At 52.2% G+C, this 57671-nt stretch carries 55 protein-coding genes, 6 pseudogenes, 1 riboswitch and 1 other annotated feature (1 of these 63 running past the window's edge); of the genes and pseudogenes, 32 read left to right on the top strand and 29 right to left on the bottom strand.

The features are described from left to right. The 8 genes and pseudogenes from J4685_RS19045 to pduF form a co-directional block, all read right to left on the bottom strand. A protein-coding gene (locus tag J4685_RS19045; RefSeq protein ID WP_000650985.1) for a decarboxylating cobalt-precorrin-6B (C(15))-methyltransferase crosses the window boundary here: on the bottom strand, positions 1 to 20 show its 5' portion. It extends 559 nt beyond the left edge of the window; 20 of the gene's 579 nt are visible here — the first part of the coding sequence; its start codon is at positions 18 to 20; its stop codon lies beyond the left edge, outside the window. Next, positions 10 to 615: a cobalt-precorrin-7 (C(5))-methyltransferase gene (locus J4685_RS19040; RefSeq protein ID WP_000958833.1), complete on the bottom strand. Its 606-nt coding sequence runs from the start codon at positions 613 to 615 to the stop codon at positions 10 to 12. The genes J4685_RS19045 and J4685_RS19040 overlap by 11 nt, the downstream gene beginning before the upstream one ends. Further along, entirely contained in the window at positions 609 to 1748 is a 1140-nt protein-coding gene (cbiD, locus tag J4685_RS19035; RefSeq protein WP_001292919.1) for a cobalt-precorrin-5B (C(1))-methyltransferase CbiD, read from the bottom strand. Before cbiD ends, J4685_RS19040 begins: the two co-directional genes overlap by 7 nt. Next, entirely contained in the window at positions 1748 to 2380 is a 633-nt protein-coding gene (locus J4685_RS19030; RefSeq protein WP_000558992.1) for a cobalt-precorrin-8 methylmutase, read from the bottom strand. The genes cbiD and J4685_RS19030 overlap by 1 nt, the downstream gene beginning before the upstream one ends. Before the next feature lie 10 nt (positions 2381 to 2390). Next, positions 2391 to 3350 carry an adenosylcobinamide-phosphate synthase CbiB gene (gene cbiB, locus J4685_RS19025; protein ID WP_000153664.1) on the bottom strand — a complete coding sequence of 320 codons (960 nt, stop codon included), beginning with the start codon at positions 3348 to 3350 and terminating at the stop codon, positions 2391 to 2393. Beyond that, entirely contained in the window at positions 3347 to 4726 is a 1380-nt protein-coding gene (locus J4685_RS19020) for a cobyrinate a,c-diamide synthase (RefSeq protein ID WP_000741245.1), read from the bottom strand. The genes cbiB and J4685_RS19020 overlap by 4 nt, the downstream gene beginning before the upstream one ends. 96 nt (positions 4727 to 4822) lie before the next feature. Continuing rightward, positions 4823 to 4998, bottom strand: a riboswitch (cobalamin riboswitch). Between the two features lie 325 nt (positions 4999 to 5323). Beyond that, positions 5324 to 6271 (bottom strand): transcriptional regulator PocR, encoded by a 948-nt coding sequence (pocR, locus tag J4685_RS19015; RefSeq protein WP_000333659.1) that lies wholly within the window; start codon positions 6269 to 6271, stop codon positions 5324 to 5326. 173 nt (positions 6272 to 6444) lie between these two features. Next, positions 6445 to 7246: pseudogene (pduF, locus tag J4685_RS19010) on the bottom strand (propanediol diffusion facilitator PduF). Positions 7247 to 7770: 524 nt separating this feature from the next. Between pduF and pduA the strand changes: the two are divergent. From pduA to pduX, 21 genes are all read left to right on the top strand, one after another. Next, on the top strand, positions 7771 to 8055 hold the full coding sequence (gene pduA / locus J4685_RS19005) for a propanediol utilization microcompartment protein PduA (protein WP_011233013.1): 285 nt from the start codon (positions 7771 to 7773) through the stop codon (positions 8053 to 8055). Further along, positions 8052 to 8864 (top strand): propanediol utilization microcompartment protein PduB, encoded by an 813-nt coding sequence (gene pduB, locus J4685_RS19000; protein WP_000097500.1) that lies wholly within the window; start codon positions 8052 to 8054, stop codon positions 8862 to 8864. Before pduA ends, pduB begins: the two co-directional genes overlap by 4 nt. Before the next feature lie 18 nt (positions 8865 to 8882). Continuing rightward, positions 8883 to 10547 (top strand): propanediol dehydratase large subunit PduC, encoded by a 1665-nt coding sequence (gene pduC / locus J4685_RS18995; protein WP_001256896.1) that lies wholly within the window; start codon positions 8883 to 8885, stop codon positions 10545 to 10547. Positions 10548 to 10557: 10 nt separating this feature from the next. Beyond that, the gene (gene pduD / locus J4685_RS18990; RefSeq protein ID WP_000405055.1) at positions 10558 to 11232 is read left to right on the top strand and encodes a propanediol dehydratase medium subunit PduD; all 675 of its coding nucleotides are present in this window, start codon (positions 10558 to 10560) and stop codon (positions 11230 to 11232) included. A gap of 14 nt (positions 11233 to 11246) precedes the next feature. Beyond that, positions 11247 to 11768, top strand: coding sequence for a propanediol dehydratase small subunit PduE (gene pduE / locus J4685_RS18985; RefSeq protein WP_001017768.1), 522 nt, complete (start codon positions 11247 to 11249; stop codon positions 11766 to 11768). 206 nt (positions 11769 to 11974) lie between these two features. Next, a complete protein-coding gene (locus tag J4685_RS18980) occupies positions 11975 to 13636 on the top strand; it encodes a diol dehydratase reactivase subunit alpha (protein WP_001268881.1) in 1662 nt (553 codons plus the stop codon). Beyond that, complete coding sequence (gene pduH, locus J4685_RS18975) at positions 13626 to 13976, top strand: propanediol dehydratase reactivase beta subunit PduH (protein WP_000377961.1); 351 nt, start codon at positions 13626 to 13628, stop codon at positions 13974 to 13976. Before J4685_RS18980 ends, pduH begins: the two co-directional genes overlap by 11 nt. 18 nt (positions 13977 to 13994) lie before the next feature. After that, positions 13995 to 14270, top strand: coding sequence for a propanediol utilization microcompartment protein PduJ (gene pduJ, locus J4685_RS18970; RefSeq protein ID WP_001057755.1), 276 nt, complete (start codon positions 13995 to 13997; stop codon positions 14268 to 14270). Between the two features lie 3 nt (positions 14271 to 14273). After that, the gene (gene pduK, locus J4685_RS18965) at positions 14274 to 14756 is read left to right on the top strand and encodes a propanediol utilization microcompartment protein PduK (RefSeq protein WP_001284392.1); all 483 of its coding nucleotides are present in this window, start codon (positions 14274 to 14276) and stop codon (positions 14754 to 14756) included. Then, positions 14756 to 15388: a phosphate propanoyltransferase gene (locus J4685_RS18960; protein WP_000356707.1), complete on the top strand. Its 633-nt coding sequence runs from the start codon at positions 14756 to 14758 to the stop codon at positions 15386 to 15388. The genes pduK and J4685_RS18960 overlap by 1 nt, the downstream gene beginning before the upstream one ends. Then, the gene (gene pduM / locus J4685_RS18955) at positions 15385 to 15876 is read left to right on the top strand and encodes a propanediol utilization microcompartment protein PduM (RefSeq protein WP_001012967.1); all 492 of its coding nucleotides are present in this window, start codon (positions 15385 to 15387) and stop codon (positions 15874 to 15876) included. The genes J4685_RS18960 and pduM overlap by 4 nt, the downstream gene beginning before the upstream one ends. 3 nt (positions 15877 to 15879) lie before the next feature. Then, on the top strand, positions 15880 to 16155 hold the full coding sequence (pduN, locus tag J4685_RS18950; RefSeq protein WP_000549825.1) for a propanediol utilization microcompartment protein PduN: 276 nt from the start codon (positions 15880 to 15882) through the stop codon (positions 16153 to 16155). A gap of 9 nt (positions 16156 to 16164) precedes the next feature. Further along, positions 16165 to 17175: a two-domain cob(I)yrinic acid a,c-diamide adenosyltransferase PduO gene (pduO, locus tag J4685_RS18945; protein ID WP_001029485.1), complete on the top strand. Its 1011-nt coding sequence runs from the start codon at positions 16165 to 16167 to the stop codon at positions 17173 to 17175. Then, positions 17172 to 18566, top strand: a complete 1395-nt coding sequence (gene pduP / locus J4685_RS18940) for a CoA-acylating propionaldehyde dehydrogenase PduP (protein ID WP_001097673.1) — start codon at positions 17172 to 17174, stop codon at positions 18564 to 18566. The genes pduO and pduP overlap by 4 nt, the downstream gene beginning before the upstream one ends. Before the next feature lie 11 nt (positions 18567 to 18577). Beyond that, positions 18578 to 19690 carry a 1-propanol dehydrogenase PduQ gene (gene pduQ / locus J4685_RS18935; protein ID WP_001091451.1) on the top strand — a complete coding sequence of 371 codons (1113 nt, stop codon included), beginning with the start codon at positions 18578 to 18580 and terminating at the stop codon, positions 19688 to 19690. Next, positions 19687 to 21042, top strand: a complete 1356-nt coding sequence (gene pduS / locus J4685_RS18930; RefSeq protein ID WP_001271292.1) for a cobalamin reductase PduS — start codon at positions 19687 to 19689, stop codon at positions 21040 to 21042. The genes pduQ and pduS overlap by 4 nt, the downstream gene beginning before the upstream one ends. A 2-nt stretch (positions 21043 to 21044) precedes the next feature. Then, on the top strand, positions 21045 to 21599 hold the full coding sequence (gene pduT / locus J4685_RS18925) for a propanediol utilization microcompartment protein PduT (protein WP_000075772.1): 555 nt from the start codon (positions 21045 to 21047) through the stop codon (positions 21597 to 21599). Beyond that, positions 21599 to 21949, top strand: a complete 351-nt coding sequence (pduU, locus tag J4685_RS18920) for a propanediol utilization microcompartment protein PduU (protein WP_000441103.1) — start codon at positions 21599 to 21601, stop codon at positions 21947 to 21949. The genes pduT and pduU overlap by 1 nt, the downstream gene beginning before the upstream one ends. A 4-nt stretch (positions 21950 to 21953) precedes the next feature. Beyond that, on the top strand, positions 21954 to 22406 hold the full coding sequence (gene pduV / locus J4685_RS18915; RefSeq protein WP_000826280.1) for a propanediol utilization protein PduV: 453 nt from the start codon (positions 21954 to 21956) through the stop codon (positions 22404 to 22406). Continuing rightward, positions 22391 to 23605 carry a propanediol utilization propionate kinase PduW gene (gene pduW, locus J4685_RS18910; protein ID WP_000120640.1) on the top strand — a complete coding sequence of 405 codons (1215 nt, stop codon included), beginning with the start codon at positions 22391 to 22393 and terminating at the stop codon, positions 23603 to 23605. Before pduV ends, pduW begins: the two co-directional genes overlap by 16 nt. Before the next feature lie 93 nt (positions 23606 to 23698). Beyond that, positions 23699 to 24565 carry an L-threonine kinase PduX gene (gene pduX, locus J4685_RS18905; protein WP_031608751.1) on the top strand — a complete coding sequence of 289 codons (867 nt, stop codon included), beginning with the start codon at positions 23699 to 23701 and terminating at the stop codon, positions 24563 to 24565. Between the two features lie 33 nt (positions 24566 to 24598). Here pduX and J4685_RS18900 read toward each other — a convergent pair whose 3' ends face one another. From J4685_RS18900 to J4685_RS18865, 8 genes and pseudogenes are all read right to left on the bottom strand, one after another. After that, the gene (locus J4685_RS18900) at positions 24599 to 24934 is read right to left on the bottom strand and encodes a DUF496 family protein (protein WP_000450405.1); all 336 of its coding nucleotides are present in this window, start codon (positions 24932 to 24934) and stop codon (positions 24599 to 24601) included. 244 nt (positions 24935 to 25178) lie between these two features. Further along, positions 25179 to 26237, bottom strand: coding sequence for an FUSC family protein (locus J4685_RS18895; RefSeq protein WP_001200848.1), 1059 nt, complete (start codon positions 26235 to 26237; stop codon positions 25179 to 25181). Between the two features lie 118 nt (positions 26238 to 26355). Further along, positions 26356 to 26823, bottom strand: a complete 468-nt coding sequence (gene sbmC / locus J4685_RS18890; protein ID WP_000384333.1) for a DNA gyrase inhibitor SbmC — start codon at positions 26821 to 26823, stop codon at positions 26356 to 26358. Between the two features lie 150 nt (positions 26824 to 26973). Further along, a pseudogene (gene dacD, locus J4685_RS18885) lies at positions 26974 to 28145 on the bottom strand (serine-type D-Ala-D-Ala carboxypeptidase DacD). A 123-nt stretch (positions 28146 to 28268) separates the two neighbouring features. Beyond that, entirely contained in the window at positions 28269 to 29033 is a 765-nt protein-coding gene (gene phsC / locus J4685_RS18880) for a thiosulfate reductase cytochrome B subunit (RefSeq protein ID WP_001092555.1), read from the bottom strand. Next, positions 29030 to 29608, bottom strand: coding sequence for a thiosulfate reductase electron transport protein PhsB (gene phsB / locus J4685_RS18875; protein WP_001016236.1), 579 nt, complete (start codon positions 29606 to 29608; stop codon positions 29030 to 29032). Before phsB ends, phsC begins: the two co-directional genes overlap by 4 nt. Before the next feature lie 14 nt (positions 29609 to 29622). Continuing rightward, a pseudogene (gene phsA / locus J4685_RS18870) lies at positions 29623 to 31898 on the bottom strand (thiosulfate reductase PhsA). A gap of 259 nt (positions 31899 to 32157) precedes the next feature. After that, positions 32158 to 32250: pseudogene (locus J4685_RS18865) on the bottom strand (heavy metal-binding domain-containing protein); the annotation flags it as partial. Positions 32251 to 32516: 266 nt separating this feature from the next. Between J4685_RS18865 and sopA the strand changes: the two are divergent. Further along, a pseudogene (gene sopA, locus J4685_RS18860) lies at positions 32517 to 34860 on the top strand (SPI-1 type III secretion system effector HECT-type E3 ubiquitin transferase SopA). 129 nt (positions 34861 to 34989) lie between these two features. Here sopA and J4685_RS22620 read toward each other — a convergent pair. Beyond that, positions 34990 to 35067, bottom strand: a pseudogene (locus tag J4685_RS22620) (hypothetical protein); the annotation flags it as partial. Between the two features lie 159 nt (positions 35068 to 35226). Between J4685_RS22620 and sbcB the strand changes: the two are divergent. After that, positions 35227 to 36657, top strand: coding sequence for an exodeoxyribonuclease I (sbcB, locus tag J4685_RS18855; protein ID WP_000216700.1), 1431 nt, complete (start codon positions 35227 to 35229; stop codon positions 36655 to 36657). A 135-nt stretch (positions 36658 to 36792) separates the two neighbouring features. On the opposite strand, the gene plaP is transcribed toward sbcB, so the two are convergent. The 4 genes from plaP to J4685_RS18835 form a co-directional block, all read right to left on the bottom strand. Further along, the gene (plaP, locus tag J4685_RS18850) at positions 36793 to 38151 is read right to left on the bottom strand and encodes a putrescine/proton symporter PlaP (RefSeq protein ID WP_001519005.1); all 1359 of its coding nucleotides are present in this window, start codon (positions 38149 to 38151) and stop codon (positions 36793 to 36795) included. Further along, a complete protein-coding gene (gene yoeI, locus J4685_RS18845; RefSeq protein WP_096335044.1) occupies positions 38141 to 38203 on the bottom strand; it encodes a membrane protein YoeI in 63 nt (20 codons plus the stop codon). Before yoeI ends, plaP begins: the two co-directional genes overlap by 11 nt. Positions 38204 to 38436: 233 nt before the next feature. Beyond that, positions 38437 to 39351 carry a LysR family transcriptional regulator gene (locus J4685_RS18840; RefSeq protein WP_000803312.1) on the bottom strand — a complete coding sequence of 305 codons (915 nt, stop codon included), beginning with the start codon at positions 39349 to 39351 and terminating at the stop codon, positions 38437 to 38439. 45 nt (positions 39352 to 39396) lie between these two features. After that, positions 39397 to 40221, bottom strand: coding sequence for an SDR family oxidoreductase (locus tag J4685_RS18835; protein WP_000754712.1), 825 nt, complete (start codon positions 40219 to 40221; stop codon positions 39397 to 39399). Between the two features lie 162 nt (positions 40222 to 40383). On the opposite strand from J4685_RS18835, the gene hisL reads away from it, so the two are divergent. The 9 genes from hisL to hisIE all read left to right on the top strand — a co-directional run bounded on the left by hisL (position 40384) and on the right by hisIE (position 47716). Beyond that, on the top strand, positions 40384 to 40434 hold the full coding sequence (hisL, locus tag J4685_RS18830) for a his operon leader peptide (protein ID WP_001364200.1): 51 nt from the start codon (positions 40384 to 40386) through the stop codon (positions 40432 to 40434). Beyond that, positions 40410 to 40533, top strand: a sequence feature (His leader region). (Overlaps the previous gene by 25 nt.) 46 nt (positions 40534 to 40579) lie before the next feature. Next, positions 40580 to 41479 (top strand): ATP phosphoribosyltransferase, encoded by a 900-nt coding sequence (hisG, locus tag J4685_RS18825; RefSeq protein ID WP_000886604.1) that lies wholly within the window; start codon positions 40580 to 40582, stop codon positions 41477 to 41479. A 102-nt stretch (positions 41480 to 41581) separates the two neighbouring features. Beyond that, the gene (gene hisD, locus J4685_RS18820; protein WP_000009630.1) at positions 41582 to 42886 is read left to right on the top strand and encodes a histidinol dehydrogenase; all 1305 of its coding nucleotides are present in this window, start codon (positions 41582 to 41584) and stop codon (positions 42884 to 42886) included. Further along, entirely contained in the window at positions 42883 to 43962 is a 1080-nt protein-coding gene (hisC, locus tag J4685_RS18815) for a histidinol-phosphate transaminase (protein ID WP_000102699.1), read from the top strand. The genes hisD and hisC overlap by 4 nt, the downstream gene beginning before the upstream one ends. Then, entirely contained in the window at positions 43959 to 45026 is a 1068-nt protein-coding gene (hisB, locus tag J4685_RS18810) for a bifunctional histidinol-phosphatase/imidazoleglycerol-phosphate dehydratase HisB (RefSeq protein ID WP_000080044.1), read from the top strand. Before hisC ends, hisB begins: the two co-directional genes overlap by 4 nt. Next, complete coding sequence (hisH, locus tag J4685_RS18805; protein ID WP_001103591.1) at positions 45026 to 45616, top strand: imidazole glycerol phosphate synthase subunit HisH; 591 nt, start codon at positions 45026 to 45028, stop codon at positions 45614 to 45616. Before hisB ends, hisH begins: the two co-directional genes overlap by 1 nt. Continuing rightward, the gene (hisA, locus tag J4685_RS18800) at positions 45616 to 46353 is read left to right on the top strand and encodes a 1-(5-phosphoribosyl)-5-[(5-phosphoribosylamino)methylideneamino]imidazole-4-carboxamide isomerase (protein WP_000586406.1); all 738 of its coding nucleotides are present in this window, start codon (positions 45616 to 45618) and stop codon (positions 46351 to 46353) included. The genes hisH and hisA overlap by 1 nt, the downstream gene beginning before the upstream one ends. Further along, positions 46335 to 47111, top strand: coding sequence for an imidazole glycerol phosphate synthase subunit HisF (gene hisF / locus J4685_RS18795; RefSeq protein WP_000880125.1), 777 nt, complete (start codon positions 46335 to 46337; stop codon positions 47109 to 47111). Before hisA ends, hisF begins: the two co-directional genes overlap by 19 nt. After that, positions 47105 to 47716: a bifunctional phosphoribosyl-AMP cyclohydrolase/phosphoribosyl-ATP diphosphatase HisIE gene (gene hisIE / locus J4685_RS18790; protein ID WP_000954846.1), complete on the top strand. Its 612-nt coding sequence runs from the start codon at positions 47105 to 47107 to the stop codon at positions 47714 to 47716. Before hisF ends, hisIE begins: the two co-directional genes overlap by 7 nt. An 80-nt stretch (positions 47717 to 47796) precedes the next feature. Here hisIE and wzzB read toward each other — a convergent pair whose 3' ends face one another. The 8 genes from wzzB to J4685_RS18750 form a co-directional block, all read right to left on the bottom strand. Next, entirely contained in the window at positions 47797 to 48780 is a 984-nt protein-coding gene (gene wzzB, locus J4685_RS18785) for an LPS O-antigen chain length determinant protein WzzB (RefSeq protein ID WP_000215242.1), read from the bottom strand. A 142-nt stretch (positions 48781 to 48922) separates the two neighbouring features. Further along, positions 48923 to 50089, bottom strand: coding sequence for a UDP-glucose 6-dehydrogenase (gene ugd, locus J4685_RS18780; protein ID WP_000704816.1), 1167 nt, complete (start codon positions 50087 to 50089; stop codon positions 48923 to 48925). A gap of 236 nt (positions 50090 to 50325) precedes the next feature. Next, a complete protein-coding gene (gene gndA / locus J4685_RS18775) occupies positions 50326 to 51732 on the bottom strand; it encodes an NADP-dependent phosphogluconate dehydrogenase (protein WP_000043534.1) in 1407 nt (468 codons plus the stop codon). Positions 51733 to 51895: 163 nt separating this feature from the next. After that, positions 51896 to 53326 carry an undecaprenyl-phosphate galactose phosphotransferase gene (locus J4685_RS18770; RefSeq protein WP_000368708.1) on the bottom strand — a complete coding sequence of 477 codons (1431 nt, stop codon included), beginning with the start codon at positions 53324 to 53326 and terminating at the stop codon, positions 51896 to 51898. Positions 53327 to 53397: 71 nt separating this feature from the next. Further along, positions 53398 to 54831: an O-antigen biosynthesis phosphomannomutase RfbK gene (rfbK, locus tag J4685_RS18765; RefSeq protein WP_001103639.1), complete on the bottom strand. Its 1434-nt coding sequence runs from the start codon at positions 54829 to 54831 to the stop codon at positions 53398 to 53400. Beyond that, the gene (locus J4685_RS18760) at positions 54818 to 56257 is read right to left on the bottom strand and encodes a mannose-1-phosphate guanylyltransferase/mannose-6-phosphate isomerase (RefSeq protein ID WP_011233010.1); all 1440 of its coding nucleotides are present in this window, start codon (positions 56255 to 56257) and stop codon (positions 54818 to 54820) included. Before J4685_RS18760 ends, rfbK begins: the two co-directional genes overlap by 14 nt. After that, positions 56258 to 57202, bottom strand: coding sequence for an O antigen biosynthesis rhamnosyltransferase RfbN (gene rfbN, locus J4685_RS18755; RefSeq protein ID WP_000705147.1), 945 nt, complete (start codon positions 57200 to 57202; stop codon positions 56258 to 56260). Further along, on the bottom strand, positions 57203 to 57671 hold a 469-nt coding region (locus J4685_RS18750), incomplete at its 5' end, for a glycosyltransferase (RefSeq protein ID WP_208202754.1).

The raw sequence follows: 57671 nt of genomic DNA, 5'->3' as shown, positions 1-57671 counted from the left end.
AGAAAAAGCTCATCTTTCATCCAGGATCACCACTGCATTCATTTCATAGTCGGCGTTGACCGCACTGACGGGTAGCCAGTGGATCCGCTCATTTTCCATCGCCAGATTTTCACCAATCACCATCAAGCGATGCCCTTTACCACGCGCGACCAGTTCCCGCGCGATTTCCCGCGGCCCGCAGCGGGCATCCGTGACCATCGCCACTTTGCGATGGTTCGCCAACTGCTCGAAGCTGACGCAACGACCGTGGCTACTGGTCAACCACATGTCATTCATATCAATTCCAGCCTGTGCGCACAGATACTGTACGGCGCTGATGCCAGGGATAATGCGAACCTGTTCGATACCAAAATGCGCCACCAGGCGTGTACCGATGCCATAAAACAGCGGATCGCCGGAGGCCAGCACCACGATCCCTTTATCCCGACGGGCGGCAATCCATGACAACAACGCGCCAATATCCGCGCCCAGCGTAAATCGTTCGCCGCCAAACGCCGGAAACTGCGCCAAATGCCGTTTACCGCCTGCCAGCGCATCGGCGTGGTCTATCGCTTCCAGCGCCGCAGGCGTCATCAAATGCCGTCCAGCGGGCCCCATTCCCACGACCGTTAGCATTGCAGCTCCTTAGCAATCTCGTCGACGGGACGATTACTGCCGAGAATATGGTTATCAAAAGAAAACAGGATGGCGTCGCAGACAGGCGGCGTTTTGGTAAAACGCCGCATCTGCATGACTCGCAAACAAATACGCCTGGCAAGATGGTTATAGATATGCCCGAAGCCATATGCTTCAATGTGCTCCATTGCCGCTTCAGTGGTATCGCAATCGCCGACCAGGGTGAGTAACTCCAGCGGCGCGCCCAGTAAAGCTAAATGCGCGACCAGCGTTTCCATGCGCGCATCGGCAATATGGCTATGGGTATGAAAGATCCCGGCGGCGATTTTGATCAATTTTCCAGGATGACCCACCAGCACTATCTGGCAAAATCCCAGCCGTACCGCCTCTTCAATCATGTAGCCGACAAAATTGCTCATGGTGACGACCGCCTGTGTGTCGACGCCCATTTGTTCGCGAACAAACCGTTCGCCGTGGTTGCCCGGCACGAGTATCACCCGCGTTAATCCTGACGCCCGTTTGATCTCCAGTTCCAGCGATAGCGAGCGTTTCCAGCTTTCTTCCGACATCGGCGTCACAATACCGGTAGTGCCAATAATGGAAATACCGCCAAGAATGCCAAGCCGCGAGTTATAGGTTTTCTGCGCCCGCACTTCGCCTTCCGGGGCAAAAATCTCCACATCAGCCCCACGCGCCGGGCCTATCGCTTCGCGCACCGCAGATTCAATGGTATGGCGCGGCGTACGATTGATGGCAGCGCTCCCGAGCGGCAGTCCAACCCCTTTACGCGTTACCGTACCAATACCTTCGCCGCCAGTGAGCGTAATCTCACCGCTGTCGTTGAGCGTAACGCGGGCAAAAATCAGCATCCCGTGCGTGGCATCCACGTCATCGCCGCCATCTTTACGAATTGCGGCTATCGCCTGCTGGCCTTCAATGTGCGGCGACTCCACGTTCAGGCATAGCGTGACGCCCGACGGCGTGACGATGGAGACCTGATGAATTAGATGTTGACGTAATACCATCAGCGCGGCGACTTTTGCCGCCGCCGTCGCGCAGGAACCGGTGGTATATCCTTTACGTAACGCTTTACCGTGGCGCCAGACCGGCGCGTCAAAAGAAAGCTCGCTCATCAGGCCTCCCGGAGGTGATAGAGCAGCGCATTGACGATAGCGGCAGCCACGTTACTGCCGCCTTTACGCCCTAACGCGGCAACCGCGGGAAAATGGCTATGGGTGAGCGCCTCTTTGGACTCCGCCGCGCCGACAAAGCCTACCGGTACGCCCACCACGCCGCTCACCGTCACGTTATGTTCAAGCAAACGGAACAGGGCCGTCGGCGCATTACCAAAAACAAAGAGCTTGTTTTTCTCATCCTCGGCGATAGCGATATCGACGGCGGCCATTGAGCGGGTAATCCCCTGCGTTTTTGCGGCGCGCACCACGCGCGGATCGCTGATATAACAGCGACACTCGCCGCCAAACGTCGCCAGTAATCTTTTATTAATGCCGGACAGCGCCATCGTGGTATCGGTATAAATAATGCACGGTTGGCGTAGCGCATCACAAAGCTGCTCCAGCGCATCGGCAGAGAACCACAAAATGTCCAGCCAGTCGAAATCGGCGGTGGTATGAATAACCCGCTTGATAATGGCCTCATGGAGCGGACTGGCGAAACGGTAATCAGGACGCGTTTCGCGAATAATGTCGCTAATAATGGTGAAACTGTTGGCCTCAATGGTTTGGGGCTGCTGGATATAATGCATACTGTCGTCCTCAGGCCACGCCAGATAACCCGCACCGCGCCGCAATAAACAGCGCCAGCGCCAGGGTTGAAGCGACCCACATCAATCGAATCGTTCGGGAAATATCGTCCACGGAAATACCGCGCTGCGCGTCGCCGATCCAGGGCTTGTCCACACGCTCGCCAAAGTAGTTATTTGGGCCACCGAGCTGGATTCCTAAGGCGCCAGCCACACACGCTTCCGACCAGGCGCAATTTGGGCTACTGTGGTTATAACGGTCACGCCAGCCAATACGCAGCGCCCGCCAATCACTCAGGCGACACAGTCCTGCCGCAATGCCCAGCAACAGCCAGCTCAGTCGGGCGGGCAAATAGTTCGCTACGTCGTCCATACGGGCGCTGACCATACCAATCGCCCGGTATTTTTCATGTTTGTAGCCCACCATTGAATCCAGGGTATTGACGGCTTTGTAGGCCATCGCCAGCGGCGCGCCGCCGAGAAAGAGGAAAAAGAGCGGCGCGATAATGCCGTCAACGGTGTTTTCTGCAACCGTTTCCACCACGGCGCGATTGATCTGCGCTGGCTGAAGTTGCGACGTATCGCGCCCGACGATCCAGGAGAGTTTTATTCGGCTTTCCGCAAGGTCGTTCTCCCGCAACGGTCGTTCAAACTCCTGCGCGGCGCGGGCCAGAGAGCGTCCGGCCAGCGTGGTAAAGATCATCCAGACTTCGACGCTCCAGCCAAACCAGGGGTGAATCCGCTGCGCCAGCGCCAGTACGCCCCATGCCACGCCCCAGGTCACCCCGACAACCACAACCCACATTACGCCGCCGCCAATCCGCAGCGCTTTATCGCCGGGACAATAGCGACGCACAATACGCTGCACAAACGTAATTAATCGGCCTATCCAGCGTACCGGATGGGGCCAGTGTTGAGGGTCGCCGATGATAAAATCCAGCACCCAGGCGATACACCAGGCAAGGATCGTCATAATACTCGCCTCGCCGCCGCCAGCCAGTGCTGCAACATTTCCGGACGCTGGGCGAAATGGACGTGCAGATAGCTGGCAAACGTGTTGCCTGTCTGCCAGCCGCCAGTCCATTCTTGTAACACGCGGCCATCGCGAACCTTACGACAGGCCATAACGGCGGGTGTTTCGGGGATAAAATCTGAGTAGTGAAATTCATGGCCGCGCACTATCTCGCCAGGCACCGCCAATAGCGTTGGCTGCATAGCCTGCGCCTCACAGTAACCAAAGCGGGTAAGTCGCTTACCCATTTTGCTGTGACCGGGGATAATATTCGCCATCTGATGAATTTCCCCGCCGCTATCCTCCAGAGTGCTCCCCAGATACATCAGACCGCCACACTCCGCGTAAATCGCCACGCCGCGCTGATGCGCCGCCCGCAAATGTTTTAACATCGCCGTATTTGCCGCCAGATCCGCGGCGTATAATTCAGGATATCCACCGCCCAGCCAGATCATCTGACAATCAGGCAATGCGCGGTCATGCAGTGGGCTAAAACGCACAATGTTAACGCCGGCACGCTCCAGCAAATCGATGTTATCGGGGTAATAAAAGTTAAAGGCCTCATCATCCGCCAGAGCAAGCGTCAGCCCTGCCCCCGCTGTGTTATCGGGGCGTTCAGGCCACATTCCCGCCGGAAGCGCTGATAACAGGCTCAGCGAGAGTAGCGCATCCACATCCACTGTTTGTTCCAGCGTGGCGGCAAAATCATGCCATGATTGCTGATTGACGAGGGATTCTCTGGCGGTAATCAACCCCAGGTGGCGTTCAGGTAATGCGACGCCGTCGCAAGGAGGGACATACCCCAGTACCGGCAGTGAGCAATAATGTTCAATGGCATTTTTGAGGAGCTGATAGTGGGCGTCGCTAGTGACGCGATTCACAATCACGCCCGCGAGGTTGAGGGCCGGGTCGAAGTGCTGAAATCCCATAACGATAGCCGCAAGCGACGTTGAAACAGCCTTGCCGTCCACCAGTAGGATGACCGGGCAACCAAGCTGTTTGGCCATCGCGGCTGTGCTGCAGTAATTGGGGTCGACGCCATAGCCGTCATACAGCCCCATGACGCCTTCAATGACAGCGATATCCGCCTGCCGCATTTGTTCGCAAAATAAGGCGTTGAGAACAGGAGGAGGAAGCATGAAACTGTCAAGATTACGGGACGCCACGCCACAGATAGCGGTATGCCAGCCGGTATCAAGGTAATCTGGCCCAACTTTAAACGGCTGTACGCGCAGCGCGCGTTTTTGCAGCAGCCTCAACAAACCAAGCGTCACCGTGGTTTTGCCGCAACCGCTTCCTGTGCCTGCAAGAATAAATGCGTGATGCCTTGCCGCCATTACCCTGATCCTGTTCAGGGTGGTAGGGGTATACAGGTACGCGCATGTTCAGTCTTTCGACTGTACGCGTCTTCGCAACCCACTTCCCACCGAAGTTGTTGGTTATCACCGACAGGCAGGTCTTCTGGCTTAGCGTCCTCCTCGCCCGTCCTTCCCAATCTTGCGATCAGTGGTCTTTACGGGGTCGTCAGCATCACAGCAGCGGGGGCTGCGGGGGATTTTCACCCCCTTCCCTACCACAAATGTGGCAAACCTGTTGGTTTACGTTATGGCTGTACGGCACACCCATAACGGCAATTAATAATGTGCTACGTTTTACATTTCTGTGAGCAATAGCCTGAGCGGTTGCTCATCTGACGTTAATCTACTCATCCTTACCGGTATATTGACGATAAAACGTATCGACAAAGCGTAATAAAACTTATCTTTCCTGACACTGTACTTCATCACAAAAATAAAAACTGGTGCAGTTTATGCCCTAAATTTTATTATTTTGTTGCGCTATGACAATTTATTGTTACACCAGATAAATTTTCTTTCTGAAATGATTAAGATACAAAACACTATCAAAAATCGGCAATAGCAAAATATTGCTATTTATATCGATGGAGGATGAGAATTCTCATTTATCTGCTGACGATAAGCCTGCGGCGTAACCTGATAGGTCTGGCGGAAGACTTTGCAAAAATAACTGGTTTGCGAAAAGCCTAAATTACACGCAATACTGGCAATACTCCAGTCACTATGGCAAAGCAATTCTCTGGCGCTAACCATTCTCTGGCGGTTCACCCACGCATTAAATCCGATTCCCTGATATTTCTTGAATAGCTTACTGAAGTAATAGGGGCTGAGATAGACATGTGAGGCGACATCCTCAAGACGAAGATCGTCGGACAAATGCGCATCAATATAGCGAAGCGCTTTTTTCATTTTACTGTCATGCGGAGTGGGACCACGAGTGGTTTTATTTGCCTCCGATTGCTGCGGATTGTCTTTGATAACCACGAAATTGAGCTGTTTTTTCAGGCAATTCTCAACTATCAGTTTAAGAAGATCGGCGGAAGCGATAACGCGTGAATAGTCCATCTCTGGCACATTCCGAAATTCATTCAAGAGCTCAGGGTCAGCCTGCCAGCGATCGTCGACATTAAGAATGTTTACCAGCTCCACGTCATTACTTAAACGAACCTGCCCGCATAAAACAAAGCCAACTAAATGCCCTGCGATTACCAGCGGAATAGAAAAATCCGTTAGACCGGCATGACAACGATAAATACAGGGTTGATCCGACTTCGATGCCTCCAGTCCCCCGCAGCGATCGCTCATACGACAACGTGTACTATGCTGGGGATGCTGCCGCATCAACTGACAAAACGGCGTGAAATTGAATAGCTCAGATATTTCATCACCATGAATATTGACAACCACAACCGCCAGACCGGTGGCTTGTGCAAAATCCTGTGCGATTTTATTAATGAGTTCTGAGCGCTCGCAGAAATCATGATAAAACCCCTCAGTTAATTTATTGTTATAAACAAAACACATTATTTACATTCACTTTTTATTAGCATTATCCTGGCCCTGATAAAAAGTACAATGACAATATCAAAAGTCTCCCATTGCTGGGAGACGTTTTGATCAGTTCGTGAACGCAGATCACGAAATTATCTCACCTGTTTTTACGATACATCATTGCTGTGAATCTGGTTCGCATTTTCTTACAGTTTACAGCGGTTACAAGGTAAATTCTTACCAATAAAATAGCGATATATGGCTGCTCCAGCACAGGCGCCGATAACAGGCGCGACAATCGGCACGATAAAATAAGAGATCTCTCGCCCACCGCTCATCGCCATGTTCCCTCCCCCCCCCCCCCGCTAACCATGTGAACAGTTTGGGACCAAAATCACGCGCCGGGTTCATTGCAAAACCGGTAAGGGGTCCAGTAGACGCGCCGATAACGGCAACCAGTATCCCAATAAGCAAAGGCGCAAGCGGCCCTTTAGGAATACCATTGCCATCATCCGTCAATGCCATGATCATGCCCATCAGGATCGACGTAATGACCACTTCCACCAACGCAGCCTGCCATACATTTAGCGCTGCGGCCGGATAGGTACTGAAAATGCTGGCTAATTGCAAACTTTCGACGCTACCGCGCACCATATGATGCGCAGTCTCAAATTCAGTAAAAAGGCTACTATAAAGCACATACGCCAGCAGAGCGCCGCCAAAAGCGCCGGCAAACTGGGCAATAATATAAGGCAATACTTTCTGTTTGGGGAAGCAGGCAAACAGCCACAGCGCAATCGTCACCGCAGGGTTAAGATGTCCGCCGGAGATTCCGGCAGTAAGGTAAACGGCCAGTGAAATTCCAAGCCCCCAAATAATGCAAATCTCCCATAATCCGAGGCTGGCACCTGCGACTTTGAGCGCGCTCAAACAACCGATACCAAAAAACAAAAAGAGTCCGGTGCCTAAAAATTCCGCACCACATTGCGCCTTTAGAGAATCATTCATGTGACACCTTCTGAGCAAAGTTCGTGTCCTGGCCAGCGCAAGTTTCGGCTGGCGGTAGAGTACAGCTAACCTCACTATAAAAAGTGCCGCCTGTAAATTGTTGGCAACCTGCGAACCTGTCTCCCGGAAAAATCGTGTTGCGATAGCAAAATTTTGCTTTTCCGATATTTTTAGCAGCCCATCATACGGGAGATTCGAGCTATAAAATACGCCTGTGAAAATAATAAAATATTGCACAAGCCAACTTATCAATTTCGAATAAGCATCACATTTTGCGTCTTTCGCCATATCAAATAAAAATACTCTCGTCACTAACAAAAATGTAAAAATGAAATAATAAAAACAAAATAATCATATAGACAATAATAAATTAAATGTAATTTATCAATAAGTTATAAAAGCAAAAGACAATTTAGTCATATTGCTTTCCCATTATTTTCTGATGCTCAACAGCAAGTCAGCCATTCTTTTTCCTCGCATCTTCTTATAGTCCCAACTATCGGAACACTCCATGCGAGGTCTTTATGCAACAAGAAGCACTAGGAATGGTAGAAACCAAAGGCTTAACCGCAACCATAGAGGCCGCTGATGCAATGGTTAAGTCAGCCAATGTGATGTTAGTGGGCTATGAAAAGATTGGCTCCGGGCTGGTAACCGTCATCGTGCGCGGCGATGTTGGCGCGGTCAAAGCGGCCACCGATGCAGGTGCCGCAGCCGCACGCAACGTGGGTGAAGTGAAAGCCGTACACGTCATCCCACGCCCTCACACCGATGTAGAAAAAATCTTACCGAAGGGAATTAGCCAATGAGCAGCAATGAGCTGGTGGAACAGATCATGGCGCAGGTGATTGCCCGTGTGGCAACGCCGGAACAACAGGCCATCCCTGGTCAACCCCAACCTATACGAGAGACGGCTATGGCAGAAAAAAGCTGCAGTTTAACGGAATTTGTCGGGACCGCCATTGGCGATACCCTTGGCCTGGTTATCGCCAACGTCGATACCGCCCTGCTGGACGCGATGAAACTTGAGAAGCGCTATCGTTCCATCGGCATTCTCGGCGCCCGCACCGGCGCAGGCCCGCACATTATGGCGGCGGACGAAGCGGTGAAAGCCACCAACACCGAAGTGGTCAGCATTGAGCTGCCGCGCGATACCAAAGGCGGCGCGGGCCACGGTTCGCTGATTATTTTAGGCGGTAACGACGTTTCCGACGTCAAGCGCGGTATCGAAGTCGCGCTGAAAGAGCTGGACCGCACCTTCGGCGATGTTTACGGCAACGAAGCCGGGCATATCGAGCTGCAGTACACCGCTCGCGCCAGCTACGCCCTGGAAAAAGCGTTCGGCGCGCCGATTGGCCGTGCCTGCGGCGTCATCGTCGGCGCTCCGGCTTCCGTTGGCGTACTGATGGCCGATACCGCCCTGAAGTCAGCCAACGTTGAAGTCGTGGCGTACAGCTCTCCGGCGCACGGCACCAGCTTTAGTAACGAAGCCATTCTGGTGATTTCCGGCGACTCCGGCGCGGTCCGTCAGGCGGTGACCTCCGCCCGCGAAATCGGCAAAACCGTCCTTGCGACCCTCGGTTCTGAACCGAAAAACGATCGCCCGTCCTACATCTGATACCCACGAGGCTGATTCATGAGATCGAAAAGATTTGAAGCACTGGCGAAACGCCCTGTGAATCAGGACGGCTTCGTTAAGGAGTGGATCGAAGAAGGCTTTATCGCGATGGAAAGCCCGAACGATCCAAAACCGTCGATTAAAATCGTTAACGGCGCGGTGACCGAGCTGGACGGAAAACCGGTTAGCGAATTCGACCTGATCGACCACTTTATCGCCCGCTACGGCATCAACCTGAACCGCGCCGAAGAAGTGATGGCGATGGATTCGGTCAAGCTGGCTAACATGCTCTGCGATCCGAACGTCAAGCGCAGCGAAATCGTTCCGCTGACCACCGCCATGACTCCGGCGAAAATTGTTGAAGTGGTTTCGCATATGAACGTGGTTGAGATGATGATGGCGATGCAGAAAATGCGCGCACGCCGCACGCCGTCTCAGCAGGCGCACGTCACCAACGTCAAGGATAACCCGGTGCAAATTGCCGCCGATGCCGCCGAAGGCGCATGGCGCGGGTTTGACGAACAAGAAACCACGGTTGCGGTAGCACGCTACGCGCCGTTCAACGCCATCGCGCTGTTGGTCGGCTCTCAGGTTGGTCGTCCGGGCGTACTGACGCAGTGCTCCCTGGAAGAAGCCACCGAGCTGAAGCTCGGCATGCTGGGCCACACCTGCTACGCCGAAACCATTTCCGTTTACGGCACCGAGCCGGTCTTCACCGACGGTGACGATACGCCATGGTCGAAAGGCTTCTTAGCCTCTTCCTACGCCTCTCGCGGCCTGAAAATGCGCTTCACCTCCGGCTCCGGATCCGAAGTGCAGATGGGCTACGCCGAAGGCAAATCCATGCTGTATCTGGAGGCGCGCTGCATCTATATCACCAAAGCGGCTGGCGTTCAGGGTCTGCAAAATGGCTCCGTAAGCTGTATCGGCGTACCGTCTGCCGTGCCGTCAGGCATTCGTGCCGTGCTGGCGGAAAACCTGATCTGCTCTTCGCTGGATCTGGAATGCGCCTCCAGTAACGACCAGACCTTCACCCACTCCGATATGCGTCGTACCGCGCGCCTGCTGATGCAGTTCCTGCCGGGTACCGACTTTATCTCCTCTGGTTATTCCGCGGTGCCGAACTACGACAACATGTTCGCCGGTTCCAACGAAGATGCGGAAGACTTTGACGACTACAACGTTATCCAGCGCGACCTGAAAGTGGACGGCGGTCTGCGCCCGGTTCGTGAAGAGGACGTTATCGCCATCCGTAACAAAGCCGCCCGCGCGCTGCAGGCCGTGTTTGCCGGAATGGGGCTGCCGCCGATTACCGATGAAGAAGTTGAAGCCGCGACCTATGCCCACGGTTCGAAAGATATGCCGGAGCGTAACATCGTCGAAGACATCAAGTTCGCCCAGGAAATCATCAATAAAAACCGCAACGGTCTGGAAGTCGTTAAAGCGCTGGCGCAGGGCGGGTTTACCGACGTGGCCCAGGACATGCTCAACATCCAGAAAGCCAAGCTAACCGGCGACTATTTGCACACCTCCGCCATTATCGTCGGCGACGGACAAGTGCTCTCTGCGGTTAATGACGTCAATGACTATGCCGGTCCAGCAACAGGTTATCGCCTGCAGGGAGAACGCTGGGAAGAGATTAAAAACATCCCTGGCGCTCTTGATCCCAACGAGATTGATTAAGGGGTGAGAAATGGAAATTAATGAAAAATTGCTGCGCCAGATAATTGAAGACGTGCTCCGCGATATGAAGGGCAGCGATAAACCCGTCTCGTTTAATACGCCTGCGGCATCCACAGCACCACAGACCGCTGCGCCTGCGGGCGACGGCTTTCTGACCGAAGTGGGCGAAGCACGCCAGGGCACTCAGCAGGACGAAGTCATTATCGCCGTCGGCCCGGCATTTGGCCTGGCACAGACTGTTAATATCGTCGGCTTACCGCATAAGAGCATCCTGCGCGAAGTCATTGCCGGTATTGAAGAAGAAGGTATCAGGGCGCGCGTGATTCGCTGCTTTAAATCTTCCGACGTGGCGTTCGTCGCCGTTGAAGGTAACCGCCTGAGCGGCTCCGGCATCTCCATCGGCATCCAGTCGAAAGGTACTACGGTTATCCACCAGCAGGGGCTACCGCCGCTCTCCAACCTGGAGCTGTTCCCGCAGGCGCCGCTGCTGACGCTGGAAACCTACCGTCAGATTGATAAAAACGCCGCCCGCTATGCGAAACGCGAATCACCGCAGCCGGTCCCTACGCTAAATGACCAGATGGCACGCCCGAAGTACCAGGCAAAGTCGGCCATTTTGCACATTAAAGAGACCAAGTACGTCGTGACGGGCAAAAACCCGCAGGAACTGCGCGTGGCGCTTTGATAAAGGATAACTCCATGAATATCGACGCAATTGAATCGATGGTCCGGGACGTATTGAGCCGCATGAACAGCCTGCAGGGCGATGCGCCAGCAGCGGCTCCTGCGGCAGGCGGCACGTCCCGCAGCGCAAAGGTCAGCGACTACCCGCTGGCGAACAAACACCCGGAATGGGTGAAAACCGCCACCAATAAAACGCTGGACGACTTTACGCTGGAAAACGTGCTGAGCAATAAAGTCACCGCTCAGGATATGCGTATTACCCCGGAAACCCTGCGCTTACAGGCGTCTATCGCCAAAGATGCGGGCCGCGACCGGCTGGCGATGAACTTCGAACGCGCCGCCGAACTGACCGCGGTACCGGACGATCGCATTCTTGAAATCTACAACGCCCTTCGTCCGTATCGTTCAACGAAAGAAGAGCTGCTCGCTATCGCCGACGATCTCGAAAACCGTTATCAGGCAAAGATTTGCGCAGCTTTCGTTCGTGAAGCGGCAGGGCTGTACGTTGAGCGTAAAAAACTCAAAGGCGACGATTAGCTTTCTCTAAGTAATTCGAGATGCATTGAGGCGGCAAGTGAGTGACAAATTCGTCTGGAACGAATTTGAACAGCCATAGGCTGGCTTTAGTGAGGGACAGGGATGTCCCTCATAACCCCGATGAGCTTACTGTAGTAAGTGATTCGGGTGAAAGAACGCAGCCAACAAAAAGGCAGTTTGAAGTACGACGAGAAAAAGGATATACGATGCGATATATAGCTGGCATTGACATCGGTAACTCATCAACGGAAGTCGCACTGGCGCGGCAAGATGAGACTGGCGCACTAACGATTACACACAGCGCGCTGGCGGAAACCACCGGGATCAAAGGCACGTTGCGTAACGTGTTCGGCATTCAGGAAGCGCTCGCCCTCGTCGCAAAGCGCGCGGGGATCAATGTCAGCGATATTTCGCTCATCCGCATTAACGAAGCCACGCCGGTGATTGGCGATGTGGCGATGGAAACCATTACCGAAACCATCATCACCGAATCGACAATGATCGGCCATAACCCAAAAACGCCGGGCGGAGCAGGCCTTGGTGTGGGTATCACGATTACGCCGGAGGAGCTGTTAACCCGCCCGGCGGACTCGTCCTATATTCTGGTGGTATCGTCAGCCTTTGATTTTGCTGATATCGCCAATGTTATCAACGCCTCAATGCGCGCCGGATACCAGATTACCGGCGTCATTTTGCAGCGCGACGATGGCGTACTGGTCAGCAACCGGCTGGAAAAATCGCTACCGATTGTCGATGAAGTTCTGTACATCGACCGCATTCCGCTGGGGATGCTGGCGGCGATTGAAGTCGCCGTGCCGGGAAAGGTTATCGAAACCCTCTCTAACCCTTACGGCATCGCCACCGTATTCAACCTCAACGCCGATGAGACGAAAAACATCGTCCCGATGGCGCGCGCGCTGATTGGCAACCGTTCCGCCGTGGTGGTTAAAACGCCATCCGGCGACGTCAAAGCGCGCGCAATACCCGCCGGTAACCTGGAGCTGCAGGCTCAGGGTCGTACCGTGCGCGTGGATGTTGCCGCCGGTGCCGAAGCTATCATGAAAGCGGTGGACGGCTACGGCAAGCTCGACAACGTCAACGGCGAGGCCGGGACCAATATCGGCGGCATGCTGGAGCATGTGCGCCAGACCATGGCCGAGCTAACCAATAAGCCGAGCAGCGAGATTTTCATTCAGGATCTTCTGGCCGTTGACACCTCGGTTCCGGTGAGCGTCACCGGCGGTCTGGCCGGGGAGTTCTCGCTGGAGCAGGCCGTCGGCATCGCCTCGATGGTGAAATCAGACCGTCTGCAGATGGCGATGATTGCCCGTGAAATTGAGCAGAAGCTTAATATCGACGTGCAGATCGGCGGCGCTGAGGCTGAAGCCGCCATTCTGGGCGCGCTGACCACGCCGGGTACCACCCGACCGCTGGCGAAGGTCGAAAGCCTGTTCCACTTATGCCACGAGGACGGCAGCGTCCAGTTCTTCCCGACGCCGCTGCCTCCCGCCGTGTTCGCCCGCGTCTGCGTGGTGAAACCGGACGAACTGGTGCCGCTTCCCGGCGACTTAGCGCTGGAAAAAGTGCGCGCCATTCGCCGCAGCGCTAAAGAACGCGTCTTTGTCACCAACGCCCTGCGCGCGCTGCGCCAGGTCAGTCCAACCGGCAACATTCGCGATATTCCGTTCGTGGTGCTGGTCGGCGGCTCGTCGCTGGATTTCGAAGTTCCTCAGTTGGTCACCGATGCGCTGGCGCACTACCGCCTGGTCGCCGGGCGAGGAAATATTCGCGGCAGCGAAGGCCCAAGAAACGCGGTGGCCACCGGCCTGATTCTCTCCTGGCACAAGGAGTTTGCGCATGGACAGTAATCACAGCGCCCCGGCTATCGTCATTACCGTTATCAACGACTGCGCCAGCCTCTGGCACGAAGTGCTGCTGGGCATTGAAGAGGAAGGCATCCCTTTCCTGCTTCAGCATCACCCGGCTGGAGATATCGTTGACAGCGCCTGGCAGGCGGCGCGCAGCTCGCCGCTGCTGGTCGGCATTGCCTGCGATCGACACTCGCTGGTCGTGCATTACAAGAATTTACCCGCATCGGCGCCGCTTTTTACGCTGATGCATCATCAGGACAGTCAGGCCCAACGCAACACCGGTAATAACGCGGCACGGCTGGTCAAAGGGATCCCCTTTCGGGATCTCCATGCTTAATCACAGGAGAACGGCAGTATGAATAACGCACTGGGACTGGTTGAAACAAAAGGGCTGGTCGGCGCCATTGAAGCCGCCGATGCAATGGTTAAATCCGCCAACGTACAGTTGGTGGGCTACGAAAAAATTGGTTCTGGCCTGGTGACCGTCATGGTTCGCGGCGATGTCGGCGCGGTTAAAGCAGCCGTAGATGCCGGCAGCGCAGCGGCAAGCGTCGTGGGTGAAGTGAAATCCTGCCACGTTATCCCGCGTCCGCACAGCGATGTTGAGGCCATTTTACCGAAATCAGCCTAATCGATGGCAAATAAGGAGCACCGCGTGAAGCAATCACTGGGATTACTTGAAGTTTGTGGTCTGGCACTGGCTATCAGCTGCGCCGATATCATGGCGAAATCCGCTTCTATCACGCTGCTCGCCCTCGAAAAGACCAATGGTTCAGGCTGGATGGTGATTAAAATTACCGGTGATGTGGCCTCCGTGCAGGCGGCCATCACCACCGGTGCGCAATTTGCCGAACAGCGGAATGGCCTGGTGGCCCACAAGGTTATCGCAAGGCCCGGAGAAGGGATCCTGCTCGCAGAGACTCCCCCACCCTCCGTCATTGAACCTGAGCCTGAAGAGTCAGAGATAGCTGATGTCGTTTCTGAAGCGCCAGCAGAAGAGGCCCCGCAGGAATCAGAACTGGTCAGCTGCAATCTGTGTCTGGATCCAAAATGTCCGCGCCAGAAGGGCGAACCTCGTACGCTTTGCATTCATTCCGGCAAGCGAGGTGAAGCGTAATGGATAAAGAGCTTCTGCAATCAACGGTCCGTAAAGTTCTCGACGAGATGCGCCAGCGGCCTATTCCGCTGGGCGTCTCAAACCGTCATATCCACCTGTCCGCGCAGGATTATGAGCGGCTGTTTCCCGACCATCCCATCAGTGAAAAAAAAGCGCTACTGCAGCCGGGACAATATGCTGCGGAGCAAACCGTCACCCTGGTGAGACCGAAAGGGCAGCTCAAAAATGTGCGCCTGCTCGGCCCGCTGCGCTCGGTAAGCCAGGTGGAAATTTCGCGTACCGATGCCAGAACGCTGGGGATTGCCGCGCCGCTGAGAATGTCCGGCAACCTGAAGGGCACACCGGGCATCCGCCTGGTCAGCCCCTTTGGCGAACTGGAGCTACCTTCCGGGGTTATCGTCGCGCAGCGGCATATTCATATGTCGCCGCTTGATGCGCTGATCCTGCGGGTTTCCCACGGCGATATGGTTTCAGTGGCGATTGAAGGCGACGATCGCGGGCTGATTTTCAACAACGTGGCGATTCGCGTTTCACCGGACATGCGCCTCGAAATGCACATTGATACCGATGAAGCCAACGCCGCTGGTGCCGATAACCCGCAGGCCTTTGCCCGGCTGGTAGGCCCGCGATGAACGGCGAAACCCTGCAGCGCATTGTCGAGGAGATTGTCTCCCGGCTGCAGCGCCGTGCCCAGAGCACGGCGACGCTGAGCGTTACGCAACTTCGCGATGCCGACTGTCCAGCGCTGTTCTGTCAGCACGCGTCGCTGCGCATCCTGCTCGTCGACCTGCCGCTGCTGGGTCAGCTTGCGGATGCGGAAACCGACGATGCCGCAGCCCGGAAAATTCACGACGCGCTGGCTTTCGGCATCCGCGTTCAGCTCAGCCTGCACAGCCAGCTGCTGCCGGTTATCCCGGTAAAAAAACTGGCTCGTCTGCCGCTGGTATTCACCGATGAGCGCGGACTGCCGCTGATCCTGCATGCGGGTTCGGTGCTGAGCTATCGCGATGTCGCGCTGCTAAGCCGGGGGCGTATGGTTGTCCACCGCAAATGCATCGTGACCGCCATGGCGCGTGACGCGGCCAATGCGCGGAATATTCAATTAATTAAGCAGGAGTAAATCATGCATCTGGCACGAGTCACGGGCGCGGTTGTCTCCACGCAAAAATCACCTTCTTTGATTGGGAAAAAGCTGCTGCTGGTGCGTCGGGTCAGCGCCGATGGCGAACTCCCCGCCTCGCCGACCTCCGGCGATGAAGTGGCCGTGGACTCCGTCGGCGCGGGCGTCGGCGAACTGGTTTTGCTCAGCGGCGGCTCCAGCGCCAGGCACGTTTTTTCCGGGCCAAATGAGGCCATCGACCTCGCCGTTGTCGGCATTGTAGATACGCTTTCGCGTTAAGGGGCGGTTATGGCGATTTATACCCGAACAGGTGACGCAGGCACCACATCACTGTTTACCGGCCAGCGGGTGAGCAAAACCCACCCGCGGGTTGAAGCCTACGGCACGCTGGATGAGCTGAATGCCGCGCTGAGCCTGTGCGCCTGCGCCGCTGCGGATGAAAACCACCGCACCTTACTTGAAGCCATCCAGCAGCAACTTTTTTGGTTTAGCGCAGAGCTGGCCAGCGACAGCGAGCAGCCGTCGCCCAAACAGCGCTACATCAGCAGCGAAGAGATTTCGGCCCTGGAGGCCGCTATCGATCGGGCAATGGCCCGCGTCGAACCGCTGCACAGCTTTATTTTACCCGGCCGCTGCGAAGCCGCGAGCCGCTTACATTTTGCCCGCACGCTGGCGCGCCGCGCCGAACGCCGTCTGGTTGAACTGGCAACTGAAGTCAACGTACGCCAGGTGCTGATGCGCTACATCAACCGCTTATCGGACTGCCTGTACGCCCTGGCCCGCGCGGAAGATAGCGATGCGCACCAGGCCAACATCATCCGTGAAGTTAGCAAGCGCTATCTGGCTGCCAGCCAGCCGACCCGCAGCAAGGAGACAACGCCCGTGGCCCTCTCATTCCACGATCTGCACCAGCTCACCCGCGCCGCCGTTGAACGCGCGCAGCAACTGCAGGTTCCGGTAGTCGTCAGCATCGTTGACGCGCACGGTACGGAAACTGTGACCTGGCGGATGCCGGACGCCCTGCTGGTCAGCAGCGAACTGGCGCCGAAAAAGGCCTGGACCGCTGTTGCTATGAAAACGGCGACCCATGAGCTGAGCGATGTCGTTCAGCCAGGCGCGGCGCTTTATGGACTGGAAAGTCATTTACAGGGAAAAGTGGTCACCTTTGGCGGCGGTTACGCCCTATGGCGCGACGGCATATTAATTGGGGGTATTGGCATCAGCGGCGGCAGCGTTGAGCAGGACATGGACATAGCACAGACCGCCATCGCGGCTATTAACGTGGGAACACATCAATGAATACTTCTGAACTCGAAACCCTGATTCGCACCATTCTTAGCGAGCAATTAACCACGCCAGCGCAAACGCCGGCCCAGCCTCAGGGCAAAGGGATTTTCCAGTCCGTGAGCGAGGCCATCGATGCCGCGCACCAGGCGTTCTTACGTTATCAGCAGTGCCCGCTAAAAACCCGCAGCGCCATTATCAGCGCGATGCGTCAGGAGCTGACGCCGCTGCTGGCGACCCTGGCGGAAGAGAGCGCCAATGAAACGGGGATGGGCAACAAAGAAGATAAATTTCTCAAAAACAAGGCTGCGCTGGACAACACGCCGGGCGTAGAAGATCTCACCACCACCGCGCTGACCGGCGACGGCGGCATGGTGCTGTTTGAATACTCACCGTTTGGCGTCATCGGTTCGGTCGCCCCAAGCACCAACCCGACGGAAACCATCATCAACAACAGCATCAGCATGTTGGCGGCGGGCAACAGTATCTACTTTAGCCCGCATCCGGGAGCGAAAAAGGTCTCTCTGAAGCTGATTAGCCTGATTGAAGAGATTGCCTTCCGCTGCTGCGGCATCCGCAATCTGGTGGTGACTGTAGCTGAACCCACTTTCGAAGCGACCCAGCAGATGATGGCCCACCCGCGAATCGCAGTACTGGCTATTACCGGCGGCCCCGGCATTGTGGCAATGGGCATGAAGAGCGGTAAGAAGGTGATTGGCGCTGGCGCTGGCAATCCGCCCTGCATCGTTGATGAAACAGCGGACCTGGTGAAAGCGGCGGAAGATATCATCAACGGCGCGTCATTCGATTACAACCTGCCCTGCATTGCCGAGAAGAGCCTGATCGTAGTGGAGAGCGTCGCCGAACGTCTGGTGCAGCAAATGCAAACCTTCGGCGCGCTGCTGCTAAGCCCTGCCGATACCGACAAACTCCGCGCCGTCTGCCTGCCTGAAGGCCAGGCGAATAAAAAACTGGTCGGCAAGAGCCCATCGGCCATGCTGGAAGCCGCCGGGATCGCTGTCCCTGCAAAAGCGCCGCGTCTGCTGATTGCGATGGTTAACGCTGACGATCCGTGGGTCACCAGCGAACAGTTGATGCCGATGCTGCCGGTGGTAAAAGTTAACGATTTCGATAGCGCGCTGGCGCTGGCCCTGAAGGTTGAAGAGGGGCTGCATCACACCGCCATTATGCACTCGCAGAACGTGTCGCGCCTGAACCTCGCGGCCCGCACCCTGCAAACCTCGATATTCGTCAAAAACGGCCCCTCTTATGCCGGGATCGGCGTCGGCGGCGAAGGCTTTACCACCTTTACTATTGCCACACCAACCGGTGAAGGGACCACGTCAGCGCGTACTTTTGCCCGCTCCCGGCGCTGCGTGCTGACCAACGGCTTTTCTATTCGCTAACCGAGGTCGCGATGAATACCTTCTCACTACAAACGCGGTTGTACAGCGGTCAGGGCAGCCTGGCGGTGCTCAAGCGCTTTACCAATAAGCACATCTGGATAATCTGCGATGGCTTTCTGGCGCGCTCTCCGCTGCTGGATACCCTGCGTAACGCGCTGCCCGCAGATAACCGCATCAGCGTCTTTAGCGAGATAACGCCGGACCCCACCATCCATACCGTGGTGCAGGGCATTGCGCAAATGCAGGCCCTGCAGCCGCAGGTGGTAATTGGTTTTGGCGGCGGCTCGGCAATGGACGCGGCGAAAGCGATTGTCTGGTTTAGCCAGCAAAGCGGCATCAATATCGAAACCTGCGTGGCGATCCCGACCACCAGCGGCACCGGCTCGGAAGTGACCAGCGCCTGCGTGATTAGCGACCCGGATAAAGGCATTAAGTACCCGCTGTTCAACAATGCGCTGTATCCGGATATGGCGATCCTCGACCCGGAGCTGGTGGTCAGCGTACCGCCGCAGATTACCGCCAACACCGGTATGGACGTGCTGACCCATGCGCTGGAAGCGTGGGTCTCTCCGCACGCCAGCGACTTTATCGACGCGCTAGCGGAAAAAGCCGCCAAACTGGTGTTCCAGTATCTGCCCACGGCGGTGGAAAAAGGCGACTGTGTGGCGACGCGCGGGAAAATGCACAACGCTTCGACTCTCGCCGGGATGGCCTTCAGCCAGGCGGGGCTGGGGCTTAACCACGCGATAGCCCACCAGCTTGGCGGACAGTTTCATCTTCCGCATGGGCTGGCCAATGCGCTGCTGCTCACGACGGTGATCCGTTTTAACGCGGGTGACCCGCGCGCCGCCAAACGCTACGCGCGGATGGCCAAAGCCTGCGTTTTTTGCCCGGCAGAAGCCAATGACGTTGCGGCGATCAATGCGCTGATTCAGCAAATCGAACTGCTTAAGCAACGCTGCGCCCTTCCCTCACTGGCCGTTGCGCTTAAAGAAGGAAGATCCGACTTTTCCGCACGTATTCCGGCGATGGTGCAGGCCGCGCTGGCGGATGTCACGTTGCGCACCAACCCGCGCCCGGCCAGCGCCGAGGAAATTCGCGAGCTGCTGGAGGAACTGCTATGAGCGCCGCCATCAATAGCGTTGAAATGTCCCATAGCGCCGATGAAATTCGCGAGCGCGTCCGCGCAGCGGGCGTTGTCGGCGCGGGCGGCGCGGGTTTTCCCGCTCACGTCAAACTACAGGCGCAGGTAGAGATTTTTCTGGTGAACGCTGCCGAGTGTGAACCGATGCTCAAAGTTGACCAGCAACTGATGTGGCAGCAGGCCGCGCGTCTTGTTCGCGGCGTACTGTACGCCATGACGGCGACCGGCGCGCGCGAAGGGGTGATTGCCCCGAAAGAAAAATACCGCCGGGCCATCGACGCCCTCACCCCACTACTGCCAGCCGGTATCCGCCTGCATATCCTGCCGGATGTATATCCCGCAGGCGATGAGGTGCTGACTATCTGGATGGCAACAGGTCGTCGGGTCGCCCCTGCCGCGCTACCGGCCAGCGTCGGCGTAGTCGTCAATAACGTGCAAACGGTGCTGAATATTGCCCGGGCGGTCGAGCAGCAGTTTCCGGTCACTCGTCGCACGTTGACCGTGAACGGCGCGGTCGCCAGACCGTTGACCGTTACCGTTCCTGTCGGCATGTCACTGCATGAAGTGCTGGCGCTGGCGGGCGGCGCGACGGTCGACAACCCCGGTTTTATTAACGACGGCCCGATGATGGGTGGCCTGATTACCTCTCTTGATAACCCGGTGACGAAAACTACCGGCGGCCTGCTGGTGCTCCCAAAAAGCCATCCGCTTATCCAGCGCAGGATGCAGGACGAGCGCACAGTGCTTTCCGTCGCGCGCACCGTCTGCGAACAGTGCCGACTCTGTACCGATCTCTGCCCACGACATCTGATCGGCCACGAACTCTCTCCGCACCTGCTGGTGCGGGCGGTGAACTTTCATCAGGCTGCCACGCCGCAACTGCTGCTGAGCGCCCTTACCTGCTCGGAATGCAACGTTTGCGAAAGCGTGGCCTGCCCGGTCGGGATCTCGCCGATGCGCATCAACCGCATGTTAAAACGCGAGCTGCGGGCGCAAAACCAGCGCTACGAAGGGCCGCTGAATCCGGCCGACGAAATGGCGAAATATCGCCTCGTGCCAGTGAAGCGGCTGATCGCCAAACTGGGGCTTAGCCCCTGGTATCAGGAAGCACCGTTGGTTGAAGAAGAGCCGTCAGTAGAAAAAGTCACTTTGCAGCTGCGCCAGCATATTGGTGCCAGCGCAGTACCGACTGTTGCCGTCGGCGAGCGCGTGACTCGCGGGCAATGCGTTGCCGATGTCCCGCCTGGCGCGCTCGGCGCATCCATTCACGCCAGCATCGACGGCATTGTTTCGGCCATCAGCGAACAGGCCATCACTGTTGTAAGAGGTTAACCATGTCTCAGGCTATAGGAATTTTAGAACTCACCAGCATCGCCAAAGGCATGGAGCTTGGTGATGCCATGCTGAAAAGCGCCAACGTCGATCTACTGGTCAGCAAGACCATCTGCCCAGGTAAGTTTTTACTGATGCTGGGCGGCGATATCGGCGCTATCCAGCAGGCCATTGAAACCGGTACGTCGCAGGCCGGCGAGATGCTCGTCGACAGCCTGGTGCTGGCGAATATTCATCCCAGCGTACTTCCGGCCATCAGCGGCCTGAACAGCGTCGATAAGCGTCAGGCGGTCGGCATCGTCGAAACCTGGAGCGTGGCGGCCTGCATTAGCGCCGCAGACCGGGCGGTGAAAGGCTCAAACGTCACCCTGGTGCGGGTGCATATGGCCTTCGGCATCGGCGGTAAATGCTACATGGTGGTGGCGGGCGACGTTTCTGACGTCAATAACGCCGTGACAGTCGCCAGCGAAAGCGCGGGCGAAAAAGGGCTGCTGGTTTACCGTTCGGTGATCCCACGCCCGCATGAAGCCATGTGGCGACAGATGGTGGAGGGATAATGGAAAGACAACCGACAACGGATCGCATGATTCAGGAATACGTGCCGGGGAAACAGGTTACCCTCGCGCACCTGATTGCTAATCCGGGGAAAGATTTATTTAAGAAGCTGGGCCTGCAGGATGCGGTTTCCGCCATTGGCATCCTCACCATCACGCCCAGCGAAGCGTCGATTATCGCCTGCGATATTGCTACAAAATCCGGCGCGGTGGAGATTGGTTTTCTTGACCGCTTTACCGGTGCTGTGGTGCTGACCGGCGATGTTTCCGCCGTGGAATATGCCCTTAAGCAGGTGACGCGCACCCTGGGCGAAATGATGCAGTTCACCACCTGTTCGATCACCCGGACGTAACGTCATGAAGCGTCTGATGTTTATCGGCCCCAGCCAGTGCGGGAAAACTTCGCTGACCCAAAGCCTGCGTGGCGAAGCGCTCCATTACAAGAAAACCCAGGCCATTGAATGGTCGCCGATGGCTATCGACACGCCGGGCGAATACCTGGAGAACCGCTGCCTGTACAGCGCCCTGCTGACCAGCGCCTGCGAGGCCGACGTTATCGCCCTGGTGTTAAATGCCGACGCTCAGTGGTCGCCGTTTTCTCCGGGTTTTACCGTCCCGATGAACCGCCCGACGATTGGCCTTGTCACCAAAGCCGATCTCGCCGACCCGCAGCGTATTTCGCTGGTCGCACAATGGCTTACGCAGGCTGGCGCCCGGCAGATTTTTATTACCAGCGCGTTGAATAATTCGGGTCTCGACGCCGTGCTGGATTTTCTGAATTCGAAGGAACCTTTATGTCTTACAAAATAATGGCCATTAACGCCGGCAGCTCATCGTTAAAGTTCCAGCTGCTGGAGATGCCGCAGGGCGACATGCTCTGCCAGGGGCTGATTGAGCGTATCGGTATGGCGGATGCGCAGGTGACAATTAAGACGCACAACCAAAAATGGCAGGAAACCGTCCCCGTTGCCGATCATCGCGATGCGGTAACGCTGCTTCTGGAAAAGCTGCTGGGTTATCAAATCATTAACAGTCTGCGGGACATTGACGGGGTGGGTCATCGTGTGGCGCACGGCGGTGAGTTTTTTAAAGACTCGACGCTGGTCACGGATGAAACGTTAGCGCAAATCGAACGTCTTGCTGAACTGGCCCCGCTTCACAACCCGGTAAACGCGTTGGGTATTCACGTTTTTCGTCAACTGTTGCCTGATGCCCCTTCTGTAGCCGTGTTTGATACGGCATTTCACCAGACGCTGGATGAACCCGCCTATATTTACCCGCTTCCCTGGCATTATTACGCTGAACTGGGGATTCGCCGTTATGGCTTTCATGGCACCAGCCATAAGTATGTCAGCGGCGTTCTGGCTGAAAAGCTGGGCGTACCACTCAGCGCATTACGGGTGATTTGTTGTCATCTTGGAAACGGTAGCAGCGTCTGCGCCATCAAGAACGGACGTTCGGTCAATACGTCGATGGGCTTTACGCCGCAGTCAGGCGTGATGATGGGCACCCGTAGCGGAGATATTGATCCCTCTATTCTGCCGTGGATAGCCCAGCGCGAAAGCAAAACGCCGCAACAGTTGAATCAGTTATTAAATAATGAGTCAGGCTTGCTGGGCGTTTCTGGCGTGTCGTCTGATTACCGCGATGTCGAACAGGCAGCCAATACCGGTAACCGGCAGGCTAAACTCGCTCTCACGCTGTTTGCCGAACGCATTCGCGCCACCATTGGCAGCTATATTATGCAAATGGGAGGACTGGACGCTCTGGTATTCACTGGGGGAATTGGCGAGAACTCAGCGCGCGCCAGATCGGCGGTTTGCCATAATTTGCAATTTTTAGGCTTAGCCGTTGATGAAGAGAAAAATCAGCGTAATGCGACATTTATCCAGACGGAGAACGCCCTGGTGAAAGTCGCCGTCATCAACACCAACGAAGAGTTAATGATCGCACAAGACGTTATGCGCATTGCGCTACCGGCCACGGAAGGGCTTTGTGTACCAGCCTGAGAGGGTTATACGACGCATTGCGGCAAGTCATGGTAATAACGCTTTTACCATGATACTATGCGCGCACACTATTCGTACCTGAAAGGTGATAACGTGGCTGTTGCGCAATGCCCCGCCTCATGCGGGGAACTTATCCAGGGATGGATTCTGGGCAGTGAGAAACTGGTCTCCTGCCCCGTTGACTGGTACAGCACCGTAGCAGTCACGGCTGCGCCGCCGTTGGTAAACGAGCGTCCATTGTCGCGGGCGATGGTGGAGCGAGTTCTGGCGCACTGGCAGTATCCTGCGCACTGGAGTAACGAGATTCGCGTCGATGTGCGTTCGTCAATTCCCGTTGCCAAAGGCATGGCCAGCAGCACCGCAGATATTGCCGCTACGGCGGTGGCAACGGCGCATCATCTTGGCCATTCGCTGGATGAAACCACCATTGCACAGCTTTGCGTCTCAATCGAACCCACTGATAGCACCGTTTTTCATCAGTTAACGCTGTTTGATCATAATAATGCGGCCACGCAAATCGCCTGCGAGCCACCGCCGCCAATCGATTTGCTGGTACTGGAAAGCCCGGTCACACTGCGCACGCAAGATTACCACCGTCTCCCTCGCCAGCAGAAATTAATAGCAAGTTCACCAACCTTGCAGCAGGCCTGGAATCTGGTGCAGGAAGCCTGTATAACGCAAAATCCGCTCCGACTGGGTGAGGCGGCTACGCTTAGCGCTATCGCCAGCCAGACGCTGTTACCTAAGCCGGGCTTTACCGCCCTGCTATCGCTGGTCGAAGAGTGTGATTTATACGGATTGAACGTGGCGCATAGCGGTAGCGTGGTGGGTCTGATGCTGGACCGGAAACGTCATGATATTGCGCGTCTGAAAGATAAGCTGGCAGAGAAAAAACTTACCCGACACTGGCCAAAACAACATTTACTCAAGATGGTCACTGGCGGGGTCAAACTGCAGTGAGAGCCTGATATACGCTCCCACTGCCGTAGCGCATTATTCGGCTTTTACATCGGCGTGTTTCATTTCGCCCATCGCTTTCAGCTTTTTGGAAATGTCGCGACGCTCTTTGGAGATTTCGGCATTTTTAATGATGTAGTCATCAACGCGATCTTCATAGTCGCTTTTCATACTGGCGATGATACCCTGAATCGCCTCAACGCTCATACCTGGCTTGATGTAGTCGCTCAGGTTGTCCAGCAGCAGCACACGCTTCTGGTTGTCACGGATCTTCTTCTCAATGTCCTGAATTTCACGCTGCAGTTTATTTTTGCGACGGAACAGACGAACAAACTCCAGCACGTCCTGGAAAGAAGGCTTGGTTGTTTCCATTTTTACACCCCTGATAATGTGAGATTCGGATTCGTTAAGCAACTGCTAGTGGATAAACATTACGTTTATCCCCGTCATACTTCAAGCCGCCAGAGGAAACACCGTTACGTCGCCGTCTGGGGAAACCTGAAGGTTCGGGGATAAAATCGTTGCCAGTAGCACTCATTTTATCCTTATATTAGTATCATACTCTTAATCTTTGCTGAATCGAAGCAGCAACAAATTCATTCACCCCATCTGCTTTTTATTTGCGCAAAGCCCGGCAGATCAAATGCGAAAGCAGTTCCAACTGTCGGGCCGTTTCCATACTTAGCCAAACATAGCCGTGGATGGGGGTTTCAGCCACCGCGTCGCCCCGCTGCTCGTTCATTAGCTGCCGCAACTCGGCAGCAATATCATTCAGTTTACCCGTGTTTGCCAGTACCGGCTGCGGGTTGCCTTCAAACAACGCGTGGGCGATCGTTAACAAGGTTTGCTGCGTCATCTGCTGGGTTTCACGCAATGTGTGCGCGTTAAGCATCACAAAATGGCTGGCGCGCGTCGCCCAGTGGGCATTGATTTGTAATTCAAGCATACAAACCAGATTGCGATTGATGGTCTGAATGGCCTCGAAAATAGATTTTTGTATCCGGGTTTCTTTACTGGCGGGCGTTATCAGCCCGCGCATTTTGACGACATCGTTCAGCAACCGTTGCAAATGTTTATCCAACCGGGGGCGCTCCAGCAAATTCGGCGACAGCGCTGCCTGATACACCCGATTATACGCCGTGACGCAATGCGCCAGTTGGATGCGCCAGTGCAAAAAGGCGCGCTGGGGCCAAATGCCGGTAAACAACATTGCCAGTAGCGACCCCAAAATCACATCCCCGCCACGCCATAATGCCGTATCCATATCACCAGCGGGAGCGCCGACAACAACGGCGAGCGTTATGCCTATCAGTAGCGCCTGATACGGTTTTTTCCCTAAGGCCAGCCAGCCGCACAAAAACATCGCTATCGCACACCACACCAGCATCAGCGGTAAGGAAAAGAGCTCCAGGCGTAGCGCCACCAGCCCTAACGCCGCGCCCAGGATCGTACCGCCTATGCGCTCAAAAGCACGAGGCACTACATTTCCCCAAAATGAGATGGGCCCCATAATCACCACTAACGTGATTAGCGGCCATGTGCCTTCGGGAATAGAAAACAGACGAACCAACAGAAAGGTAAAAATGAACGCCAGGGCGATACGTATGCCATGCACGATGCGATAATGACGGTACAACCGTATTTCAAAAGGGCTTAATGACTTATCGGCACGCACGCTTGCGCTCCTTACGGGAATGGCAAAAAATGCATTGTACCTGCTTTATAGCAAAAATAGCGCACTGGCGGACGGAACACATTATCCGTCCGCTCTTTTCAGCCAGGAAACCAGTCGATCACTTCCGCTGTACCGGAATATACATTTCAATATCCCAGTATCCATCTTCCATGCCGTTATTCAGATAGGTTTCAAAACAGGGCGCAGAGGCTATCTGATAAGCGCTATCCTGCTCCAGGACGTCAAAAAACCGTTCCCACGGCTTCGCAAAGTCACGGTCTTCCACTCGCGCGACAGCAGTGGCATATTCGCCGCCTTCAATGGCGGTCACGATTACGCCTTCGCTATTGTCCGGCAGGATGAAATTCTCTGCCACGGACACCACGGTATCGCAGCGGAGTTTTTCCGCAGGTACGACATCTGGATTGTCGTAATAGACGGCAATCCATTCAACTGGCACGATCCGCTGTCGATCCACCCACGTCATCAGTTGTTCAAAACCCTGCTTCACGGTGTGTTCCCATGGACCAACCATGTGGAAACCGGCTACCTTGCGTTTTTGTTCCTGCCTGATTTCGTAATCCATGCTGCCTCCGTTACTTTATCATACTGTATGTATATACAGTATAATTGCGGCATTTTACGGTCACAAGGACAGAGTGATCATTTTGTGAGCAACCTCGCACTCCCGCCCTTTTGACACTTCAGGTGACGGTGAACTGTATGTGACAACGGCTTACGCTTTATGCTGAAAATAGTCGCTCAGACGAGAGAACATACCGCCTTTACCCACCGATTCCAGAGTGACCAGCGGCCACTGAGCGATCAGTTTATCTCGATCGTAGAGCTCTATTTCACCTACCCGCTGATGAGCGGCGATTGGCGCCTCCAGATCTTTTCCATCCAGCACATATTTTGCTTTGATATGCGGAATTTCCGCTTTAGGCAGCGCCATCCAGAAATCCTGTTCCGTACCCAGCGCAATCTTTTCTTTGTCTCCATACCAGATTCGCTCGCTGCCCACTTTTTTACCGCTGTGCAAATCTGCACCGTCGCAAAGTTTTGCTGGCCCCACTGCAACAGTTTTCGCGCCTGTTCCTCACGGCCTTTCGAACTTTTCGCCCCCATCACGACGGCGATAAGTCGACGCTGCCCGTCCACCGCCGATGCGATAAGATTAAACCCCGCCCCCGATGTGTGTCCGGTTTTAAGCCCATCAATATGCATGGTCTTATCCCACAACAAGCCGTTGCGGTTCTGCTGTGTGATGCCGTTCCAGGTCAGGCTTTTCTCGCTGTACATGTGATAAAATTCAGGTTCGCCGTGAATAATCGCCCGGGAGAGTACGGCCAGATCATACGCGGAGCTATGTTGTCCCGGCGCATCCAGACCGTGGACGGTTTCAAAATGGGTATCCTGCAAATTGAGTTTTTTCACATAGCTGTTCATCATCGCCACAAACTGCGGCTGCCCGCCCGCGATATAATCCGCCAGCGCCACACAGGCATCGTTACCGGAATCCACAATTAAGCCACGGCTTAAATCGCGTACCGACACGCGATCCCCTTCTTTTAAAAACATCAACGAGGAGCCGACAAACACCGGATTATCCTTCGCCCAGGCATCGCGCCCAACGGTGACGATATCGTCAGGGCTGATACGATGACTATCGATGGCGCGATCGACGACATAGCCCGTCATTAGCTTGGTAAGGCTGGCGGGATTACGTTGCTGGTGTTCATTACCGGCGGTAAGAACCTGTCCCGTAGTGTAATCCATCAACACCCAGGCGCCTGCATCAATGGCTGGCGGTTGGGGAGCAAAACTTACGGCATCGGCCGCAAGCGCAGGAGAAAGGTGCATCGCGAATAAAGAAGCGGCAATAAACAAACGGCGTTTCAACAGCATGTCCTCAGGATGGTCTCAATTTGCCGTTCTTTTTACGGAAGTTCAGTTAAACAAACATGGATAAATTGCAAGAAAATGTGACACAAGGCACATTTTCTTGCTGACTTTATTTTATGGATATGCTCAGACGGCGGACTTATCCCTGCGCGGCGCGGTACGATGACGGTGATAGCCGTCAACCATGCTACGGAAAATTTGTCCCGGCGTGTCGCCAAGAGTACACAGATAGAGATGCGCGCAAATAAACAGTAAGCCGATGATAGCAAGCGCCATATGCAGCACCAGCATCACAGGGCCCAGACCCGCAACCTGCGGATAGAGACACAGCAAACCGGTGATGATTAACAGCGGCACCAGCGCGTACATAATCGCCAGATATGCCAGTTGTTGCAGTGGATTGAACTTATTCTGCTCTGTTGCCGCGAACGGATGCGCTTCCCCTTTCATGATGCCAAAAAGGTAAAAACGCGTCTGGCGTATGCAGCGCGTTACCAGTCCGGAAAAATTTACCCGATAGTGACGCCCGTTACCTGTGGTGAGGTTGATCAGCACAAACCCGACCCAGAAAGCCAGTAAGGCAAAACCACACCAGGTATGCACTTGTACCATTAGCGCTACAGGGCCGAGAGAAAAATGACCAAATAAACCGCTTAACAGTAATAAAACAAACAGTAACGCATTTCCCCAATGCCAACGGCGAATCGCCAGCGAGTAGAGATAGTCACGATGTTCTTCACCGCCCGCTGTTTTTGGCGCCAGCATCCGGCGCAATAACGCATGGATAACCAGCCCAACAAGCATGAGCAGCACCACGACGCCTGCATAAATTAACCACAGCGGCCAATAATCTGGCGCATAATGTAGTTCCGCTCCCCAGATAGTATTCATGCTTTACCCTCCTGATGGACTTCTTTACGACGGTACAGACTGACCGCGCCGCTACGCGCCTCCTGCTGGCGATAGACCTCTTTCTGACCGACCCAGCGCTGGATCTCGCTCTCATCCAGTCTGCCGAATTTCAGCGCGTCCGTTGGGCAAACGGATACGCACGCCGGAGACTGGCCAGCCGCCAACCGCGTATCGGCACAGAAGTTACACTTATCGGCGACGCCGGTTTGCGGATTCAAATAGCGCACATGGAAAGGACATGCGGCAACACAATAATCGCAGCCAATACAGCGCGATTTATCCACCTGCACGATCCCGTTTTCATCACGATATGACGCTCCGGTAGGACAAACGCTGACACATGGCGCATTTTCACAGTGCTGACAGGAGACGCGGACAAATTGAAAATGGGTTAGTGCGTTGGATGCCTGTTCAGGGGCGCGAATTTGTACCTGTACGCGGCTAAATCCCTCCGGTACGTCATTAAGCACTTTGCAGGCAACGGTACACGCCTGGCAGCCGATACAACGTTTTTCATCATGCAGCATGACGTACTGATTCGTTAAATGATTCATGGTTCCCTCCTCCCTCATGCCCGGCTCAGCGTCACGCCTGCGGTATGCACTACCGTACCGGATACCGGACTCGTCACGTGCGGCAGTAAATTTCCGCAGTGGATACCGTGTGTCGTCGCCGCCGTTTTGGCCCCAGCTTTAGCGCCAAATCCCATATAGACAAAAAGCGTGTCCGGACGGATACCGGGCGTCACCAGCGCCTTACCTTTCTCTTTACCCGTAGCATTTTCCAGCCAGATCTCATCTCCGGTCTTAATGCCTTTTTCTTGCGCCGTTTGCGGATGGACCCAGACCGCGTTATCCCACATTAGCTCGCTGAGTAAAGGTACGTACTGCGTCGCGCCATTGGTATGCACGGCCACCTTGCCCTGAATGAAGTAAAGCTCATTCTCTTTTTTAAGCGCAAAGTCACGAACGCGCGGAACGCCGTAGCCTGGGAGCAATTCCTCCAGGGTTGCGGAATAAAGTTCGATTTTGCCGGAGGGCGATTTGAAGCGAAGCTGTTCGCCATAGGTGTTGTCGCTGTCCGTCGCGATAGCGCCGGGGTAACGCGCCGTAAACTGGCGAACGGATTCTGGTTCGCGTAATAGCAGCGGAACGCCCCATTCGAGATACCCTTTCTGTCGCAGTTCCTTCGCTAAGGCATGGTCGCCGTTCAACTGATAGAGTTGGCGCGTCTGCATATCCTGCCACGGATAGTACTGCCCTAATCCCAACTGCTCGCCAAGCTCTTTCCAGATTTGCCAACTCGGACGCGCCTCGCCAATCGGCTCTACGACCTGTTGGCGCAGAGCGTAAGCCGGGTGCAGTCCCGACATATCCGATACCTCTTCGTCCCGTTCGAGATAAGTGCATTCCGGCAGCAGATAGTCGGCATACGCCGCGCTCTCGCTCAAATAGACATCGCAACTGACCACCAGATCCAGTTGCTCAACGGTTTTTACCAGGTCCGAACGACAGGTGACGGTCTGGAAAGGATTATGCCGCGACATAATCCACGCCTTTATCGGGTAAGGCTTCTGGGTCAACACCGCGTCAATAATGCTTTGCACCACGCCGCCGCCAGCGGCGATATATTTAAACTGCGGTGCGACCAAATCGATTCGTTGCGCCGTCGGTTTCGGCATATTTTTAATGTTGAGTTTCGCCAGCGTTGGCGCGACCTTTTCTCCGGCCAGTTTGTTGTAAACCGACGCGTTTTTTTCTGGTATAGCCCGCCTTCGCGCTCAATATTACCGAGCAGTACATTAAGCGTAAAAATCATACGCCGCATATCGATCTCTTCCTGCGAGAACGTCGCGCGATGACCAGGACTGACGATAGCGTGAGGCGCGCAGGCGGCCAGTTCGCGTGTCACCCGGACAATGACGTCGGCAGGGACATCGGCCTGCGCGGCGGCCCATTCCGGCGTCGTCTCTTTTACCGCCTGTGCTAACTGTTCAAATCCGCTGGTATAACGCTCAACAAAAGACGCATCGTAGAGTTGTTCATCAATCATGACGTGGCACATCGCCAGCAGAACCGCTAAATCCCCCCCGGGACGAATAGCGTGCCACTCATCCGCCTTGCTGGAAAATATCGACAAACGTGGATCGAAGCTCACCATTTTGGCCCCCTTCTCCTGCGCGGTCATTAACTCATGGGTATCGGCAACTTCAATCCCTTCATACAAATTGTGGCCAAACGAAACCAGATAGCGCGTGTTAGCGATATCCATCGCCAGATCGCCGCCCATCATCACTTTTGCCGCAATGGCTTTCCCGGCAGGGCATGTTGAGGCGTGCGTAAAGGTATTAGGCGAACCAAAGGCCGTAGCCAGATGGAAAAGATGGCTGGAGAGCGAGCCCGATTTGGAAGAGAAAGCAACGCTCTCGGGGCCATGCTGCGCTTTGATGGCATTCATTTTCGCCGCGATTTCCTGGTAAGCCTGTTGCCAGCTAATCACCTGCCATTCACCGTCGCCGCGTGGCCCGGTGCGTTTCATAGGTTTTACAATCCGTTGCGGGTCATTGACCAGGCTGACGCCGCTCCCGCCCCTGGCGCATATGCGCGTCCCCTGCTGCGGCGCAGAAGGATTGCCCTGGATAAAAACGGTCTTGTTATTGACTACCTGCGCCTGAATAGGGCAACGAAAGGAACACATTTCGCACAAGCTTGGCGTTAGCATGGTTTTACCGTTAATGCCGGCAATCGGGTTGCGCGCCAGCGCCCCGGGCGGAAAAGCGCCCAGCGCGCAGGCAGAGCAGCCTATGCCTACCCCCTGCAAAAAAGAACGACGACTAATGCTCATATAACCTCCTGTTATTAGATATAGCTGAAGATTATATTTAATTTGTATTATGAAATGTCGGCTTCAATCACAATTTGAAATAGTTGTTAATATGAGCATGCCAACACGATAAAACCTTTTATTTTATAAATATTTTACATTTCCTGAACACGCACATGGACTGTCATCGAATAATCAGCAGAATTACCAAACAACCCACTGTTAATTATAAAAATGATACAATTCCAATAACACGTAATAATATTTAAAAGAAAACGATTATTTCCTGAAAAGCGATTTCACGCGCTTTACGCAGTTCTTTTTCATACGCGCCGGAACGTCCGCCGACGATATCCCGAATGCCGGCGAAAAACGCTGGTTGAGCATCGAAGCGGGTTTACTTTTGCGTGCACACGGGCTTCGTTACCCGACCCGCTCCCTTATGCCTTGATTTTTCCGCAGATACGTCAGCGTCCCACAATACGGTGACATGATGACAGGATGGACACTTTCTGAAAGAAACCTGCCAGATAACATGGTGAATTGTGATCTCCATCGCCATACCGACATATGAAGCTTACTTTTAAGGCGTTAAAAATCCAGACCGTTTTTCCATAATGATGTTGATAAGGAATTCTAATGAAGATATCATCAGGCGCAATTAATTTTTCTACTATTCCTAACCAGGTTAAAAAATTAATTAACACCATCCGTGAACATACGAAAAACGGGCTCGCCTCAAAAATAACCAGTGTTAAAAATACGCATGCATCTTTAAATGAAAAATTTAAACCATGAAAGGACTCACCGATTGAGATATCGCTACCACAAAAAATAAAAGAATTCTTTCAGCCGAAAGAAAAAATACCTTAAACAATACATTGCTTACTGTTAAAAATATTAAAGATACAAATAATACATATAAGAAAAATATTTCAGAAGAAGATGTCTCAAAAATGACTGCAGCACTCATGCGTAAGCATATTGCAAATCAATCATGTGATTATAATTACAGAGTGACAGGTGCAGCCCCGCTCCCCGGTGAAGTCTCTGTATCAGCCAATAACAGGCCAACGGTTTCTGAAGGTAGAACACCACCAGTATCACCCTCCCTCTCACTTCAGGCTACGTCTTCCCCGTCATCACCTGCCGACTGGGCTAAGAAACTTACGGATGCAGTTTTACGGCAGAAAGCCGGAGAAACTCTTACGCCCGCAGATCGCGATTTTTCAAACGCAGATTTCCGTAATATTACATTCAGCAAAATATTGCCCCTCAGCTTCATGGAGCGAGACGGCGATATTATTAAGAGGTTCAACTTTTCAAATTCAAAATTTACTTATTCTGATATATCTCATTTACATTTTGACGAATGCCGATTCACTTATTCGACACTGAGTGATGTAGTCTGCAGTAATACAAAATTTAGTAATTCAGACATGAATGAAGTGTTTTACAGTATTCAATTACTACACAACAACAGCCCTCTTTTATTGATACAACATTAAAAAATACGCTTATACGTCACAAAGCCAACCTCTCTGGCGTTATTTTAAATGAACCGGATAATTCATCACCTCCGTCAGTATCAGGGGGCGAAAATTTTATTCGTCCAGGTGATATCTGGCCGCAAATGCCACTCCTTTGGACTGAGAACGCTGTGGATGGATTTTTAAATCATGAGCACAATAATGGTAAAAGTATTCTGATAACCATTGACAGCCTGCCCGATAAATACAGTCAGGAAAAAGTCCGGGCAATGGAAGACCTGGTTAAGTCATTGCGGAGTGGCCGCTTAACAGAGGCATGTATCCGGCCAGTTGAAAGTTCGCTGGTGAGCGTACTGGCCCCCCCCTATACGCAAAGTACGCTTATCAGCGAGTGGCTCGGGCCTGTTCAGGAACGTTTTTTTGCCCACCAGTGCCAGACCTATAATGACGTTCCCCTGCCGGCTCCTGACACATATTATCAGCAGCGCATACGGCCTGTATTGCTGGATTCGTTTGACAGGAACAACGCCGCCATGACCACTCACAGCGGGCTCTTTAATCAGGTGATTTTACACTGTATGACAGGCGTGGGCTGCACTGATGGCACCCGCCAGAAAGCTGCAGCGCTTTATGAACGATATCTTGCTCACCCAACGGTGTCTCCCCACATCCATAATGGGCTCTTCGGCAATTATGACGGCAGCCCGGACTGGACAACCCGCGCTGCAGATAATTTCCTGCTGCTTTCCTCCCAGGATTCAGACACGGCGATGATGCTCTCCACTGACACGCTGTTAACAATGCTAAACCCTACTCCTGACACTGCATGGGACAACTTTTACCTGCTGCGAGCCGGAGAGAACGTTTCCACCGCGCAAATCTCTCCGGTAGAGTTATTCCGTCATGACTTTCCGGTGTTTCTCGCCGCATTTAATCAGCAGGCCGTGCAGCGACGCTTTGGGGAACTGATTGATATCATCCTCAGCGCTGAAGAGCACGGGGAGCTGAACCAGCAGTTTATTGCCGCCACGACCCAGAAACATTCCACCGTGAAGTTGATTGATGATGCCTCAGTGTCGCGTCTGAACACCATTTTTGCCCCCCTGCTTCCTGAAGGCAAACTCAGCCCGGCACACTACCAGCACATCCTCAGTGCTTATCACCTGACGGACGCCACCCCACAGAAGCAGGCGGAAACCCTGTTCTGTCTTAGTACCGCATTCGCACGCTATTCCTCCAGCGCCATTTTCGGCACTGAGCATGACTCTCCGCCGGCCCTGAGAGGCTATGCGGAGGCGCTGATGCAGAAAGACTGGGAGCTGTCTCCGGCGATCTTCCCGTCCAGCGAACAGTTTACCGACTGGTCCGACCGTTTTCACGGCCTCCATGGCGCCTTTACCTGTACCAGCGTTGTGGCGGATAGTATGCAACGTCATGCCAGAAAATATTTCCCGAGTGTTCTGTCATCCATCCTGCCACTGGCCTGGGCCTAGTCCAGCCTCAACCCGCATGAAATTAAGGGACACAGCGTTGTGTCCCTCTGTACATAGACCCGTTTTAGTCCATGCATTTTTTGAGATCCCGGCCAGATTGACCCTGGCCTAAATTCCATACAGTACTAAATCAAAATCAGTAATTTCAGATGGGCCGGAATATGGTTTACCATAGAGGGAGCGTAGCTTAGTGTCGCTGATGGTCATTTTAGTATTTTGTACTCAATGATTTTAATGTTTATGTACTCACCATCGCATGTACGAACATTAGCAACAATATCAATTGGTGTACAAATACAATCAATCAACGACAAAATAAAAGAATAAAATATTTCATATACAGATAACATCAGGCGTGTACATCAAGTGACAGTTAAAAACGACAGCATACAGAGCACATTCCTCTTCCACGATTACGAAACCTTCGGTACGCATCCGGCCCTCGACAGACCTGCGCAATTCGCCGCGCTCCGTACGGATAACGACTTCAACGTTATTGGCGAGCCGGAGGTGTTTTATTGCAAACCCGCCGATGATTATCTACCGCAGCCCGGCGCAGTGCTGATTACCGGCATCACGCCGCAGGAAGCGCGTGAGAAAGGAGAAAACGAAGCCGCTTTCGCCAGACGCATTCATGCGCTGTTTACCGTTCCTAAAACCTGCGTTGTGGGCTACAACAATGTACGTTTTGATGATGAAGTCACGCGCAATATTTTTTATCGCAACTTTTACGATCCCTACGCCTGGAGCTGGCAGCATGATAATTCACGTTGGGATCTATTGGATGTCATGCGCGCCTGTTATGCGCTGCGCCCGGAGGGAATTAACTGGCCGGAAAACGACGACGGCCTGCCCAGCTTTCGTCTGGAACATTTAACCCAGGCGAACGGGATCGAACACAGCAACGCGCATGATGCGATGGCGGATGTCTACGCCACTATTGCGATGGCGCAACTGGTGAAAACACGCCAGCCGCGACTGTTTGATTATCTTTATAGCCACCGCAGTAAACATAAACTGGCGGCGCTGATTGACGTTCCGCAAATGAAGCCGCTGGTGCATGTCTCCGGCATGTTTGGCGCGTGGCGCGGTAATACAAGCTGGGTCGCGCCGCTGGCGTGGCATCCTGAAAACCGTAACGCGGTGATCATGGTCGATTTAGCAGGCGATATTTCTCCTCTTCTTGAGCTGGACAGCGACACCCTTCGCGAGCGGCTTTATACGGCCAAAGCCGATCTTGGCGATCACGCCGCAGTGCCGGTAAAGCTGGTGCATATCAATAAATGTCCGGTACTGGCGCAGGCGAATACCTTGCGCCCGGAGGATGCCGACCGGCTGGGAATTAACCGCCAGCATTGCCTGGATAACCTGAAAGTGCTGCGTGAAAACCCGCAGGTCCGCGACAAAGTGGTGGCGATTTTCGCCGAAGCCGAACCTTTTGCCACCTCGGATAACGTTGATGCCCAGCTCTATGATGGTTTTTTCAGCGATGCCGATCGCGCAGCCATGAAAATCGTACTCGAAACCGAGCCGCGTAACCTGCCCGCGCTGGACATTACCTTTGTCGATAAGCGCATTGAGAAGCTGCTGTTTAATTACCGCGCACGCAATTTTCCCGGTACGCTGGATGACGCAGAGCAGCAGCGCTGGCTGGAGCATCGCCGTCAGGTACTGACGCCAGAGTTTTTACAACAGTATGCCAATGAATTGCAGATGCTTTCTCAGCAGTATGCGGAAGATAAAACGAAGCTGGGGCTGCTGAAATCACTGTGGCAGTACGCAACTGAGATTGTGTAATTGACCAATGCCTGACGGGCATTGTTAATCCAGAGCGGATAAATAGTGACGCCGCCATCCGGTAAACGTGCTGGATGGCAGACAAAAAACCGGAGGCACTGCCTCCGGTTTTACTATTGCCGATAATACGCGCGATTACGCGACGTCTTCGTACTGTGGAACCGGGTTGCGGAAGCTTTTAGTTACGCACGCCAGATAAATCAGCCCGATACCCGCCCAGATCAGGCCCAGTACCATTGAGCTTTCTTCCAGGTTAACCCACAACGCGCCAACCGTGAGCGCGCCGCACATGGGCAGGAACAGATACTGGAAGTGATCCTTCAACGTCTTATTACGCTTCTCACGGATCCAGAACTGCGAAATCACCGACAGGTTAACGAAGGTAAACGCGACCAGCGCGCCAAAGTTAATCAGCGCCGTCGCCATCACCAGGTCAAAATTAATCGCCAGCAGCGCGATCGCCCCGACCAGGATGATGTTCATCGCTGGCGTACGCCATTTCGGATGAACGTAACCGAAGAAGCTTTTCGGGAATACGCCGTCGCGCCCCATTACGTACATCAGGCGCGCTACGCCTGCATGCGCCGCCATACCGGAAGCCAGTACGGTGATAGTAGAGAAGATCAGCGCGCCCACCTGGAAGGTTTTACCCGCCACGTACAGCATGATTTCCGGCTGAGACGCATCCGGATCTTTAAAGCGAGAGATATCCGGGAAGTACAATTGCAGGAAATAGGTTGCAAAGATGAAGATTAGGCCGCCAATCAGCGCGGTCAGGAAAATCGCACGCGGGATCACGCGCTCAGCATCTTTGGTCTCTTCCGACAGGTTACTGATGCCGTCAAAGCCGGTAAAGGAGAAGCACAGGATCGTCGCTCCCGTAATCATCGGGATAACGTGCGCATCGCCGGACCAGAACGGACGGGTGCTCGCCAGCGTACCGGCGCCTTCGCCTTCAAATACGCCATAAACCACCATGCCCAGAATGACCGCAATCAGCACCACCTGTAGCACCACAATCACAGTGTTGAAGTTAGCGACCGATTTGAGGCTGCGCAGGTTAAAGGCCGTCATAAAGGCCACCAGCGCCACGACGAACACCCATGAGGGAATGGAGGGCACCAGCGCTTCAAAATAAATTTTCGCCAACAGAATGTTGATCATCGGCGCGAACAGATAATCGAGCAGAGAAGACCAACCCACCATAAAGCCAACGGTCGGGCTGATGGATTTCTGGGCATAGGTGTACGCCGAACCCGCGGAAGGATAGCGACGCACCAGTTTCCCGTAGCTCAACGCCGTAAACAGAATCGCGATTAACGCGAATGCATACGCCGTCGGTACGTGACCGTCAGTGAGGCCTGAAACGATACCAAATGTATCGAACAGCGTCATCGGCTGCATATAGGCAAGACCCATCATTACAACCGGAACTAACGTAAGCGTTTTACGTAATTCCACGCGAGAGGTGTTTGGAGTAACGTTATGCGACATGGTCATTCTCCTTTACGGCGAATGCCGTCGCGTAAGCAAAAAATTGCCCCATTTTCTGGATTCCTCAGCGACAACAACTGTCGATTTTTAAGTAAGTATCTATCCGGTACGAAGCCCGGCCTCTTGGTATTGAATGATGTGTTTGAAGCAAAAAAATAACCGACGCGTATTAAAACGTCGGTTAGTGTCATTTTTTGCAAGCGGCGTATTCTGCCCTAAATTGAAGTGAAATGACAAGAGAATGCGAGCGCGTTCAAAAAATTATTTTTCATAAGCGATTGATTTTTAAACCGGCGATTTTGCATACACCCCAGCAATAGCATTATTTGCTAAAATTTCATCCCGCCACCAGCCGCTGGCCAGCCCGGCGGTCTGTTCATTCCAGCCAACCCACACCGGTTCATAGACGATTTGCGCCACAACTTTCTTCTCTATAAGCGCACCGCTTTCCAAAAATCGCTGCGCCAGATAACGCGGTAAATAGCTGCATCCCAGGCCGCTAATTTGCAGCTCCAGCTTGGTTTTAAAATCAAACACGGTAATCGCTTCCTGAGCGTCGAGCAGTTCAGACCCTATTGATCGCGAGGAATGGACGCTATCGCCAACCACAATCGCGCGAAAACGTTTGATCGTCTGGCGGCTAAGCGGTTCCTCTTCATGAACCAGCGGATGATGCGGGGCGACAGCAAACACCAGTTCAAGATCGCCCAGTCTTGCAAAGCCAAAGCCGGTGTCAGGCGGCGGCGCGCGCATGGCGCCAACAATAATATCCGCCCTTCCCTGCGTCAGCGTCTCCCATGAACCGCCGAGAACGCCATTGACAAATTTAAGGCGCGTCACGCTGTGGCGTTGATAAAAAGCGTCGATAAGCGGGGCCAGAAGAAAAAAGGGAAAGGTATCATCCACACCGATGACCAGTTCGTTCTCCCAGCCTTCATGCAGTTTAATCGCCTGCTTTTCCAGCTCGCGAACGGTGTGCAACACTTCACGGCCTTTTTCCAGTAGCATCTTACCGGTTCGCGTAAATCGCGCGCGATGCCCGCTACGGTCGAGCAGTTGGATATTAAGATCGTTTTCCAGCTTATGAACGGTATAACTGAGGGCGGACGGCGTTTTAAATAATTTTGCCGACGCCGCCGCGAAGCTGCCTTCTTTTTCTAACGCATCAAGAATAATCAGAACGTCCAGCAGTGGTTTCATACTCGTCCCCTTGCGCTATATGGCGACCACCTGCTGGACAGCGACTCACTCCATCGGCATCACCAACGGATCGGGATATTGATATTCAAATCCCAGCTCATTACAAATCCGGCTACCGTCGATAATCTTCCCTTTGCCGTTGTCCGGTGCGTCACGAAAATGCGGCGGCGCCATTCCCAGCAAGCGCGTCATTTGCGGATAAAACACGTTGCGGGCTGGATGCGCCGGCGCACATATATTATAGATGTGCCCCCCTTTTGGCGCCTGTAGCAAAAGGGTAATTGCGCCAACCACGTCTTCAAGATGCACCAGATTGACCCCGTGTTGACCATCCGGCGCGGTTTTTCCGGCAAAGAAACGTCCGGGATGGCGCCCAGGCCCGACCAACCCCGCCAGCCGCAGAATATCCACTGACGTGCCCGGCAGATTATGCAGCCAATCTTCCAGTTCCTTCAGGGTACGCCCGCTGGCCGTGACCGGATTACGCGGCGTATTCTCTTTCACCACGCCTTGCGCATCGCCGTAAACAGACGTCGAACTGGTAAAAATAATACGCGGGATACGATAAGCCAGCGCACTGTCGACCAGCTCCTGCATCGCCTGCAGATAAAAATCCTCTCCCGGACCGCTACGGCGCGCGGGCAGTGTTATCACCAGCGCATCGACATCCAGCAGAGCGTCAAGATCGTCCGCCTCACAGACCAGCTCCGGCTCCAGACGCAGCGGATAGCTTTCAATTCCACTCATACGGGCCGCTTCCACCCCATCAAGGGTGGTTTTGCTGCCGGTAACCTGCCAGCCTCTCGCTGCCAGCGACATTGCCAGCGGCATGCCTAACCAACCTAAACCGACAATTGCGACCTTTTTCATCCATTTTCTCCTGACTTTAACGCCTTATACATAAGGCTACGTCAGCCCGCCGTGACTGACAATTCATACTATAAATGCGAAATGAAAAAAGCGCTTGCTTTAAGGCGTAAAAGTGGTTTAGGTTAAAAGGTATCAAATGAATAAGCATTCATCGGAATTTTTATGACACGCGTTCAATTTAAACATCACCATCATCACCATCATCCTGACTAGTCTTTCAGGCGATGTGTGCTGGAAGACATTCAGATCTTCCAGTGGTGCATGAACGCATGAGAAAGCCCCCGGAAGATCATCTTCCGGGGGCTTTTTTTTGGCGCGCGATACAGACCGGTTCAGACAGGATAAAGAGGAACGCAGAATGTTAGACAACACCCGCTTACGCATAGCTATTCAGAAATCAGGCCGTTTAAGCGATGATTCACGAGAATTGCTGGCCCGCTGCGGCATAAAAATTAATTTACACACTCAGCGCCTGATTGCGATGGCGGAAAACATGCCGATTGATATCCTGCGCGTGCGTGATGATGACATTCCGGGTCTGGTGATGGATGGCGTGGTCGATCTCGGTATTATCGGCGAAAACGTGCTGGAAGAAGAGCTACTCAACCGCCGCGCGCAGGGCGAAGATCCACGCTATTTAACCCTGCGCCGTCTTGACTTCGGCGGCTGCCGTTTATCGCTGGCAACGCCGGTTGACGAAGCCTGGGACGGCCCGGCCGCGCTGGACGGTAAACGTATCGCTACCTCTTATCCGCACCTCCTCAAACGCTACCTCGACCAGAAAGGCGTCTCTTTTAAATCGTGTCTGTTAAATGGTTCTGTCGAAGTCGCGCCGCGCGCGGGGCTGGCCGACGCTATCTGCGATTTGGTCTCTACCGGCGCGACGCTTGAAGCTAACGGCCTGCGTGAAGTCGAAGTTATCTACCGCTCTAAAGCCTGTCTGATTCAGCGCGACGGTGAGATGGCACAGAGCAAGCAACAGCTGATCGATAAATTGCTGACCCGTATTCAGGGCGTGATTCAGGCGCGCGAATCGAAATACATCATGATGCACGCGCCAAGTGAACGACTGGAAGAGGTTATCGCCCTGCTGCCAGGCGCCGAAAGGCCGACAATTCTGCCGCTGGCAGGCGAGCAACAGCGCGTGGCGATGCACATGGTCAGCAGCGAAACGTTGTTCTGGGAAACCATGGAGAAACTGAAAGCGCTTGGCGCCAGCTCGATTCTGGTACTGCCGATCGAGAAGATGATGGAGTGATCTGACGCCTGATGGCGCTGCGCTTATCAGGCCTACGTAATGCGTTGATATTTTGGGTTCAGTAGGCCGGATAAGGCGGAACCCTGTGATGGAGTAAAGACCATGAGCTTCAATACCCTGATTGACTGGAACAGCTGTAGCCCTGAACAGCAGCGTGCGCTGCTGACGCGTCCGGCGATTTCCGCCTCTGACAGTATTACCCGGACGGTCAGCGATATTCTGTATAATGTAAAAACGCGCGGTGACGATGTCCTGCGTGAATACAGCGCTAAATTTGATAAAACAGAAGTGACAGCGCTACGCGTCACCCCTGAAGAGATCGCCGCCGCCGGCGCGCGTCTGAGCGACGAATTAAAACAGGCGATGGCCGCTGCCGTCAAAAATATTGAAACGTTCCATTCCGCGCAGACGCTACCGCCTGTAGATGTGGAAACCCAGCCAGGCGTGCGTTGCCAGCAGGTTACGCGTCCCGTCGCGTCTGTCGGTCTGTATATTCCCGGCGGCTCGGCTCCGCTCTTCTCAACGGTGCTGATGCTGGCGACGCCGGCGCGCATTGCGGGATGCCAGAAGGTGGTTCTGTGCTCGCCGCCACCCATCGCTGATGAAATCCTCTATGCGGCGCAACTGTGTGGCGTGCAGGAAATCTTTAACGTCGGCGGCGCGCAGGCGATTGCCGCTCTGGCCTTCGGCAGCGAGTCCGTACCGAAAGTGGATAAAATTTTTGGCCCCGGCAACGCCTTTGTAACCGAAGCCAAGCGTCAGGTCAGCCAGCGTCTCGACGGCGCGGCTATCGATATGCCAGCCGGGCCGTCTGAAGTGCTGGTGATCGCCGACAGCGGCGCAACACCGGATTTCGTCGCTTCTGACCTGCTCTCCCAGGCTGAGCACGGCCCGGATTCCCAGGTGATCCTGCTGACGCCGGATGCTGACATTGCCCGCAAGGTGGCGGAGGCGGTAGAACGTCAACTGGCGGAACTGCCGCGCGCGGACACCGCCCGGCAGGCCCTGAGCGCCAGTCGTCTGATTGTGACCAAAGATTTAGCGCAGTGCGTCGCCATCTCTAATCAGTATGGGCCGGAACACTTAATTATCCAGACGCGCAATGCGCGCGATTTGGTGGATGCGATTACCAGCGCAGGCTCGGTATTTCTCGGCGACTGGTCGCCGGAATCCGCCGGTGATTACGCTTCCGGAACCAACCATGTTTTACCGACCTATGGCTATACTGCTACCTGTTCCAGCCTTGGGTTAGCGGATTTCCAGAAACGGATGACCGTTCAGGAACTGTCGAAAGCGGGCTTTTCCGCTCTGGCATCAACCATTGAAACATTGGCGGCGGCAGAACGTCTGACCGCCCATAAAAATGCCGTGACCCTGCGCGTAAACGCCCTCAAGGAGCAAGCATGAGCACTGAAAACACTCTCAGCGTCGCTGACTTAGCCCGTGAAAATATCCGCAACCTGGTACCGTATCAGTCCGCCCGCCGTCTGGGCGGTAACGGCGATGTCTGGCTAAACGCGAATGAATTCCCGACAGCGGTGGAGTTTCAGCTCACCCAACAAACGCTTAACCGCTACCCGGAATGCCAGCCAAAGGCTGTGATTGAAAACTACGCGCAATATGCTGGCGTAAAGCCGGAGCAGGTGCTGGTCAGCCGCGGCGCGGATGAAGGGATCGAACTGGTGATCCGCGCCTTCTGCGAACCGGGGAAAGACGCCATTCTCTACTGTCCGCCCACTTACGGTATGTACAGCGTCAGCGCCGAAACCATTGGCGTAGAGCGCCGGACGGTTCCCGCGCTTGAAAACTGGCAGCTGGATCTACAGGGGATTTCCGACAACCTTGACGGCACAAAAGTGGCATTCGTTTGTAGCCCCAATAACCCCACCGGGCAACTTATCAACCCGCAGGATCTACGCACGCTGCTGGAGTTGACACGCGGTAAAGCGATAGTCGTCGCCGACGAAGCTTATATTGAGTTTTGCCCGCAGGCCACGCTGACAGGCTGGCTGGTTGAATATCCTCATCTGGTTATCCTGCGCACATTGTCGAAAGCTTTTGCGCTGGCGGGTCTGCGCTGCGGCTTTACGCTGGCTAATGAAGAGGTGATCAACCTGCTGTTAAAAGTGATCGCCCCTTATCCGCTTTCTACGCCAGTGGCGGATATCGCCGCCCAGGCGCTGAGTCCGCAGGGAATAAACGCAATGCGCGATCGCGTGGCGCAGACAGTGCAGGAACGTCAGTATCTGGTGAATGCCCTGCAACAGACCGCCTGCGTAGAACACGTCTTTGACTCTGAAACCAACTATATTCTGGCGCGGTTTACCGCCTCCAGCAGCGTGTTTAAATCCTTATGGGATCAGGGCATTATCTTACGCGATCAGAATAAACAACCTTCTTTAAGCGGCTGCCTGCGGATTACGGTCGGCACCCGCCAGGAAAACCAGCGCGTCATTGACGCCTTACGTGCGGAGCCAGTATGAGTCAGAAGTATCTTTTCATCGACCGGGACGGAACCTTGATTTCCGAACCGCCGAGCGATTTTCAGGTAGACCGCTTTGATAAACTGGCCTTTGAGCCAGAGGTGATTCCTGTATTGCTGAAGCTGCAAAAAGCCGGTTTTAAGCTGGTGATGATCACTAACCAGGATGGACTTGGCACGCAAAGCTTCCCGCAGGCGGACTTCGACGGACCGCACAACCTGATGATGCAGATTTTCACCTCTCAGGGCGTATGCTTTGATGAGGTGCTGATCTGCCCTCACCTGCCCGCAGACGACTGCGACTGCCGCAAGCCCAAAGTGAAGCTGGTGGAGCGTTATCTTGCGGAACAAGCGATGGATAGCGCCAACAGCTATGTGATTGGCGATCGTGCGACCGATATCCAGCTCGCTGATAACATGGGCATTACTGGTTTACGCTATCACCGTGAAACGCTGAACTGGACGATGATTGGCGAACAGCTAACGAAACGCGATCGTTATGCGCATGTGGTCCGTAACACCAAAGAGACACAGATTGATGTCAGCGTCTGGCTGGATCGCGAAGGCAACAGCAAGATTAATACCGGCGTCGGCTTCTTTGACCATATGCTCGATCAAATCGCCACCCACGGCGGCTTTCGCATGGAGATTACCGTTAAGGGCGATCTCTATATCGACGATCACCACACGGTAGAAGATACCGGACTGGCGCTCGGTGAGGCATTAAAACTGGCACTCGGCGACAAGCGCGGTATCTGTCGTTTTGGCTTTGTCCTGCCGATGGATGAATGTCTGGCGCGCTGCGCGCTGGATATTTCCGGTCGTCCGCATCTGGAATATAAAGCTGAATTTACCTACCAGCGTGTGGGCGATTTGAGCACAGAGATGATTGAACACTTTTTCCGCTCACTCTCTTACACGATGGGCGTCACTCTGCATCTCAAGACTAAGGGTAAGAACGATCACCACCGTGTCGAAAGTTTGTTTAAAGCCTTTGGTCGTACGCTACGCCAGGCTATTCGCGTGGAGGGCGATACATTACCGTCCTCGAAAGGAGTGCTGTGATGAACGTCGTCATCCTTGACACCGGCTGCGCCAATTTAAGCTCGGTAAAATCCGCCGTGGCGCGCCACGGTTACACCCCGGTGGTCAGCCGCGAAGCGGAAATCGTATTACGCGCTGACAAACTCTTTCTGCCTGGCGTCGGCACGGCGCAGGCCGCTATGGATCAACTGCGCGAACGTGAACTGATCGACTTAATTAAAGCGTGTACTCAGCCGGTACTGGGTATCTGCTTAGGGATGCAACTGCTGGGTCGTCGCAGCGAAGAGACGCGCGGCGTGGATCTGCTGAACATTATCGAGCAAGACGTGCCGAAAATGACCGACTTTGGTCTGCCGCTGCCGCACATGGGCTGGAATCGCGTGTATCCGCAGGCGGGCAACCGGCTGTTTCAGGGCATTGAAGATGGCGCCTATTTTTACTTTGTGCACAGCTACGCGATGCCGGTCAACCCGTGGACTATCGCCCAGTGCAATTACGGCGAGCCGTTTACCGCGGCGGTACAGAAAGATAATTTCTTCGGCGTACAGTTCCATCCGGAACGTTCGGGCGCGGCGGGCGCACAGTTGCTGAAAAACTTCCTGGAGATGTAATGATTATTCCGGCATTAGATTTAATTGACGGCACCGTGGTGCGTCTCCACCAGGGCGACTACGCCCGGCAGCGGGATTACGGTAACGATCCCCTACCCCGTTTGCAGGATTACGCCGCCCAGGGCGCCGGGGTGCTGCATCTGGTAGATCTGACCGGCGCTAAAGATCCGGCTAAGCGACAGATACCGCTGATTAAAACTCTGGTCGCGGGCGTGAACGTGCCTGTTCAGGTCGGCGGCGGCGTGCGTACCGAAGAAGACGTTGCGGCATTACTGAAAGCTGGCGTTGCCCGTGTGGTCATCGGTTCAACGGCGGTGAAATCTCCTGACGTGGTGAAAGGCTGGTTTGAACGTTTTGGCGCGCAGGCGCTGGTGCTGGCGCTGGACGTTCGCATAGACGAACACGGCAACAAGCAGGTGGCGGTTAGCGGCTGGCAGGAAAATTCCGGCGTCTCGCTGGAACAACTGGTGGAGACCTATCTCCCCGTCGGCCTGAAACATGTACTGTGTACCGATATTTCTCGCGACGGCACGCTGGCGGGCTCTAACGTTTCGCTGTACGAAGAGGTATGCGCCAGATATCCGCAGATCGCCTTTCAATCCTCCGGCGGTATTGGCGATATCGATGATATTGCCGCCCTGCGCGGCACCGGCGTGCGCGGCGTGATTGTCGGACGCGCTCTGCTGGAAGGGAAATTTACCGTTAAGGAGGCCATCCAATGCTGGCAAAACGTATAATTCCGTGTCTGGATGTTCGTGATGGTCAGGTGGTGAAAGGCGTACAGTTTCGCAACCATGAGATCATTGGCGATATCGTTCCGCTGGCCAAACGCTATGCCGATGAAGGCGCGGACGAACTGGTGTTCTATGACATTACCGCCTCCAGCGATGGCCGCGTAGTCGATAAAAGCTGGGTGGCGCGCGTTGCCGAGGTGATCGACATTCCGTTTTGTGTAGCGGGCGGTATCCGGTCAATTGACGACGCCGCCAAAATTCTCTCTTTCGGGGCGGATAAGATCTCTATCAACTCCCCTGCACTGGCTGACCCAACGCTGATTACCCGTCTGGCTGACCGTTTTGGCGTGCAGTGCATTGTCGTCGGGATTGATACCTGGTTTGACGACGCCACGGGGAAATATCATGTTAACCAGTATACCGGCGATGAAAACCGTACCCGCGTGACGCAGTGGGAGACGCTGGACTGGGTGCAAGAGGTACAACAGCGCGGCGCGGGGGAAATCGTCCTGAATATGATGAACCAGGACGGCGTGCGTAACGGTTATGATCTGACGCAGTTGAAAAAAGTCCGTGACGTTTGCCGCGTGCCGCTGATCGCCTCCGGCGGCGCGGGCACGATGGAACACTTTCTTGAGGCATTCCGTGATGCCGATGTCGACGGCGCGCTTGCCGCCTCCGTTTTTCACAAGCAAATCATCAATATTGGCGAATTAAAAGCGTACCTGGCAGGCCAGGGCGTGGAGATCAGGATATGTTAACAGAGCAACAACGCCGCGAGCTGGACTGGGAAAAAACCGATGGCCTGATGCCAGCCATCGTGCAACATGCGGTATCCGGCGAAGTATTGATGCTGGGCTATATGAACCCACAAGCGCTGGACAAAACCATTGAATCCGGCCATGTCACGTTCTTCTCACGCACGAAACAGCGTTTATGGACCAAAGGCGAAACCTCAGGCCATGTGCTGAATGTCGTCAGCATTGCGCCAGATTGCGACAACGATACACTGCTGGTGCTGGCAAACCCTGTCGGGCCGACCTGCCACAAAGGTACCAGCAGCTGCTTTGGCGACGCCAGCCATCAGTGGTTATTCCTGTATCAACTGGAGCAGCTACTGGCAGAGCGCAAAACCGCCGATCCGGCCAGCTCTTACACGGCGAAACTGTACGCCAGCGGTACCAAACGTATTGCGCAAAAAGTTGGCGAAGAAGGTGTAGAAACCGCGCTGGCGGCCACCGTCAATGATCGTTTTGAATTAACCAATGAAGCGTCTGATTTGATGTACCACCTGCTGGTGCTGTTGCAGGATCAGGATCTCAACCTCACCACCGTGATCGACAATCTTCGTAAGCGTCATCAATAAGCGTAAAAAAACCGGGCAATGCCCGGTTTTTTAATGAGAAATTTTACCTTTCGAAGCCGACCACCATCCGGCAAAGAAGCTTACAAGGCTTTTGGCTTATAGCTACGTAGCGCATTGCGCCCCAGCACAATCCCGGCGCCGATCATCCCGCCCAGCAACACAGCCAGCACGAGGGTAATGGCTGTTTTCGGGCTATCGCGACGGACCGGCAGCGTCGGCTTCATCACATAACGATAGACGTGCACCGTATCGGCAGTCACTTTCAGATTTTTAATGTCCAGCAGTGTCTGCTTCGTCTGGTAATAGGCCGGAGAAAAGACCAGTGGACGCGTCGCTTCGTTCTGTATCATCGATTTTAGAGCATCGCTCCCCAACAGGAACATCGTGTCCTGGGTAACATCCTGGGTTTGCTGAATCTGCGGCTGCGTGATTTTGGCCTCATCCGCATAGCGCAACGCTTCTTCGATTTGCTTAATACGCAGATCTTTTTGCTCCTGCGCCACAACTTCCTGCGTCTCAAGGGACTCCTGCAACATTTTGGTTTGCAGCGTGATGTTATCTTTCAGGTCAACTTCCAGTTCCTTAGCGACCTTTTCATCCACCTGTTGGATATATTCCGCCAGCCGACGCTGCGCCCCTTCAGCGGTAGTGCTCACATAAGAAACCGAGAGCGGCAGCGTCTGCCCCTTTACCGACTGTTCAATGGTGAGCTTTTCCCGCTCTTTCTGATTATCCAGCGCTTCCGATAATGCGGAAAACGCAGAACTAAAGCAGCTTATAAAATTCGCCTGCACTTCAGAGATTTTGGGGGCATTCCCGCCATACAAGACGTTGAGCGCGTTGGTATAGGTGGCAACCTGCGCGGCATCAGGTTGGGTAATAATCGCCGTGGATGTCCATTTTTCTTTGGCTATCATCAGGTAGCCTACGGCCAGCAAAATGGCGATAATAACGGCTACAATAATGGTCATCTTCCCACGCCATAACTGTAGCAATAACTCAATCAAATCAATCTGTTCCGGATCGTTCCCACGCCCGGAAGATGCATTACTATCCACTGTCATAGATACCCTAACTAAAAAAAGGATGAAGCTGGAGACAGTGTAGTCATAAAGAAAATATATGCCATAGGATTAATGATAAAAATCAGACATTATTTCCATTTGGTCAATAAATCATTGGGACTCATCAGCCCCGATTGCCTTATTAATCACTACCGAAAAGATCGCGGGTATACACTTTTTCAGCGACATCCAAAAGCTCTGCCGCCATCCGATTGGAAATAATGACATCCGCCTGCTGTTTAAAGCAGTGCAAATCACGTTCAAGACGTGAGTTAAAGAAAGTTTCTTCTTGCATTACCGGCTCATAGATGATGACCTCTACGCCTTTCGCTTTAATACGTTTCATAATCCCCTGAATCGATGAGGCGCGGAAGTTATCGGAGCCACTCTTCATAATCAGGCGATAAATGCCCACCACTTTAGGCTTTCTGGCAAGGATAGAATCGGCAATAAAATCTTTACGCGTACGGTTTGCTTCAACGATAGCGGAGATAATATTATTAGGCACTGACTGATAATTAGCCAGCAACTGTTTGGTATCTTTTGGCAAACAATATCCGCCATAACCAAAAGAGGGATTATTGTAATGATTGCCAATACGCGGGTCGAGGCACACCCCTTCAATAATTTGTCGGGTATTTAATCCTAACGTTTCAGCATAACTGTCTAATTCATTAAAATAAGCGACTCGCATGGCGAGGTAAGTATTGGCGAAAAGTTTAATGGCTTCCGCTTCAGTGGAGTCCGTAAACAGCGTCGGAATCTCCTGTTTAATAGCGCCTTCCTGGAGTAATGCGGCAAATTCTCGGGCGCGCTCAGACTGTTCCCCAATCACGATACGGGAGGGATAAAGGTTATCGTAAAGGGCTTTACCTTCACGTAAAAATTCCGGAGAGAAAATGATATTTTCTGTCGTAAACTTCTGACGCATTGCCGCCGTAAAGCCAACCGGCACCGTAGACTTAATAATCATCACGGCTGCGGGGTTGATGCTGATCACATCCTGAATGACCGATTCTACACTGAACGTATTAAAATAGTTGGTTTTTGGATCGTAATCTGTAGGCGTAGCAATGATAACGTAATCTGCATTCTGGTATGCATCAAACTTATCCAGCGTTGCCCTGAATCTGATGTTATCTTCCTTTAAAAATTGCTGAATTTCTTTATCAACAATCGGAGATATCCGATCATTTAACAGTTCAACACGGGCAGGAACAATGTCTAACGCCACCACATCATGGTGTTGTGCAATAAGCAAACCATTAGACAAGCCAACATAACCCGTCCCGGATATCGTGATTTTCATTATTCGCTCTCAGAATTAACTTAATTATGAATCATGATGTATTTCGCATCCTGATAAGATATTAAAGTTTTAACGCCTGAGTATATAAAGTGCAACGCAGACGAAAACAATTCAGATTATCTTCATTACGATAAACACAGATTATTAAGTTAATATTAAGCAAAAGCGATAAATCAATAAGAATAGAGATAAAAAAAAGCCCGGTATTAAACCGGGCTTAAACAAGCTTGCAGAAATTATTCCAACCACTCGGTATGGAAAATGCCTTCTTTATCAGTACGTTTATAGGTGTGCGCACCAAAGTAGTCACGCTGCGCCTGAATTAAGTTAGCTGGCAGTACTGCGGCGCGATAGCTGTCATAGTAGGCCACTGCCGCAGAGAATGTCGGCACCGGAATGCCATTCTGCACCGCGTAAGCCACAACATCACGCAGCGCCTGCTGGTACTCATCAGCAATTTTCTTGAAGTAAGGCGCTAACAGCAAGTTAGCGATACCGGCGTTTTCTGCGTAAGCATCGGTGATCTTCTGCAGGAACTGAGCGCGAATGATACAGCCCGCACGGAAAATCTTAGCAATCTCGCCGTAGTTAAGCTCCCAGTGATATTCATCAGACGCGGCGCGTAGCTGCGAGAAGCCCTGCGCATAGGAGACGATCTTGCCAAGATACAGCGCGCGACGCACTTTCTCGATAAATTCCGCTTTGTCGCCCGCCGGCTGCGCTTTCGGCCCGGAGAGCACTTTAGATGCGGCAACACGTTGCGCTTTCAGCGAAGAGATGTAACGCGCAAAGACGGATTCGGTAATCAGCGACAGCGGTTCGCCCAGATCCAGCGCGCTCTGGCTGGTCCATTTACCGGTCCCTTTGTTGGCGGCTTCATCAAGAATAACATCTACCAAGTAATTACCGTCTTCATCTTTTTTAGTGAAGATGTCTTTAGTGATGTCGATCAGATAACTGCTCAGCTCGCCGTTATTCCACTCAGTAAAAGTGTTCGCCAACTCTTCATTGCTGAGATTCAGGCCGCCTTTCAGCAAGGAGTAAGCTTCAGCGATAAGCTGCATATCGCCATATTCAATACCATTGTGGACCATCTTAACGTAGTGACCCGCGCCATCGGCGCCGATATAGGTCACGCACGGTTCGCCATCTTCTGCCACAGCAGCAATCTTCGTCAGGATCGGCGCCACCAGTTCATAGGCATCTTTCTGACCGCCAGGCATGATAGATGGCCCTTTCAGCGCGCCCTCTTCACCACCGGAAACACCGGTACCGATAAAGTTAAAACCTTCCGCAGACAGCTCGCGATTGCGACGGATTGTGTCCTGGAAGAAGGTGTTACCGCCATCAATAATGATATCGCCTTTTTCCAGATACGGTTTCAGCGAATCGATAGCTGCATCAGTACCTGCGCCCGCTTTCACCATTAACAGGATACGACGAGGCGTTTCGAGGGATTCAACAAACTCTTTCACCGTGTAATAAGGCACCAGCTTTTTGCCGGGATTCTCGGCAATCACTTCTTCGGTCTTTTCACGGGAGCGGTTGAAAACGGAGACGGTATAACCACGGCTTTCGATGTTGAGCGCGAGGTTGCGCCCCATCACTGCCATACCGACGACGCCGATCTGTTGCTTGGACATTACATACTCCTGTCAGGTGTGGAAACCCTGCCACAAACGGTCATGGCAGGTTAAAGGTGAATAGTATGTTAACTCAAAGGTATGATATTAAGGTAGCGATTGATGCGTTCAGATTTTACGCAGGCTATTTTATACAATTATTATTCAGTACTTCTCGGTGAGCTTAATACGCACCATCTCGCCGCAAAACAACTTTCGCTGTTTTAAACAGAATGGCAATATCATTCCAAAGCGTCCAGTTTTTAACATACCAGGAATCAAAATAAACACGAGTGTCATAATCAACATCATTACGCCCACTCACTTGCCATAGACCTGTCATGCCCGGCTTTGCCATCAAATAATAATCAACATCATCACAATAACGCTCCAGTTCATCCGAAACGATAGGTCGTGGTCCAACCAGGCTCATATCACCTTTTAGTACATTAAAAAGTTGTGGCAACTCATCAAGGCTAGTTTTACGTATAAATCGACCTACAGCTGTGATTCGAGGATCATTTTTCAGTTTAAAATCTTTTTCCCATTCAGCCCTGGCAATAGGATCGTTAGCCAAAAGTTCTTTTAGTACCTCTTGAGAATTCATAACCATAGAACGAAATTTATAGCATGGAAAAAGTTTTCCATGCCGACCTACTCGCTGGTGACCATAAATAGCCGGACCACCATCTCGAGTAACTTTATACCACAGATAAATCATAAGTGGTGATGCAATTATAAGAATTATTATTGAACAAACAATATCAAATGTCCGTTTGAGAAAACGGGACGACCTTTTAGCCAAGTTATTTTGTATCCTTAATAACATAACTTCATGGCTAAAGATAAAAGACATATCAGTATTATATAATGGCAATCCTCTAAACGAGGGGACTACAGTAACAGAACGACAATGATGTTTTGAAAGTTCACGTAGCCAAAAATGTGTTTTCTCCAACTCGGTGTATTCATAAGCAAGGATATAATGGACATCACCTGTACGATTTAAATCCCAAATAGTCCCAGTGTCCTTTATCACCGGCAACATATTTATTTCAGCATCTGACGCATCCGTATCAAAAAAAGCGATAACATCAAACCCCATCATCTCCTCACTTTGCAGCGCAGAATATGCACCACGAGCATTCTGTCCGCTCCCCAGGATGATAGTTTTTTTCTTCCAGATACCTAGCTTGTTCAATAAATGCTTTGTAAGTGCGCGAAAAAAAGGCACCAGGATTATGGCAAAAGTCCAACAAAACACCCAGACATAGCGTGAAAACTGCCATTTTGTAAACGCTATCAGAGCCAAATCAAATATAGCAAAAATAACTATCGTACGAAAAATTTCTTTTAACTCATACCAAAATGGCTTGCGGTATGTATAATGTCGCAAACGAATCCAAAACCAACCGACACATACTACTGACAAAATAAAATGAGTAATAACTCTTGTATCTAATTGGTCTTGAGGAATAAATCGCTGTACTTGATCAAAAATAAAATAGACACATCCTAATGAAAGCCATAAGGCTAAATTAAAAAAAATCAAATCCGATATAGCCAAAAAAATTTTACATAGCTGTGGATTATACTTATTATCAATATTATCCATTTAATCCTCACCCTCTGACCGTGCATAATGTAAATAAAATAGGCATATTAAGTAAATAACATTCAATTCTTTTACGGCAAGCATCGTTTTTTAATATTAGCAAGCGTTGTATTTACAAGATCCTGAGCTCTATTTAATAAATTAGCTTCTGCATAGCAGCGTAACTCAGGTGCATTACCAGAGGCGCGCAAATGCACAATACATCCATCACGTAAGGTAATTCGCATACCATCTGTCATATCTGTAGAAATTGCACCTTCATTCTCCAAACCAATATAGCTTAAGAGGTTGCTCAGATTTTCTCTGCCCATACTAATTAAGGATTGACTTTTATCAGTCGTAATTCCCTGTAATCTGTCAGAATGGGTGTAACGAGTTGGGAGTTCATTGACTAAAGCGCTAATGCTGGTATTCCTACTTTTGTAAAGCAGCATTATTGCTGGTAATACAGCATCACGAGTTGGTAAGGCATGAAGATTCTGCTCGTTAATACAGATATCGCTTCCTAATAAAAAACCGCCATTGGCTTCAAAACCGACAATACGACTATAACTCCGAGATAATTCATTAAAAGCTTCGATAACATAAGGCGAGCCAATTTTCGTAAGTTTAACATGTTTAAAAAAGCGGCCAGAAGAAATTATGCTATTACAACTAACAGGAATAGCGACCGCTTCTGCCCCCAATGCAAGTGAACATAATAGACCTAATATATCGCCTCTTAACCACTGACCGGCCTCATCAGCAATAAGAGGACGATCACCATCCCCATCTGTTGAGAATATGGCATCTAAATCGAACTCTTTAGCCCATGAGCGTGCTTTTTCCCGATCCTCTTTGCTTACAGCCTCTGTATCTATAGGTACAAAGTTATCGCTTCTACCCAAGCTAATGACTTCAGCCCCCAATGCAATAAATAAAGGCTTATAAAGATCACGCCCAGCGCTTGAATGTTCGTAAATACCAATACGCTTATTTTTCAGGAATGGAGTAGAAAATAAAGATGTATAACGAGATATATAATTAACAGCAGCCATTTCTGAAACTATGAGTTCTTTAAGCTCTAAATGGCTGCACGTATCTTCAACACTAAGGATCGCAGCCTCATCATGTTTCGTGATTTCACCATCAGGACGATAAAACTTGAGGCCGTTCCGCTCGAATGGAATATGACTTCCCGTAACCATTATCGCAGGCATATTGTCAGACATAGACTGAAAGGCCAAAGCCGGGGTTGGTACCACACCATAAAAAATACAGTTAACGCCTTTATCTGCCAATGCAGCAGCACACGCCTGAGCCATCCCATAACTACTTGGACGATTATCTATTGCCAATGCTACGGTATCAAAGGAAAAATGTTCCTGCATAACGGCAACAAATGAAACCGTAAAAGCAGCACATACCTGAGGTGTAAAATCTTTTACAAGACCGCGAGCCCCACTCGTTCCAAACACAATACCTGATGAATGAATAACATCACGGCTATTATTAACTACGTTCATTAGTCCACTCCTTCGAAAATCCAGAACGTTGTTCTAAACGAATAATATCATCCTCACCAAGATAGGTACCTGATTGAATCTCAATTAACTGCAGGGGGATCATTCCGGGATTTTCCAGCGCGTGAATAGTATCCGGAGGGATAAATGTTGATTCATTTTCAGAAACCATATAAATCTGCTCTCCCTTTGTAACACGAGCAGTCCCGGATAATACTATCCAATGCTCAGCCCGGTGGTGATGCATCTGCGCCACAAATTTCTCACCCGGCTTAACAGTGATACATCGGACGAGGTAATTTTTGCCGCTATCAATCACATTATATTTTCCCCAAGGGCGGAAAACTTCTTGATGTTGTTTATATTCGTTCCTATCATTTCGTTTTAAATAATCGACAATTTTTTTAACATCTTGTACTGTATCTTTATTAGCCACCAGTAAAGCGTCTGTTGTTTGAACAATGACAAGATTGCTTACACCAATCGCACTTATAAACATATCTTCGGAATAAATGTAATTATCATTACAAGCATGTGCGAAGATATCTCCTTTTAAAACATTTCTCTGATGATCTTTATTCGATATATCCCAAAGTGAGGACCAGGATCCCACATCCGACCAGCCAGCACTCATTGGTATCACCACGGCATGCTGTGTGTGCTCCATAACTGCATAATCGATAGAATCACTCGGGCATGACATAAACTCTTCTTTATCAATACGAATAAAATCAAGATCGGGATTTATATGTCCTATCGCCTTTTCACAAGCTTTGTAAATTTCAGGTGATAAGTACTTCAATTCGTTTAAATAAGAGCTTGCACGAAATAAAAACATACCGCTATTCCAGTAATATTTCCCTGATTTGAAATAGTCACTGGCGGTATCGATATCCGGTTTCTCCACAAATTCAGCCACTGCATAAGCGTCATTTCCTATCAACTCACCACGACGAATATATCCATAACCCGTTTCAGCATGCGTTGGAACAATACCAAAAGTTACAAGCTTACCATTTGCGGCGTATTCTTCAGCATGTCTGACAGCTTTCGTAAACGCTATTTCATCCTGGATCACATGATCTGCAGCAAGAACCAACAAAAGAGGATCAGCATTATCAGCATTCTGGAGCGCACAAAACGCGGCAAGAGCGATCGCTGGTGCAGTATTACGGCCTACTGGTTCGAGAATAATATTATTTGCTAACTTGTCAATTTCACGGAGTTGTTCAGCGACTAAGAAACGGTGTCTGTCATTGCAAATGACAACGGGTTCTTCTGTAGAAAGTGAAGCTAATCGCTTTATAGTATTTTGCAGCATTGATAGTTTACCTTCAACGCTTAAAAACTGCTTCGGATGATATTCGCGTGAAAGCGGCCATAAACGGCTACCTGTGCCGCCAGCCATAATTACGGGAAGAAAAGACATTTATTTTATCTCTTTTGACGAAGAATATTGGATATTATTCCAATAACTCTTGTACATGCTAAAATAGCGACATGTAGACAACGGTAAAGATTGCCAATGCTTGCCTAATTTGTAACCCAAGAATTTAGCAAAGGTTGTTAATAAAGCTCTTGGAATCCAGAACGGTGCATTTTTAAGCAGGAATTGAATCTCTGATTTTACGAATCGGAAACCCTCTCCTCCGGCTCCGCCTAAGTCACGCTGAATCCACGGAGAACAAGCATGAAATACACCAGTATCAAAATATCGTTGAAACTCTTCTCGCGGGGTATAATTATGGGAGTGCCTTACCACCGCTTCAGCGCAGTAGGCGACCTTATAACCCGCCTGAATCATCTTAGCCGCCATAAACATATCCTCGGCAAGAATTGTATGTTCAGGAAACCCACTTAACTCTTCAAAAACGGAACGGCGATAGGCAGCAAAAGAATTGGACATAAATACAGTTTTAATACCAAATTTTTCTATATCTGCCTTGCTTTTAACAATAGATTTTGAGCTATAATTAAAATTCCTAGCATGCACTGCAAGGGGATTAGCATCTTTATGAGGAAGTTGTCTACCACAAACCGCTGCTATCAATGGATCTGAAAAATAATAAACCAAATTTTTAATTGCATCCGAATCCGCGAGAATTGCATCTTGTGTTAGAAAAATTATAACATCAGCGTCCAGAGTTTTTGTAACTGCTAAGTTTCTGGTTCCTCCATGATTAAAATCTTTAGAGTCAATATTAAATATTGATATATTTTTCAGGTCTGAGGCTAACAGAACCGTTTCATCTTTAGAACCTGAGTCTATAACGATCAATTTATCCGGATATATAGTTTGCTGCTTAATCGCATCCAGAACATTAGGCCAAATTGACCCTGCATTATATGTGGGAATAATTAATGTTATTTTCATTTATTTTGATTCCGCCAACCAATTGCCAACCATCTGCTTCATATTATCAAAGTCATACCGTGCGACATAGTTGTTAAATCTGGAAATTGCATCAGGCAACTGCTCTATATTTTCAATTGCACTCTGCCAGCTTTTTTCATCATCCGGATTCACATATAATGCACCATTGGTTAACACTTCATGAAATACTGGTATATCGGACACTATAACTGGAGTATTTGATGCCATCGCTTCAATAGGAGGTATGCCAAAACCCTCATCAATAGATGGATAAACAAGCGCGTAGGCTTTAGAATATAAAACTTTTAATTCATTAAATGAGACTTCATGTAAAAAAGTCACTTTATCTGTTAGTTTCAGATCAACGACCATTTGTTGGAGAGACATTGCATAGTCGGTACGACCACATACAATAATTAAATTATAAGAGTCAGACCAAACTTTTTTATTTTTTATGAATGAATGAATA

Source organism: Salmonella sp. 32100201201700099SM (genome assembly GCF_017572645.1).
GTDB lineage: Bacteria > Pseudomonadota > Gammaproteobacteria > Enterobacterales > Enterobacteriaceae > Salmonella > Salmonella enterica.
The sequence above is the reverse complement of the archived record's forward strand: the minus strand, read 5'-3'. Positions and strand labels throughout refer to the sequence as shown.

Bases quoted from the DNA above. Each gene is read 5' to 3' on its own strand.
- pduO (WP_001029485.1), top strand. From the start codon at position 16,165: ATGGCGATTTATACCCGAACAGGTGACGCAGGCACCACATCACTGTTT.
- hisD (WP_000009630.1), top strand. From the start codon at position 41,582: ATGAGCTTCAATACCCTGATTGACTGGAACAGCTGTAGCCCTGAACAG.
- pduV (WP_000826280.1), top strand. From the start codon at position 21,954: ATGAAGCGTCTGATGTTTATCGGCCCCAGCCAGTGCGGGAAAACTTCG.
- hisH (WP_001103591.1), top strand. From the start codon at position 45,026: ATGAACGTCGTCATCCTTGACACCGGCTGCGCCAATTTAAGCTCGGTA.
- hisIE (WP_000954846.1), top strand. From the start codon at position 47,105: ATGTTAACAGAGCAACAACGCCGCGAGCTGGACTGGGAAAAAACCGAT.
- J4685_RS18960 (WP_000356707.1), top strand. From the start codon at position 14,756: ATGGATAAAGAGCTTCTGCAATCAACGGTCCGTAAAGTTCTCGACGAG.
- gndA (WP_000043534.1), bottom strand. From the start codon at position 51,732: ATGTCCAAGCAACAGATCGGCGTCGTCGGTATGGCAGTGATGGGGCGC.
- cbiD (WP_001292919.1), bottom strand. From the start codon at position 1,748: ATGAGCGAGCTTTCTTTTGACGCGCCGGTCTGGCGCCACGGTAAAGCG.
- pduD (WP_000405055.1), top strand. From the start codon at position 10,558: ATGGAAATTAATGAAAAATTGCTGCGCCAGATAATTGAAGACGTGCTC.
- hisF (WP_000880125.1), top strand. From the start codon at position 46,335: ATGCTGGCAAAACGTATAATTCCGTGTCTGGATGTTCGTGATGGTCAG.
- J4685_RS18770 (WP_000368708.1), bottom strand. From the start codon at position 53,326: ATGGATAATATTGATAATAAGTATAATCCACAGCTATGTAAAATTTTT.
- phsC (WP_001092555.1), bottom strand. From the start codon at position 29,033: ATGAATACTATCTGGGGAGCGGAACTACATTATGCGCCAGATTATTGG.
- hisC (WP_000102699.1), top strand. From the start codon at position 42,883: ATGAGCACTGAAAACACTCTCAGCGTCGCTGACTTAGCCCGTGAAAAT.
- pocR (WP_000333659.1), bottom strand. From the start codon at position 6,271: ATGTGTTTTGTTTATAACAATAAATTAACTGAGGGGTTTTATCATGAT.
- J4685_RS19020 (WP_000741245.1), bottom strand. From the start codon at position 4,726: ATGGCGGCAAGGCATCACGCATTTATTCTTGCAGGCACAGGAAGCGGT.
- ugd (WP_000704816.1), bottom strand. From the start codon at position 50,089: ATGAAAATCACGATATCCGGGACGGGTTATGTTGGCTTGTCTAATGGT.
- sbmC (WP_000384333.1), bottom strand. From the start codon at position 26,823: ATGGATTACGAAATCAGGCAGGAACAAAAACGCAAGGTAGCCGGTTTC.
- wzzB (WP_000215242.1), bottom strand. From the start codon at position 48,780: ATGACAGTGGATAGTAATGCATCTTCCGGGCGTGGGAACGATCCGGAA.
- pduJ (WP_001057755.1), top strand. From the start codon at position 13,995: ATGAATAACGCACTGGGACTGGTTGAAACAAAAGGGCTGGTCGGCGCC.
- pduH (WP_000377961.1), top strand. From the start codon at position 13,626: ATGGACAGTAATCACAGCGCCCCGGCTATCGTCATTACCGTTATCAAC.
- pduQ (WP_001091451.1), top strand. From the start codon at position 18,578: ATGAATACCTTCTCACTACAAACGCGGTTGTACAGCGGTCAGGGCAGC.
- pduT (WP_000075772.1), top strand. From the start codon at position 21,045: ATGTCTCAGGCTATAGGAATTTTAGAACTCACCAGCATCGCCAAAGGC.
- cbiB (WP_000153664.1), bottom strand. From the start codon at position 3,350: ATGACGATCCTTGCCTGGTGTATCGCCTGGGTGCTGGATTTTATCATC.
- pduN (WP_000549825.1), top strand. From the start codon at position 15,880: ATGCATCTGGCACGAGTCACGGGCGCGGTTGTCTCCACGCAAAAATCA.
- pduA (WP_011233013.1), top strand. From the start codon at position 7,771: ATGCAACAAGAAGCACTAGGAATGGTAGAAACCAAAGGCTTAACCGCA.
- rfbN (WP_000705147.1), bottom strand. From the start codon at position 57,202: ATGAAAATAACATTAATTATTCCCACATATAATGCAGGGTCAATTTGG.
- phsB (WP_001016236.1), bottom strand. From the start codon at position 29,608: ATGAATCATTTAACGAATCAGTACGTCATGCTGCATGATGAAAAACGT.
- J4685_RS18980 (WP_001268881.1), top strand. From the start codon at position 11,975: ATGCGATATATAGCTGGCATTGACATCGGTAACTCATCAACGGAAGTC.
- hisB (WP_000080044.1), top strand. From the start codon at position 43,959: ATGAGTCAGAAGTATCTTTTCATCGACCGGGACGGAACCTTGATTTCC.
- J4685_RS19040 (WP_000958833.1), bottom strand. From the start codon at position 615: ATGCTAACGGTCGTGGGAATGGGGCCCGCTGGACGGCATTTGATGACG.
- pduE (WP_001017768.1), top strand. From the start codon at position 11,247: ATGAATATCGACGCAATTGAATCGATGGTCCGGGACGTATTGAGCCGC.
- pduK (WP_001284392.1), top strand. From the start codon at position 14,274: ATGGCAAATAAGGAGCACCGCGTGAAGCAATCACTGGGATTACTTGAA.
- hisA (WP_000586406.1), top strand. From the start codon at position 45,616: ATGATTATTCCGGCATTAGATTTAATTGACGGCACCGTGGTGCGTCTC.
- pduC (WP_001256896.1), top strand. From the start codon at position 8,883: ATGAGATCGAAAAGATTTGAAGCACTGGCGAAACGCCCTGTGAATCAG.
- J4685_RS18835 (WP_000754712.1), bottom strand. From the start codon at position 40,221: ATGAAAAAGGTCGCAATTGTCGGTTTAGGTTGGTTAGGCATGCCGCTG.
- pduW (WP_000120640.1), top strand. From the start codon at position 22,391: ATGTCTTACAAAATAATGGCCATTAACGCCGGCAGCTCATCGTTAAAG.
- pduP (WP_001097673.1), top strand. From the start codon at position 17,172: ATGAATACTTCTGAACTCGAAACCCTGATTCGCACCATTCTTAGCGAG.
- pduU (WP_000441103.1), top strand. From the start codon at position 21,599: ATGGAAAGACAACCGACAACGGATCGCATGATTCAGGAATACGTGCCG.
- plaP (WP_001519005.1), bottom strand. From the start codon at position 38,151: ATGTCGCATAACGTTACTCCAAACACCTCTCGCGTGGAATTACGTAAA.
- rfbK (WP_001103639.1), bottom strand. From the start codon at position 54,831: ATGAACGTAGTTAATAATAGCCGTGATGTTATTCATTCATCAGGTATT.
- pduS (WP_001271292.1), top strand. From the start codon at position 19,687: ATGAGCGCCGCCATCAATAGCGTTGAAATGTCCCATAGCGCCGATGAA.
- J4685_RS18900 (WP_000450405.1), bottom strand. From the start codon at position 24,934: ATGGAAACAACCAAGCCTTCTTTCCAGGACGTGCTGGAGTTTGTTCGT.
- J4685_RS19030 (WP_000558992.1), bottom strand. From the start codon at position 2,380: ATGCATTATATCCAGCAGCCCCAAACCATTGAGGCCAACAGTTTCACC.
- J4685_RS18840 (WP_000803312.1), bottom strand. From the start codon at position 39,351: ATGAAACCACTGCTGGACGTTCTGATTATTCTTGATGCGTTAGAAAAA.
- pduB (WP_000097500.1), top strand. From the start codon at position 8,052: ATGAGCAGCAATGAGCTGGTGGAACAGATCATGGCGCAGGTGATTGCC.
- pduM (WP_001012967.1), top strand. From the start codon at position 15,385: ATGAACGGCGAAACCCTGCAGCGCATTGTCGAGGAGATTGTCTCCCGG.
- hisG (WP_000886604.1), top strand. From the start codon at position 40,580: ATGTTAGACAACACCCGCTTACGCATAGCTATTCAGAAATCAGGCCGT.
- J4685_RS18760 (WP_011233010.1), bottom strand. From the start codon at position 56,257: ATGTCTTTTCTTCCCGTAATTATGGCTGGCGGCACAGGTAGCCGTTTA.